The organism is Castellaniella sp., from assembly GCF_036379515.1.
GTDB lineage: Bacteria > Pseudomonadota > Gammaproteobacteria > Burkholderiales > Burkholderiaceae_B > Castellaniella.
The window spans coordinates 1-40503 of sequence record NZ_DASVGN010000024.1; the positions used below are offsets into that span (position 1 = coordinate 1).

Consider the following 40503-nt stretch of genomic DNA (forward strand, 5'->3'; position numbering starts at 1 on the left):
CCCAAAATCGCCAGGCGGCGCGTCGCAGCGCCGACCCCACTTTCCGCAAATTGCCGGTAACGACGCAAGTTTCGCAAGACGTCGAACACCGCCTCGGCGATTTCCCCACGGTCGCGCAACCCCGCATTGCTGTGTGCCCGGAACCAATGGGACAACACCGCATCCGCCGGATACTGCCACTGAAGGACTTCGCCCAGCACCTGGCGCACCTGCTCGATGCGAGCCGCTGCCACCACATACGGGCGTGCCTGAGAAGCCGCCACCTCGGCTCGTGGGGGCGACCGTTTGCTCCCGGATCGTGTCCGGCGTTCATCTTTATTCATGATTTATCCTGCCCTTCAAACAACGCCTCGCCCAGCCAGGCACGGTGCGTCTCGCCATCTACGACGACCTGTCCATCCTGTCCCAAGTGCACCTGCCGCTTGGCGAGCCACCGAAGTACCTGTGCGTAGACATAATGCTCCACTGGCAGGAGCCGCTGCGCGAGCACGTCGGGCGTGTCACTGGCCAGCACAGGGATGATGCCTTGAGCAATGATGGGACCATGATCCAGCTCAGGCGTTACAAAGTGCACCGTGCACCCATGCCACTGCACCCCTTGGATCAAGGCCTGTGCATGGGTATGCAGCCCCGGAAACGCGGGGAGCAGGGACGGGTGAATATTGATGATACGGCCACGAAAACGACGGACGAGGTCTGCCCCCAGAACGCGCATGAAGCCTGCCAGGAGAATGTAATCCGGTTCGAGCTGCTCCAGATGGGACTGCAATGCCGCGTCAAACTCGGCGCGATGGGCAAAATCACGGTGCGACAGCACCGCCACGGGCAGGCCCTGGTCACGCGCCCACGACAGCCCTGCAGCCTCCGGCTTGTTGGCCAGCACGCTGCATATCCGCACAGGAAGATGTTCGTCGGTAACCGCCTGAACCAGGGACTGCATGTTCGAGCCACGGCCTGAAATCAGGATTGCGACACGGATCGGTGAGGCGACGTCGGAAATGACGCTGTCTGGTGTGGCCTGACTGTCGGGCACCAAAGGTTCGGTCTCGGGCATAAAATCCACACGAAAAGCGAAATTGTAAACTCTCGCCTGTGAAAGCACCCACTCCTCATTTGTACCGTAGCCTGCCTCGCCATGACTCGGCAGCACCCAGCGCCGTCACCATCGGAAACTTCGATGGTGTCCACCGTGGTCACCAAGCCATCCTGACGCACCTGTGTGCACAGGCCCAAGCGCATGCATTGGTTCCTACGGTCATGACTTTTCTGCCGCATCCCAGAGCCTTTTTCGCCCAGCGTGGCCAAAGGCCCGAGCTCATCCCGACACAAATCAGCAGCTTGCGCAACAAAGTGGCAGCACTGGCGGCGCAGGGCATGCGCCAGATCGTCATTCAACGCTTCGACCAGCGCCTGGCCGACATGAGCGCGGAGGATTTCGTCCGAAAATTGCTGGTAGCCGGCCTGAACACCCGCTGGCTACTGGTAGGCGAAGACTTCCGCTTTGGTCACAAGCGAACGGGCGACATCGCATTGTTACGTCGCCTGGGCGCCGAGTGTGGCTATACCGTGGAGACGCTCGCTGATGTGAACGACTATCATGGGCAACGCATCTCCAGCTCAGCCTTGCGTACCGCCCTGGCTGTAGGCGATCTCGCGCGCAGCGTCGAGCTGCTGGGCCGCCGCTACGCCATCAGCGGCCACGTGATCCACGGACAAAAACTGGGACGCGACCTGGGATTTCCAACGCTGAACATGCGCGTTCCCAACCCCTGTGCAGCCCGATCCGGCATCTATGTGGTACGTGTACACGGTCTCGCACCGGCCGCGCTGCCGGGCGTTGCCAGCCTGGGCGTACGGCCGACCATCACCGACCACGGCGCGCTGTTGCTCGAGACGCACATTCTGGATCGATCCGTAGCCGCCTACGGTAAACTGGTACGCGTCGAATTCCTCGAATTTTTGCGCGACGAGGAATCCTTCCCTGATTTACAGACCCTGACCGCCGCCATCCGCCAGGATGCGCAAGGCGCTCGTGACTATTTTGCTTCCCATGGACTATAGAGACACACTCAATCTGCCTGACACACCCTTCCCCATGCGGGGGAACCTCGCCAAGCGAGAACCGGGCTGGATCAAAGAATGGGAAGAAAAGGACCTCTACGCGACCATTCGGGCGGCCGCACAAGGCCGGCCAAAATTTATTCTGCATGACGGCCCGCCCTATGCAAACGGTGACATCCACATCGGGCACGCGGTCAACAAGATTCTCAAAGACATCATCGTCAAGAGTCGTGACATGGCGGGATACGATGCCCAGTATGTCCCAGGATGGGACTGCCACGGCATGCCGATCGAAATCCAGATCGAGAAAAAATACGGAAAGCATCTCCCTGTAGCCGAAGTGCAGGCGCGTGCACGCGCCTATGCTGCCGAGCAGATCGAACGCCAGCGCAAAGATTTCAAGCGGCTGGGTGTGCTGGCCGAATGGGACAATCCGTATCTCACCATGAACCACAGCAACGAGGCCGACGAGCTACGGGCCCTTGCACGCATCATGGAAAAGGGCTTCGTGTTTCGCGGGCTCAAGCCCGTGAACTGGTGTTTCGACTGCGGATCGGCTCTGGCCGAAGCTGAAGTCGAATACGCCGACCGTAAAGACACTTCGGTGGACGTCGCCTTCGCGTTCGACGACAAGGCCGCCATCGCGCGGGCCTTCGGTCTGCCCGGCGAGGTCGAGGCCGGAGCCATCGTCATCTGGACTACGACCCCATGGACGCTACCCGCCAACCAGGCGCTCAACCTGCACCCCGAACACGAATACGCACTGGTGCTTCTGGCACGGCCTCGGGCAACGGGCGCCCTGCTGCTGATGGCCAGCGAATTGGTCGAATCCTGCCTGAAGCGCTGGGACCTGCAAGGCGAAGTTATCGCGCGCGCCCCGGGTCAGGCGCTGGACGGACTACGCTTCCGCCACCCGCTCTACGAAGTCGACCCGGGGTATCGCCGTTTGTCGCCGGTGTACCTGGGTGACTATGTGACGCTGGATTCTGGAACAGGGGTGGTGCACTCTGCCCCGGCCTATGGTGTGGAAGACTTCCAGTCCTGCAAGGCGCACGGCATGGCCGACAAGGACATCCTCGGACCCGTCATGGGCAACGGCCACTATGTCGACAGTTTGCCGCTTTTTGGCGGCGAGCTCATCTGGGAGGCCAACCCGAAGATCGTCGAAGCGCTGCGCGAAGCCGGCAGCCTGGTACACGCACAGTCGCACACACACAGCTACATGCACTGCTGGCGGCACAAGACCCCTATCATCTACCGTGCCACCAGCCAGTGGTTTGCCGGCATGGACGTCCAGCCCAAGGCCGGACCTACCTTGCGCGAGATGGCGCTCAAAGGCGTAGATGACACCGCATTTTTCCCCTCGTGGGGTCGCGCGCGCCTGCATGCCATGATTGCCAACCGTCCAGATTGGACGCTTTCACGGCAACGCCAGTGGGGCGTTCCCATGGCCTTCTTCGTCAACAAAGAAACCGGTGCCCTGCATCCTAAGACCCCGGAGCTGCTGGATCGGATCGCCGACCGCGTCGAGCACGAAGGCATCGAGGCGTGGCAGACATTGGACCCACGCGACCTGCTGGGCGATGAGGCCGATCTCTACGAAAAGAACCGTGACACGCTGGACGTCTGGTTTGATTCCGGAACCACCCACGCTACCGTACTGGGTGGCCAAGGCCATAACCTCAAGGGGTCGCATGCGACGCAACTCGCCTGGCCAGCGGACCTCTACCTGGAAGGCTCGGATCAACACCGTGGCTGGTTCCATTCGTCACTGCTCACCGGTTGCATGCTCTACGGTCGCGCGCCCTACAAGGCCCTGCTTACGCACGGTTTCGTGGTCGACGGCCAGGGCAAAAAAATGAGCAAATCCGTAGGTAACGTCGTCTACCCACAGGAAATCGCCAACTCGCTCGGTGCCGAAATTCTGCGTCTATGGACAGCTTCTACTGATTACTCGGGCGAACTGTCCATCTCGAAACAAATTTTGGACCGCGTCGTGGAGTCATACCGGCGCATCCGCAACACGCTGAAATTTTTGCTTGGCAACTTGGCCGACTTCAAGGTCTCCAACCAGTCCGTCGCCATCGAGTCCCTGCTGGAAATTGACCGCTATGCCCTGCAAATGACGGCCACGATGCAGGCGGAAGTTCTGGCGGCTTACGAGCGCTACGAGTTCCACACAGCCATCAATCGGCTGCAGATCTTCTGTTCTGAAGACCTGGGGGCGTTCTACCTCGACATCCTGAAAGATCGCCTCTACACCGCAGGCCAGGACAGCCACGCACGACGCTCTGCGCAGACAGCGCTCTTTCACGTTACGCATGCGCTGCTCAAGCTCCTGGCCCCTATCCTTTCGTTCACAGTCGAAGAGGCCTGGGCGGACATCCAGGGAAACCCGGCGTCGCCCACGATTTTCACCGAACGTTTCCACGAGATTCCCATGCCCGCCGAGGGACCCGCACTGCTGCAGCGCTGGTCGCGCCTGCGCGAGATCCGCGCCGAGACCACGCGCGAGATCGAGGCCGTGCGCACACGCGGAGAAATCGGGTCATCACTGGCTGCCGAAGTCGACTATCGCGCGTCGGGCGAAGACCTGGCCCTGCTGCAAAGCATGGGAGACGATCTGCGCTTCGTCATGCTGGTGTCGCGCGCCGACATACACGCCGGCGAAGGCGCCTTGCATATCGACGTACAGGCCACCACACACGCCAAGTGCGGGCGCTGCTGGCACCACCGCGCTGACGTAGGCCACGACCCCGAGCACCCCGAGCTCTGCGGACGTTGCGTGAGCAACCTCTTCGGACAAGGCGAAGCCCGTGAGTACGCCTGATTCTGCTGGTCCAGCGACCACTGAGGCGCCCCTGAGGTCGCTGCTGCGATGGCTCGTATGGGCGCTCGTCGTCATTGCGGTCGATCAGGCAGTCAAGCTCTGGGTCGTTCAGTCGCTAAGTTACGGGCAGCGCATCCCGGTGCTGCCGTTTTTCGACATTACGCTGCTTTTCAATACCGGCGCAGCCTTCAGTTTTCTTGCCAACGGTGGCGGGGCGCAGCGCTGGCTCTTTACCGGGATCGCCGTCGTTGCCGCTGTCCTGATCATTCGCTGGCTGTACCGAAATGCCAATCAACCCATGCTGTGTGCCGGCCTGGCCAGCATTCTGGGCGGTGCGCTGGGCAATGCACTCGACCGTATGACACATGGGCACGTCGTAGACTTTTTGCTGTTTTACTGGAAAGATTGGTATTTTCCAGCGTTCAATGTGGCGGACGTCGCCATCACCTGCGGCGCTGCGCTGCTCATTCTGGACGAAATCCTGCGCGCACGTCGCCTCGCCTGAGGAGATCTTCATGCCGGACCTGACCGGGAAGCGCATCGTTCTGGGAATGACCGGAGGCATCGCCTGCTACAAGTCGGCAGAGCTCGTGCGCCGCCTGCAAGACGAGGGCGCAGTGGTGGACGTTGTCATGACTCAGGCCGCCACACGTTTCATCGCACCTGCAACCCTGCAGGCTCTCTCGGGGCGCCCCGTCTGGCAGGACGCCTGGGACGAGCGCATGCCCAACACGATGGCGCACATCAATCTGTCTCGGGGCGCAGACGCCATTCTCATCGTGCCTGCGAGCACTGATTTCATCGCCAGGCTGGCCCAAGGGCTGGCCGACGACCTGCTGGCAACGCTCTGCGTGGCACGAGGTGCCGTGCCCCTATTGGTTGCGCCCGCCATGAACCACGAGATGTGGACGCATCCCGCGACCCAACGCAACGCGGCGCAGCTGCGAGCGGACGGCGTCAGCCTGCTGGGGCCTGCAGAAGGCTGGCAAGCGTGTGGCGAGACCGGATCGGGTCGCATGCTGGAACCCGATCAGATCCTGCGCGCTTTGGTTGCGTTCTTTCAGCCCAAGGTGCTGGCAGGTCGACGTGTTCTCCTCACCGCCGGTCCAACCAGCGAAACCATAGACCCCGTGCGGGTCCTGACCAACCGATCTTCGGGCCGCATGGGTTACGCATTGGCCCGAGCTGCAGCCGAGGCCGGAGCACAGGTCACGCTGATATCCGGTCCTACCGCGCTGACGCCCCCCGATTCGGTCCTCACCATCCCAGTTCAAAGTGCCGCCGACATGCACGCAGCCGTCATGGCACATGTGGCATCGCAAGACCTGTTCGTCGCGGTCGCGGCAGTGGCGGATTGGGGCATAGCCAACCCTTCCATCCACAAAATCAAAAAAGTCGAAGGGAAAGCGCCGCCACAGATCGAATTTATCCAGAATCCGGATATTTTGGCCGAGGTTGCAGCCCTGCCCCACGCCCCCTGGTGCGTGGGCTTCGCTGCTGAAACTGAGCACTTGCACGAGCACGCGCAAGCCAAACGCCTGCGTAAGCGCATTCCCGTCATCGTCGGCAACCTGGCCCAACAGGCCATGAATGCCAAAGACACCGAACTCGTCATTTTCGACGAAGCCGGCGCACATGCGTTGCCGCGACAGGACAAGCTGCAGGCTGCACGCGCTCTGATCGCGTGGATTGCGGCGCGCCTTCCACACTGACACGCCCCCTTCTTCCTCACCCCTCCCCTCATGCATAGACTCATCCAAGCTCGTATCGTGAACCCGCTTCTGGGCACCACCACCGTACCCCTGCCCGGCTACGCCACAAATGGCTCGGCCGCGATGGACCTACGCGCCTGCCTGGAGCTGCCCGTGACCCTGAACCCAGGAGATCGCCTGGCGGTCCCCACGGGGCTCGCGCTCAACATGATGGATCCTGGCCTGGTTGCCATCGTGGCATCCCGCTCTGGCCTGTCGCTCAAGCATGGCATCCGGGTGGCTCAAGGTATCGGCGTCATCGACGCCGATTACCACGGTGAAATCAAGGTTCTGCTCGCCAACGACAGCACCGAACCCTACCTCATTCAGCCCGGCGAGCGCATCGCCCAACTGCTGTTCCAGCCTGTGATTCAGGTGGCCCTGCAGTGCGTCGAACAATTCGACACCCCATCTGAACGCGGCGAAGGCGGCTTTGGCAGTACGGGCAGGCACTGACACGACGGCCGTATTGGTAGTTTCACGGGTTGTACTGATTTTTAACCGGTGGTTATACTCCGCACGTTCTCTCGGTTGTTCTTTAGGTTTTACCTTTGGCTTAACCTACTGCTTCCCCGGCTGAATGGGTTAACCCGATGCGATGACCTCGGGAATACCCTCATGGTGGGCACCTCATCGTGCCGATATATTTGTCGTATATCTGTAGTCCCTGGATCCGTTCAAAGGAGAATCCAACTATGAGCAGGTTGACACAACTTACAGCCATCACGGCGGCAACGCTGCTGGCCATGGGGGCCGGCACGGCATCCGCTGCAAACGGCCCCATCAAAATTGGCGTGCAAGCCCCAATCACAGGCGAATACGCGGCCGAGGGCCAAGGCATCGAAAACGGCGTCAAGCTGCTGGTCAAGCAGCAAAACGAGGCCGGTGGGCTGCTGGGCCAGAAAATCCAGGTCACCGTCTGCGATGACGAAGGCAAGGCTGCTCAAGCCGCCATCTGTGCCCGTAAGCTGGTCAACGACGGTGTCATCGCCGTCATCGGCACCTATACCAGCGGTGCTGCACTGGCCGCCGCCCCTATCTATTCCGCTGCCAACGTCATCCAGACATCGGACGGCACAAGCGACGAACTGACGCAGAAGGGCTGGAAGACATTCTTCCGCAACGCGCCCCCCAACAGCGACGAGGCTGAATTCGCAGCCAAGTACCTGGTCAACGTCAAGAAATACAAGCGCATCGCAATCCTGAGCGATCACTCCAGCTACGCTACTGGCTTGGCACAGGCGGCCACCAAGGCCATCGACGCACAGCACGGCAACATCGTCGCCAACGACTTCATCAATGCTGGCACGCAAGACTACACGGCGGTGCTCACCAAGCTGAAGTCCAAAGACCCCGACGTTCTGTTCTTTTCGGGCTACTACACTGACGGCGGCCTGATCCGCGCGCAGATGAAACAGCTCGGAATGAAGGCCGTATTCGTAGGCGGTGACGCCAACCAAAATGCCGCCTTCGCGAAGATCGCCGGCAGCGCCGCTGCTGGCGCCGTCATCATCAACGTTCCCGCACCACAGAACCTGCCTTACCCGGAAGCCAAGAAATTCCTGGCCGACTACACGCAGGCTTATGGCTCAGCGCCTCCAAGCATCTATACCTTCACCAATGCAGACGGCCTGCGCGCAGTCTTCGCAGCCATCGAGGCAACCAAGAGCACCAGCACAGCCAAGCTCATTCCATGGCTGCACGACATGAAGCAGCCGTTTGCCGGCGTGACGGGCCCATTCAAGTGGGATGCCAAGGGCGAGCGCATCGGCAGCCCCATGTCGGCTTTCGAGGTCGAAGCTGACGGCAACTACAAGACCATCTACCCGACCAATTGATCGGGGCGCCCGTTCGCCGCTGGCGACGGGCGCATTCTTTCAGCTCCTGACCGCGCGTCGTCCGCGCGGCAGCACTCTTTGAGACTCCACCCATGGACTTCGTCCTCCAGCAATTCATCAACGGAGTGACGGTTGGCGGCATTTATGCTCTGATCGCCCTCGGCTACACGATGGTCTACGGGGTGCTGAAGATGATCAACTTCGCCCACGGTGACCTATGCATCATGGGCGCGTTCATCGGCCTCACTACCCTGACGTCCGGCGTGTTCGGCGGCCTGCCCACTCCAGTGCTGCTCGCGCTGGCCTTCCTGATTGCCATGATTGTCGTCGGCGTTGCCGGCACTCTGCTCGATCAGCTCGCCTACAAGCCGCTGCGCAAAGCGCACCGCCTGTCGGCTGTAGTGTCGGCTCTGGGTGCATCCATGCTGATCGAAAACGGCCTGATGCTCATCTGGGGACCGAACGTGCAGGTGTTCCCAAGCAACATCCTGCCCACCACCACCTGGCACATTGGCGGAGCCTACCTCAGCTTCGTGCAGCTGGTCATCATCGTGGGTGCGTTCGTCCTGATGGCCGCCCTGTATTACTTCGTGCATCACACGCGCCTGGGAACCGCCATCCGCGCCACGGCCATCGATCAGGATGCGGCCCGTCTCATGGGCATCAATGTCAACCGTGTCATTGCGCTGGTATTCATCATCGGCCCGGTGCTGGGTGCCATTGGCGGCTTGTTCGTTGGCCTGTATTACCGCCAAACATATTTCACCATGGGCTGGTCCTACGGTCTGAGCGCGTTCATTGCGGCCATCATTGGCGGCATCGGGAACATTCCGGGTGCCATGCTGGGCGGCCTGGTCCTGGGGTTGTTCAACGCCTTCGGCGCTGGCTACATCTCCAGCTCCTGGCAGGATGCGATCACCTTCGCCCTGCTGATTGCCATTCTTTTGGTGCGTCCGTCCGGCTTGCTCGGTGAACGCGTCGCGGAAAAGGTTTGAGCCATGGAAACATCAGTGACATCCCACATTCAAACCAAGGGGGGCCTCCCCCCCGCAGCGCCCAAGGCGTCGACCACGACGCGCGTATTGCGCATTCTCGGCCCAGTACTCTGGGTGATCGGCCTTGCCATTCCATCGGTACTGTCACCCGCATGGATTACCATCGGCGGTATCTTTGCCATTTATTCCATCGTGGCACTGTCGCAAGACATCGTGTTGGGCCGCGCCGGAATGTACGATATGGGCCATGCAGTGTTCTTCGGCATAGGGGCTTACACCAGCGCCATTCTGTCGTTGAGCTTCAACTGGCCCATTCTGTGGACCATCCCTGTTGCCATCGTGCTATCGGCAGCACTCGGTGCAATTTTATCGGCGCCCATCGTCAAGCTGCGCGGCGATTACCTGCTGGTGGTGACCATAGGCTTCAACGCCATCTTCGTGCTGGCCATGAAAAACAATGTCTTCGGCATCACGGGCGGCGCCGACGGTCTGTTCGGCGTCAGCGGCCCCACGGTGCTGGGTCAGTCGCTTGGCACGCAAAGTGATCTGTTCTACTTGAACTGGGTGGTACTCGCCCTGGTCTTGTGGCTCATGCGCAACCTGGACCGTTCCGCATTGGGACGCACGTTCCGCTACCTCAAATACGACGAACTCGCGGCCACGACGCTGGGAGTCAATGCCCGCAACTACAAGGTCGCCGCCTTTGCGCTGTCGGCCGGTTTTGCCGGTCTGGCGGGCACGCTGTTTGCCATGCAGCTTTCAGCCGTCAGCCCAGGCTCATTTCAGTTCACGGATTCCGTCGTCCTCTTCGCCATCGTATTGGTGGGCGGGCAAGCGTCTGTGCCGGGCGTGCTGCTGGGTACTGCCATGATGTTTGTAGTACCGCAAATTTTCACGGATCTCGCTCAATACCGCTATCTGGCTTTTGGAATCGCCATGATCCTCGTCATGATACTCAGGCCTCAGGGCATCTGGCCCGCACGCAAGGGGACACTATGAAAACCCCCGACACCTCATCGACGCCGCCGCTCCTGGAACTGGACGAGATTGGAATCAGCTTTGGCGGCTTGCGTGCCGTCGACGACCTCAGTTTCCGCGTGCGGCAGGGTGAAATCGTCGGTCTGATCGGCCCCAACGGCGCAGGCAAGACCACGGTCTTCAATATGATTACGGGAGTCTACCAACCCACCAACGGCCATATTCGCTGGCATGGCAAAGACATTACGGGAATTGCTCCCCACCGCGTCGCACAGGCCGGCATTCGACGTACTTTCCAGACCATCCGACTGTTCTCCGACATGACCGTGCTCGAAAACGTGGTCGCAGGCGAACATCTGCAGATCCGCCAGAAATGGTGGCAAGGTCTGCTGAACACCCCTGCGCAGCGCCGTGAAGAAGGTGAGCTCATCACGCGCGCCACTGCCGTTCTCGAACAATTGGACTTGCTGGACGTGGCGCACGAGATGGCCACATCCCTACCCTACGGAGCACAACGCCGCGTGGAAATGGCCCGCACCCTGGTGGGGCAGCCCGAGCTCATCATTCTGGACGAACCCGCTGCAGGCTTGAACGAGCTCGAATCGTCAGCGCTCAATGACACCATCCGCGCCATCCGCAACAGCGGCATCACGGTCATTTTGGTGGAACACGACATGAGCGTAGTCATGAACGTCACGGACAACATCGTGGTCATCAATTTTGGCAAGAAGATCGCTGAAGGGAAACCTGAAGAGATCCGCAGCAACCCCTTGGTCATCGAAGCCTATCTAGGGCAGGACGACGATGAAGAGGACCCCTTGATGACAGCTGTTCAGGAAGGCCAGGTGACTCCATGACTCATTTGCTGGAAATCGACGATCTGCGTGTCAATTACGGGCACATTCAGGCACTGAAGGGCATTTCGCTGCACGTAGACGAGCGCGAGGTGGTCGCCATCCTGGGTGCCAACGGAGCGGGCAAAACTACGCTGATGCGCACGCTCAGCGGTCTGATTGCGCCCAAGTCGGGCAAGATCACATTCGGCGGACACGAGACGACTCACATGGGCGCTGATCGCATCGTGCGCCTGGGCATCGGTCAATCGCCCGAAGGGCGCCGCGTGTTTGGCACCCTTTCGGTCGCCGAAAACCTGCGCATGGGGGGCTTCACCCGTCCACCTGCTGAAATCGACGAGAGTTGCGAGCACGTCTACAAAATCTTCCCAAGGCTGTACGAACGACGTGCGCAATTGGCGGGCACACTTTCGGGTGGTGAACAACAAATGCTCGCGATCGGGCGCGCGCTGGTGACAAAGCCTCGGCTGCTGTTGCTTGATGAACCCAGTCTGGGGCTGGCACCGATCATCGTACGCAATATCTTCCAGGTGCTCAGGGATGTCCGCGATACAGGGGTCACGATTCTGATCGTGGAGCAAAACGCTCGCATGGCGCTGAAGCTTGCAGATCGCGGCTATGTGCTGGAAGTCGGTAAGTTGTCACACGAAGGGCCCGCCCGGGAATTGCTGTCGTCGCCGGAGATTCAGGCGGCCTATCTGGGGCATTGATAGGGGCTGGAATCGTCTTGCGAGGCGATTCCGTTCAAGCTGACTACACCTCAAATGCACCCGGGATCTGGCTTGCAAGCCAGATCCGTAAACCCAACCTCACCTCAAATGCACCCGGGATCTGGCTTGCAAGCCAGATCCGTAAATCGGGCGACCGAGGGTCCGCAGGGACCCTCGGATCGTCCCGATTTACCCCACCATCATTAACGAGGCGTTGCCGCCGGCAGCGGCGGTGTTGATGCACAGCGACACCTCACGCACGAGCATTTCCAGCGGATAGCCCGTACCCGAAGACAGCTCATCCGTGCGCCGCGCGATGACTGGTACGATGGGGCCTTCCCGGGCTGCCACTAACTGAGTGAGCTTCAGCAGCGCATCCCCATCGCCCTCGAAGAGCACGGCCTGATAAGAGGCTTTTCCGAGGTCAGCGAGCACAACCCAGGCAGGCGCAGCACCCTCATCCTTGAACCGATACAGGCTACGCGACTCGGGAGTATCCACACATAGCATCGCGTTGCCGGTTTTCAGGCAGGCGTCGCGTTGAGCCTGCGCACCCGCCAGGCTGACAGCCTGGCACAGTACGACCCCTCGGGGTTTGAGGCGATAAACGTTGCTCTCGCCGGTTGGGCCAGGCAGATCCAACGTCGCCTTACCGCCCGCAACATCACCTTGCACCGGCAAGTCGACGGGGCCAGAGGCGAGGAGCCGATGCAAATACAAGGGGCCACCGGCTTTGGGCCCAGTTCCGGAGAGGCCTTCACCGCCAAACGGCTGCACGCCAACGGTGGCTCCCACGATATTGCGGTTCACATAGATGTTGCCCGCGCGAATGCGATCCGCCACGTGATGCACCGTTTCGTCCAGGCGTGTGTGCACGCCAAAGGTGAGGCCGTACCCTCGGCCATTGATCTCGTCGATGACTTTGTCCAGGTCACGGCGGCGGTAGCGCAGCACGTGGAGCACCGGCCCGAAGACTTCGCGTTCGAGTTCACCCACATCAGAGATCTCGATCATCGTGGGGGCAACAAAGGTACCATGACCTGTTTGCGCGAGGTCCAGCTCACTACGCTCGACCACGTGTCCTGCCGCCTTCATGGACGAGACGTGCCGTTCGATTACCGTCTGAGCTTCGCTGTCGATGACCGGCCCAATATCGGTGGACAGCAATTCTGGGCGCCCTACCCGCAACTCGTGCAACGCGCCGCGCAACATCGTCAGGGTGCGATCGGCACAATCTTCCTGCACGCACAGCACCCGCAGTGCCGAACACCGTTGTCCGGCCGAGTCGAAGGCAGAGCTCAGCACGTCATACACCACTTGTTCCGTGAGCGCTGAAGAATCCACGATCAGCGCGTTCTGACCTCCCGTCTCCGCAATCAGAGGGACAGGACGCCCCGAAGCATCCAATCTCTTGGCCAAGGTCGCCGCAATCAGCTTGGCAACTTCGGTCGACCCCGTAAACATGACACCGTGAACGACTGGGCTGGCCACCAAGGCGGCCCCAGTGGTTTCACCTTGCCCTGGCAAAAGCTGCACTGCCGCAGCCGGCACCCCCGCACGATGAAGTACCGAAATGCCATAGGCCGCAATCAGGTTGGTCTGCTCGGCTGGCTTCGCCAGCACAACATTGCCCGCAGCAAGCGCAGCGCTGATCTGCCCAGTGAAAATCGCCAGCGGAAAATTCCAGGGGCTGATGCATAGCACGGGGCCCAGAGGTCGATGCGTCGCGTTCGAGAACTCAGCCTCGATGCGCGCGGCATAGTACCTTAGAAAGTCGATGGCCTCGCGGACCTCGGAGATCGCGTTCGGGAACGACTTGCCTGCCTCGCGGATGATCAGGCCAATGGTGGCCTGCATTTCGGATTCCATGATCTGTGCCGCGTGACGTAAGCACTGAGCACGCTCGGCGACCGGCGTTGCCGCCCAGATAGGCGCCGCATATTCTGCACGACGAAGCGCCGACTCGACGTCACGCGCGTCAGCTTCAATCAACCGACCCACCTGATCGCGACGATCAGCGGGATTGAGGACAGGCCGCATCCGCGCGTCATCCCAATCACCGGGGGGTGCCGCCTGCCAGACCTGGCCGCTGCTGGCCAGCAATGCTGCCGCCAGTGACCCCAGGCGGTGTTCGTTGCTCAGATCCAGGCCCGCAGAATTCTGGCGATGGTCCCGCGCCTGGTACAAGTCTTTAGGCAATGGAATGCGTTCGTGGGGGGTACCCAGCGGATGAATATCACGGGCTTTGGCGACCGGGTCTTCGACCAGCGAAGCCACTGGCACGGATTTGTCGCCAATCTGATTCACGAAAGAAGTGTTAGCACCGTTTTCCAGCAAGCGCCGAACCAGATACGCCAACAAGGTTTCGTGCGTACCCACGGGTGCGTAAATCCGGCAAGGGCGATTCAAGTGCCCCTTGGCCACTGGGCCTACCACCTCTTCGTACAAAGGCTCGCCCATCCCGTGCAGGCACTGAAATTCGTATTGCCCAGGATAGTAGTTTTCACCCGCCATCGTGTAAATGGAGGCCAGCGTCTGCGCATTGTGAGTGGCAAATTGCGGGAATACCGCGTCAGGCGCGGACAGCAGCTTGCGGGCACATGCCAGATACGACACGTCGGTGTGCACCTTGCGCGTGTAGACCGGGTAGCCTTCCAGGCCGTCGATCTGCGCCCGTTTGATTTCAGAGTCCCAATAGGCTCCCTTGACCAGTCGCACCATCAGGCGGTGTTTGCTGCGGCGCGCGAGATCAATCAGGAAATCGATGACGAAGGGGCAGCGCTTCTGGTAGGCTTGCACCACGAAACCGATGCCGTTCCACCCGCGCAAGCGCTCGTCGAAGCACATGGCCTCGAGGAGATCGAGCGAAAGCTCGAGGCGATCAGCTTCTTCGGCATCGATATTCAGACCAATATCGTAGCGGCGCGCCAGAACGGCAAGTTCGAGCATGCGCGGCAACAATTCAGACATGGCACGATCGCGCTGAGCTCGGGAATAGCGCGGATGCAGCGCCGACAACTTGATCGAGATGCCGGGCCCTTCGTAGATACCTCTGCCTTGCGCGGCCTTGCCGATTGCCTGGATCGCTTGCTCGTACAGCTTGTAATAATGTGCAGCGTCTTCTGCCGTCGTTGCGGCCTCACCCAGCATGTCGTAGGAATACCGGAACCCCAGATCCTCGAGCTTGCGGCCATTGGCCAAGGCCGATGCAATGGTCTGTCCGGCAACGAACTGTTCGCCCATGAGGCGCATGGCCATGTTGACGCCACGACGAATCAGTGGCTCACCGCCCTTGGCAATCAGCCGGGTCAGGGCGCGCGACAGATTTTGTTCGCTGTGCACCCCCACCAGCTTGCCCGTCACCAGTAGCCCCCAGGTGGCTGCGTTCACGAAAAGCGATTGCGACTCACCAACGTGGGCTTTCCAGTCGCCTCGGCTGATTTTGTCGCGGATCAACGCATCGCGCGTGGCCCGGTCAGGGATGCGCAGCAAGGCCTCGGCCAGACACATCAGTGCGACGCCTTCCTGGCTGGACAGTGAAAATTCTTGAATGACGCCCTCGACCCCGCCTCCGGTACGTTTGTCTCTCAAAGCTTGTACCAGGCGGGAAGCGAGCGCAGTCACTTCGGCCTGCTGGGGCACCTCGGCCTGATCCACCAGCATCGCCACGCACTCAGCCTCAGGGCGCCGATAGGCCGCCGTGATGGCAGAGCGCAGTACGGACTGAGGCTGAACCTCTTGAGCAAAAGCGTAGAAAGGCGTCTGCGGATCGGGTTCGGTGACGGCATCGGGCGCATCAGGGTCCAGTCGGTGATCGATATCCGCTGGCAATTGACCCCGCTCGATGGCCTCGATATAGGTAATGAGTGCCTGTTTGTGCAGCCAATGGGGAGTACAGCCCAGCGATTGCGCAAGCTCTTTGAGGCGATCGCGCAAAGCCTCATCTACCTTTACACCCAGGGTAACCGTACTCATGTCAGGATTCCGCAGCAGAAAGCCAAGGCCGGGAACAGCCCCGGCTCTTAGCGAATGCTAGACGGTTGTACCTGCTATTGCCATTATGGTTAACCCGAAAGTGCTAAAAGGTACAACCTTTTGAAACGATATTGGGTGCAGCCGCCTCAGAAGCGCCGGCTGCCGGTTGAGCGATAAGCCGCGCCAGTTGTGAAACCAAATGCTGCTGTGCCTGCACCAGCGACGACACGCTCGCGCCGGCAGGCCGAGACAGAGATGCTTGGCAGACCTTCACTCCTCTGGTGCCAGGGACACGGTCGGTCCACGTCGCATTCAGCCAGGCTGCACTCCCCCAGACCAGGCCAAATCGAGTCACTTGCACCACGATATCCCGCGTGGGGAGTCCTCCTGCTGCAACAGACGAACCGATGCGCCGAGGAACTCGAAGCCGTTGCGCGACCTCTGTGCCAAGCTGGCTCTGAAGCTGATCGCGTAGAGGAGCGACCCAAAGAGAGTCATTCAGCACCTGCACCGCCGGCGCGCGTGCCGGATCAACCACGACCAACTGAATCCTGTCGGCCTCGGCCGGGATACGAGATACCCGCAACGACAACTCGTAGCCAGCGGGCGCCAATGCTTCAGGTATGACCCTGGCTGCCGTAGATGCTCCTGCCAGACTGTAATAACGCAGCTGTGGCGAAGCACATCCAGACAGAAATACAGCAAGAGCCAAACCCAGACAATGTTTCCAGTTCATGCGTGGACTCCTAGTGCAGATGATCAGGGGCCTGGCCCCGCAACAGCACGTCAGGATGTGCCTGCAAAGTATCCGACAACTGGCGCAGGCTGCGCGCCGCTCGATCAAGCTCTTGCAGCGTTTCTTGCAAGCCTCCCACCAAAGGTGCGTCGGGACTCAGTGCCTGACTCACATGATCCAGCGAGCGCTCGGCCGACTTCAACGTCCGCGTGGCTTGCGGTGCGACCTGGCCGTTCAATCGCAACAGCAAGGCACGCAGCACCTTCAAGTTGGCCTGAAGCTCTTTGCCAATCCCATCCAGGGGCACTGCGTCCAACTTGGTCACGATGTTGGCCAGTTGCCCCTGCAGGCGATCAAAATTACCCGGGATGGTAGGCACCAGATAACCACTGGTAGTGGCGGGCGACTGCGGAACAGGGATGCCCTTCTGGTCGGGGAAAAAATCCAGCGCTACGTACTGCTGCCCCGTCAACAGGCTGGCCGAACGCAGTTGAGCCCGCAGGCCATGTTGAATCAGAGGCTCAAGCAAGGCCCGGCCTTCTTTACCATGCTCGGCCTTCACCAGTGACCGATACGCGTCACTGAACCGCATCGGATACACCAAGGCCCTGACCCGAACATAGAAGCGTTTGCGACGGCTATCGTATTCCACGTCGATGTCCACCACCTTGCCGATTTCAAGCCCATGAAAATCTACGGCAGCACCCACTTTCAGGCCACGCACAGACTGATCGAAGTGAAGTTCGATCGAGGTAGCCTTGCCGTTCGGATCAGCCAGAGCCAGGTCCCGCGTCGCGAACAACGTGTAGGTACTGTCGGCCTTGGCAGGAGTCAAATCAGCAACCCCATCATAAGAAGTAGATTCATCTGCCTGAGCGAACGCCACCCCGCCATTGAGAATCGCCGCCAATCCCCCTGTGCGAAGCTGTACCCCATCGGTCGACACCGAAAGATCAACCCCACTGCTATTCCAGAAGCGCGTGTCGCGCGTCACGAATTTGTCATAGGGCTTGCGCACGAAGATTTGAATTTTGACTGACCGGCCATCAGGAGCCATGGAATCACCCACTACGCGCCCTACCTCGACACGGCGGTAATACACGCGCGACCCCACGGACAGGGATCCCAAATCATCAGACTGCAGCACGAACCGGGTGCCTTCCTGTCCATTGAGGACTTCGGGTGGGTATTCCAATCCTTGAAACGAATAGGTCGGGCTGCCCTCGATACGGGTCGGAGCATCAACGCTCAGATATTCACCGGAAATCAGAGTATTCAGGCCCGATATGCCAGCAAGGCTTACCTGTGGGCGCACAATCCAGAACTTTGAGCCCTTCTGTGTGATGTACTGCGCGCCACTGCGCCGGAGCTGAACTTCAACCTGCACCTGGCGACGATCATCCGATACGCGAATGTGCTTGACCTCACCGACTTCCACGTCGCGATACCGCAACTTGGTCTGGCCGACCGCAAGGCCCGCTGCCGTTGGAAAGTTGATGGTAATTGTCGGCCCCGTGCGCACCCAGACCGAGGCCAATAGCGAAAGAGCCACCGCAAGCGCAAGCAACGGAACCAGCCAGACCCATGACCAATGCCAACGCCGCCTCGACACCAGAACAGGTATCGCAGGCTCCGGGAAAGATTCTATCGGCTGACCCTCTTCAGTCATGCACCCGCTCCCGCAATGATTTCCAGTCCCGTCGCGGATCATACCGCAGCGTCGCTGCCATGGTGAGGACTACGACCATTCCAAAATTCAAGGCTGCAGGTCCGATCTGGATCTGCGAAAGCCCTGGAAAATTCGCCATGGCGGCGAGCCACACCACAACGAATACGTCCAGCATGGACCATTGGCCAATCCGCTCCACGATTTCGTAAAGTCGCGTCTGGCGGCGGCCTTGTTCGACACTGGCTGGATCGGGATGCAGCAGCAAAAAGGCCAGGGCGAACAGCTTCGTCACAGGCACCATCACACTGGCGACGAACACAATCAGTGCGAGATCCCAGGACCCCACGCGCCAAAGCTCCAGCACCCCACCGAGAATCGTGTGATTGCTCCCACCCAGAAGGGTCTGCACCCGCATTACAGGAAGAAGGTTTGCAGGGATATAAAAAAGTGCTGCTGCAAGCACCAACGCCCAGACCTCTGCCCGATAACCTGGCCCGGCACCGCGCAACCTCCCGTGGCAGCGTCGGCACCGACCCGAAACAGACGACGGTTGTACATAACCACACTCGGCGCAGTCTACCCCCTGGCCCAGCACACCTGAGGCAGACACTCTCCCCCGGTCTTCAGCCAGGCGCCAAAGCGCATGCGCATCCCAGCGGCTCAACCCTGCAATCAGAAAAATCAGCGCAAAGAATCCGGGCAGACCGGGCCCGATCTGCACCTGTGCGAGCCCAGCAAGCTTCACGAAGGCCACCAGCATGGCAAGCACCAGGACTGACGCCATGGCCCAGGGAGTGAGCCAGCCCAGCCAGCGCAATGGTCTGCTCAGGTCGGGCAGGGGGCGGTGCGAAACAATCGACTGCAGTGCCCATAGGGTCAGCGCAATTCGCATGAGCGGGAACCAGAACCCGACCAGCCCCGCCATCACCGAGACGCCATAATAGCCGCGATCCCAGCTCAGCCGAAGGGCCTGCCAGAACGTGACGTTCACGTCCAAGCCAAGAATGGACAGGTGCGCGATCGGAAACGCCTGTGCCCAGGCAAACACGATAAGGCCCGCCCAAGCCAGTGCAACCCACTGCTCGGCTGACAGCCGACCTCGGCGATAAAGCTCGCAATGACAGCAATGGCACAATGCACGCCCACCTGGCTCTGGATCAACACGGCCGTGCACCGTGCCGCAGAACGAACAGGCAATCAGCGGCCGGTGCGGCATCAGTCCACGAGCTCAGGCTCCGGATGCGACGGAGCCGGTGCCACGCCAGCGTCACCCGAATCATCCGAGAAATTCAGAACGACATGGCCTTGGGCATCCAGGTCGACCTCGACCTGTCCTCCGTGGACCAGGCGTCCAAACAGGAGCTCGTCGGCAAGGGCACGCCGGATCGTGTCCTGAATAAGGCGCTGCATCGGACGCGCGCCCATGGCCGGATCAAAGCCTTCGCGAGCCAGATACGCGCGCAAGGCCGGCGTAAAGACGGCATCAACGTGCTTTTCGTGCAACTGGTCTTCAAGCTGCATGAGGAATTTATCCACCACTTGCATGATGACTTCGCGAGGAAGCGCCGAAAACCCGATGATGGCATCGAGCCGGTTGCGGAATTCGGGCGTGAACAGCCGCTTGATCTCGGACATCTCGTCGCCCGTGCGCCGCGGCGTCGCAAACCCGATCGTGTTGCGATTGAGGACGTCTGCACCGGCATTGGTCGTCATGACCAGAATGACGTTACGGAAATCGGTCTTGCGGCCATTGTTATCCGTCAGGGTGCCGTGATCCATCACCTGCAGCAAAATGTTGTAGACGTCAGGATGTGCTTTTTCGATTTCATCGAGCAACAGGACACAATGCGGCTGCTTGGCCACTGCTTCGGTCAGCAACCCCCCCTGATCGAAACCCACGTACCCCGGAGGCGCGCCAATCAGGCGAGACACTGTATGCCGCTCCATGTATTCGGACATGTCGAACCGCAGCAGCTCGATGCCCAGCACAAACGCCAACTGGCGAGCAACCTCGGTTTTACCCACACCCGTGGGGCCCGAAAACAGGAAGCAACCAATGGGTTTATCAGGCCGGCCCAGCCCGGAACGTGCCATCTTGATCGACGCCGAGAGAGCCGCGATGGCCCGATCCTGTCCAAACACCACAGCCGTGAGGTCACGCTCCAGCGTAGCCAGGCGATGCCTGTCATCGGTGGAGACGTTCTGCGGCGGGATGCGCGCGATGCGTGCCACGGTCGCTTGAATTTCGGCGCGTCCGATCAATTTTTTCTGGCGTGACTTGGGCAGCAGACGCTGTGCGGCACCCGCCTCATCGATGACATCGATCGCTTTGTCCGGCAGGAAGCGATCACTGATGTGGCGTGCCGCAAGCTCTGCCGCGGCCGTGATTGCAGCCCCCGAAAACCGGACCTGGTGATGGGCTTCGAAGCGTGCCTTGAGTCCGCGCAGAATCTGAATCGTCTGTTCGACAGAAGGCTCGGGCACGTCAATCTTCTGGAACCGACGCGCAAGCGCGTGGTCTTTTTCGAAGATTCCGCGATATTCGGTATAGGTGGTGGCGCCGATGCACTTCAGCTGGCCCGAAGAGAGCGCCGGCTTGAGCAGATTCGAGGCATCCAGAGTACCGCCGGACGCCGAGCCCGCACCAATCAAGGTGTGAATCTCGTCGATGAAGAGAATGGCCTGCCGGTTGTCCTTCAGCGACTTGAGCACCAGCTTGAGGCGTTGCTCGAAATCCCCCCGGTATTTGGTGCCGGCCAGCAATGCCCCCATGTCGAGCGCATATACCTGCATGCCATGCAGCACGTCGGGCACGTCGCCCTGCGTGATGCGCCAGGCGAGCCCCTCGGCGATGGCCGTCTTGCCCACACCGGCCTCTCCCACCAGCAAAGGATTGTTCTTGCGGCGGCGGCACAACACCTGAATGACGCGCTCGACTTCGTCTTCGCGGCCAATCAGAGGATCGATGTTGCCTTTGAGCGCCTCGGCATTCAAATCGGTGGAATAGGTTTCGAGCGGCGACTTCTGCTGCTCGGGCTTGGGATCGGAGGCCGGAGGATCTTGCCGCCCACCATCCGACGACAAAGGCTCTTCGGGGGCCTTGGTAATCCCATGGGACAGGTAGTTCACCACGTCGAGCCGCGACACACCCTGCTGGACCAGAAAGTACACCGCGTGGGAATCTTTTTCGCCGTACATGGCCACCAGCACGTTGGCGCCGGTGACGGCGGCCTTGCTTGAGCCGTTCGATGACACATGCATGATGGCACGCTGAATCACGCGCTGGAAACCCAGCGTGGGCTGCGTGTCGACTTCTCCGCCGCCTGGAAAAACAGGGGTGTTCTCGGCAATGAACTTGCGCAGGTCCTGGCGCAGCAACTCGACATCGGCCGCGCAGGCCCGCAGGACCTCGACGGCCGAGGCGTTATCCAGCAAGGACAAGAGCAGGTGCTCGACGGTGATGAATTCGTGCCGGGCCGCGCGGGCCTCGACAAACGCCATGTGCAGGCTGACTTCAAGCTCTTCGGAAATCACGCTTCCTCCATCGCATATCGGAGCGGATGAACCAATCCGTTGCCCCTATTCTATGACTAAATGACTGCAGGGTTCGCCACAGGGATTACCCGCCAGATGAGACTGGCAAACGCTTTCGGAGTTCCCGCCTACGCAACACACTACGGCGCGGGAACGGGTTCCATGAGGCACTGCAGGGGATGTTGTCCGGCATGTGCCATATGCAACACACGATCGACGCGCGTCGCAGCGACATCGCGCGTGTAGATGCCGCAGATGCCCCGACCCTGATGGTGCACCTGAAGCATGATGCGCTCAGCTTCGGCGTCGGCCTTGTGAAACACTACCTCAAGCACCCGCACAACGAAATCCATGGGCGTATAGTCGTCGTTCAGCAGCACTACCTGATAAAGCGGAGGGGGTGCCAGGCGAGCTGGAAGCGCGTCGCTCTTTAACTCACGCTGGTTTTGAATCACAGTGGACATACTTCAAGACTTAGTGATTTCCATAGTTGACTGAACGATACTGAATTCAGCATGATCGATGTATCCCTGTGGTCGCCCGCACCGGACGGTCAGAGGCGTATGAACCTTACACTATAGTCGAGAGGCAGTTTGCATGTCGGAATCCATCGAAAGCACCGAAGCGTCACAAAAGTTGGCCGGGACGGTTAAATGGTTCAATGATGCCAAAGGGTTTGGTTTTATTACTCCCGACAATGGGGGCGAAGACCTTTTCGCGCATTTCTCATCGATTCAAATGAATGGCTTCAAGACTCTCAAAGAAGGTCAAAAGGTTCTGTTCGACATAGCGCAAGGTCCGAAGGGCAAGCAAGCGCTCAATATTACGGCCGCCTGAGCCAGGAACACACTTGCAACTTTACTGCAATGCAGGGCCCAATCGGTGCCCTGCTTTTGGTCGTGCGCTGTCTTGGCTGGCCCTGGTCATCGCAATGCCAGCAGCGGCACAACCACCACTTCCCACGGTGTCACTTTCAATCGGCCACCACACGATTCAGGTAGAGCTTGCCGACACGCCCGCCCGCATGCGGGATGGCCTGATGGATCGGACTACGCTGGCCCGTGACGACGGCATGCTGTTCGTCCTCGGCCCACCCGATTCCGCATATTGCTTCTGGATGAAAAACACCCTGCTGCCGCTTTCCATCGCATTCATGGATACGCAAGGACGCATCGTGTCGATTCAAGACATGCAGGCTCAGAGCCTGCAACCGCACTGCCCGCCTTCGCCCATCACGACGGCGCTGGAAATGAATCAGGGATGGTTCACCACAAACGGGGTTGGGGTGGGCACACTCGTCAACGGCCTGCCTCCGCCACCCCAGCAACCCTGGTTCACGAAAACCCAATAAAAAACCACCGTACGCATGCACGGTGGTTTTTTAGTGAGCTTCCATACCCCTGGACACCAGACACCGCATGAGCAGTGACCAGAGGCCAGGCGAAAACTAATCAGCCCAGATTCTTCGCGGCGAAATCCCAGTTCACCAGATGCCAGAAATGCTCGAGATAAGACGGACGCGCATTGCGGTAGTCGATGTAATAAGCATGTTCCCAGACGTCACAGGTCAGAAGCGCCTTGTCGTTGGTGTTGACGACGGTACCTGCATTGCTGGTATTGACGATGGCCAGCGAGCCATCGGACTTTTTCACCAGCCACGTCCAGCCTGAGCCAAAGTTCGCGCCCGCTTGCTTGGAGAATTCGGCTTTGAATGCGTCGACGCCACCCCATTTGGCTTCCAGGGCCTTACGCAAGGCGCCGCTGGGTTCGCCGCCACCGTTAGGCGAGAGGCTGTTCCAGTAGAAGGTGTGGTTCCAGACTTGGGCGGCATTGTTGAACACACCGCCGGTGGCCTTGCGAATGATGTCTTCGAGGCTCAGCGCTGCAAGCTCCGTGCCCTCGATGGCGGCATTCAGTTTCGTGACATAGCCCGCATGGTGCTTGCCATAGTGATATTCCAGGGTTTCTTTCGAAATATGCGGAGCAAGCGCATCCAGTGCATATGGAAGCTTCGGCAGAGTAAAAGCCATGACATTTCCTTCAAAATCATTGAACGAATCGAAAGGGCGCGGGCCCAACGGGCTGGCACCTAGAGCGTATCCCCGCTACGAATCACGCGCGCAACAGCAAAGCCTCGCGCCAACTCAATATCGAGCGGCTCATCTGTCTTCAAGTCTAACGCATTTTGGGCCACTGTCCCGTCTCTTCGATGAACGATCGCGTAGCCACGCTGAAGGACCCCACGGGGGTCCAGCGCCTGCAGCATTCCGCGCGCCGCCCGCAAGCGCTGAGAACGCACCTCAAGCGGATACTGAGCCACCACCCGCAAGGCGTCTACTGCACGTGACAGCCGCTGGCGCCACTGCAGCACTTGCCGCGCCGGAGACACCAGTTGGGACGTTGCTCGATCCAGGCGCATCGCAGCCTGCTCAAGGCGCCGCCGCTGCCCACGAGCCAGTTGCTCGGTCAACACGCTAACCCGGCCCCAAGCCTGCAAGCGAGACACACAACATAGTTCGGCAGCCGCAGTTGGGGTAGGCGCCCGCAGGTCCGCCACAAAGTCGGCAATGGTGAAGTCGGTCTCGTGGCCTACCCCGCTGATGACGGGAATCGGGCTGGCGGCAACGGTACGCGCAAGGTTCTCGTCATTGAAGCACCAGAGGTCCTCGATGCTGCCCCCCCCACGAACGAGCAGCAGCACATCGACCTCGGAACGCAGGCTGGCAGTTGTCAAAGCGGTACACAGCTGCGCGGCGGCCTCCTGCCCCTGCACGGGGGCAGGATACACGATGACGCGCACGTGGGGAGCCCGCCGCTTCAACACCGACAGCACGTCACGCAAAGCCGCCGCGGCCAGCGAAGTGACAACGCCAACCACGCGCGGCATCTCGGGGATGGGGCGTCTTTTTTCGGGGGCAATAAGCCCCTCTTGCACCAAGCGGTCGCGCAACCGCAGGAAGGCTTCGTGCAAGTCCCCTCGGCCCGCCCGTCGCAATGTTTCGACTTGAACCTGATAATCCCCTCGGGGCTCATAAAGAGAGACCTGCACGCGAAATTCGCATCGGTCCCCGACACGCGGGACAAAACCGACAGACTGGGTGCGCCCCCTGAACATGACCGCACGCACTGCCGCTGACTCGTCCTTGATGGAAAAATACCAATGCCCGGACGCTGCCCGAGTGAAATTCGACACTTCTCCAGCAACCCATACCCTTGGAATCCCCGCTTCCAGCAAGCGGGCCACACGGTGATTCAGCGCAGAGACGCTCAACACCTCATCTTCGGCAGAGGAAGGTAGGCCAGATGCCACTTTTGAAGGGGGGAAATCAGAAAAACTCATTTAAACCTATCCACAGAAGCCCTAGCCTTGTCAAACACACCTGTTTTCAGGCCTGTCAGCTCAATTCATCAAGATCAACATCAACAAACGATCGCATGTTATTGATTTATATACGTTAATAAATATGCGCCAAACTGTGTAAAAAATAACCAATCGACTGCCAGAAGGCATGAATCATGCCGCTTGCGAACCTTGTACACAGAATTATCCACAGATTCTGTGGATACTGCGCACGGAGCCAGTCGTGGTGCGGATACTCGTCTTAAAATAACGGCTCGCCGCCGTGCGGCACTGTTTTCAAAGGAACTGGATCGTGCTGGACATCATCCAAGCTGCCGGCTGGCCGATCTGGCTGTTGGTCGCCACCTCGGTCGTCACACTGGCCATCATCATAGAACGCTTCCTGGCACTGCGAACCAGCCAGATCATGCCGTCGGGGCTGCCAGAGCAGGTACTCGAACTCATGCGCCGGCAACAAGACGAACCCGATGCCATCCTGCGTCTGGCGCGACGCAGCCCCATGGGGCGAATCCTTGCCGAGGTCGCGGCACAACGTCAACAGGATGAGGCCTGGCGCCTGTCGGCCATCGAAGACACGGGGCGCGACGTGTCCTGGCGACTGAACCGTTACTTGCCCACCTTGGCTACGATTTCGGTCATCGCGCCCCTGCTTGGGCTCTTTGGCACCGTCGTGGGCATGATCGAGATTTTCGGCGCCTACACGCCCAACAGCGGCGACCCCGGGCTTCTGGCTCATGGCATATCGATCGCGCTGTACAACACGGGATTCGGCATTCTCATCGCAGTCCCTGCCCTGGCGTTTCATCGCTATTTCCGTTCCCGGGTCGATTACTTCACACACACCATGGAGCGTGAAGCCGGCGCGCTGAATCGACTCATCAGCCGGCGCAACGCATCATGAACTTCCGGCCTGAAGGTACTCAAGAAGAACCTGAGATCAACCTGATCCCGCTCATCGACGTCTTGCTGGTGATCCTGATCTTCCTGGCAGCCTCTACGTCGTTCACGCAGCAGCGCCAGCTCAACGTGTCGCTGCCTCAGGCACAGGCTGACGCAATCGAGCAAACACCGACCTTGAATCTCGCCATCAGCCGGGATGGGCTCTATGCGCTGAACGGCAGCTACGTCAACGCCGACAGCGATCAGGCGTTGGCGGACGCCCTGCAACAAGCCGCCGCCGCGAAGCCCGACGCGACCCTGAGTATCGACGCCGACCGGCTGGCGACCCACGGTTCGGTGGTGCGCGCGCTGGAGGCTGCACGGTTGGCCCACATCACTCGCGTACATTTCCTCACCCAGGACGGCCCGTGAGGAGGTGGCTCGAAGACCTGCTGCTCGCGGCCTGGTGCCATAAAGGGCTCGTCAGCACGCTCCTGCTTCCTTTTTCCTGGATCTATGGGCTGATATCGCAGCACCACCTTGCGGGTCAGGCGCAGCGCGCCTGGCGCGCGCCGGTTCCCGTCGTGGTCATTGGGAACATCCTCTTGGGTGGCACGGGAAAAACACCGGTCGCCCAGGCGGTCTGCCAGACGCTGCTCGCCCAGGGATGGAAGCCTGGCCTCATCAGCAGGGGCTACGGCACACGGATAGGCCCCAAGCCCCATCTGAGCGACGGTGGAGGCTCAGCATCTCACCTCGGTGACGAACCCGCACTGCTCCACGCAGCTACAGGAGTCCCCGTCGCCGTACACCCGAACAGAAGCCTGGCCGCCCGCCACCTGCTGCACACTCATCCAGAAGTGGACGTCCTCATCGCCGACGACGGACTGCAACACCGGGCCCTGGCCCGAGACGTTGAAATCGCGGTCCAGGATGGGCGCGGAATCGGCAACGGGCGCCTACTTCCTGCGGGGCCTCTGCGTGAACCACCTGGCCGCCTCTCCAACGTGCAATGGATCGTCACGCAACTGGGCTCGAATGAAGTGCAGCGCACGCCCACGCAACAGGCCGGGACGGCACCGATGGTCGCGCTGCGCCTGGTGCCCAAGCAGTGCCGGCAACTCGCAAACGGAGGACACACCCTGACATGGTCACAATGGCGCGCACAGTTTCCCGCCACTGAATGCGGCGCAGTGGCCGGGATTGGCCACCCTGAGCGATTCTTTTCCATGTTGCGCACGCAAGGCGTCAAGCTCGTGCAGACACTGGCCCTTCCGGACCACGGCACGCTGAACGCCACGCACCTGAACGGATTTGCGGCAAGTCCCATCCTGATCACGGCCAAGGACGCCGTCAAATGTGCACATCTGGATGATGCCCGCCTCTGGGTCGTGGAAGTGGCCGCGCAATTCGACGACCCATCGTGGCTGATCACCCTGGGCGCTCAGCTGCGCCGCCTCCAGGACCGTCGTACGCACAAGCCTGGCGACAGGCATTAAACTGTGTCTTTTGTCACTGGCTGCCGCACCCCTATTCCCATGGAAAACCGTCTGTTGCAGATCCTCGTGTGCCCTGTCTGCAAGGGGCCCTTGCGCTTCGATCGCGAGCGCCAGGAGCTGGCGTGCCTCGCAGATCAGCTCGCCTATCCCATCCGCGACGGGGTACCCATCATGCTGCCAGACGAGGCCCGCGTGCTTGACACTGCCGCCCACGGCGCATGAATTTCACCGTCGTCATCCCGGCACGAGCAGAGTCCACTCGGCTCCCTGGCAAGCCCTTGCTCGACATTGGCGGGCTCCCCATGGTGATCCGCACTGCACGTCAGGCGGCACTCTCAGGGGCGTCACGGGTACTCATTGCCACCGACGACCCGGCCATTGCGGATGCAGCGCACGCGCACAAGGTCGAGGCCCTCATGACACGCCGCGGCCACCGCACAGGAACCGATCGCCTGGCAGAGGTCGCGACGACGCTGGGCCTCCCAGACGAAGCCATCGTCGTCAACGTTCAAGGTGACGAACCGCTCATCGAGCCCACTTTAGTCGATGCTGTAGCCAATCTGCTCTCACAGCGCCCTCAGGCCGCCATCGCCACGTGCGCAAGCCCGGTCCGCGACGCCGATACCCTGTTCGACCCCAACGCCGTCAAAGTGGTGTGCGATACACGAGGCCGCGCGCTGTACTTCTCCCGCGCCCCCATTCCCTGGCACCGCGACGCACTGGCTGACGGCCAACAGCGGCTCGCACCCGGGTTGCAAGCCTGGCATCACATTGGGCTCTACGCGTACCGGGCCGGGTTTCTGCGCCAGTACCCGACCCTCCCGGCTGGGTACCTGGAGCAGGTCGAATCCCTCGAGCAGCTGCGTGCCCTGGAACAAGGCTTTGAGATCGTCGTGCACCAGACACAATCTGCACCGGCCCGCGGTGTCGACACCGTGCAAGACCTCGCCCGCGTGCGTGCGCTGTTCGGCCCAGGTACACCCAAGAATTGACACCCGACCATGCGTGGGGGCGCTCCTTGCGGCATAATCGGAAAAATTTCAAGAATTGATGAACTTTCGGAGGAAATCATGCGTTTGATCCTGCTGGGCCCCCCAGGGGCGGGTAAAGGCACCCAGGCAGCTTTCATCACCGAGGCATTCGGAATTCCACAAATTTCGACGGGCGACATGCTGCGGGCAGCGGTCAAGGCGCAAACTCCTCTTGGCCTCGAGGCCAAGAAGGTCATGGACAGCGGCGGACTCGTGTCGGACGACATCATCATCGGGCTGGTACGCGACAGGCTCCAACAACCGGACTGCAAGGGCGGCTACCTCTTCGATGGCTTCCCCCGGACGATTCCCCAAGCGGATGCGCTGAAATCAGCGCACGTTGCCCTGGACTGCGTCATCGAAATCGCTGTCCCCGAAGAACAGATCATCGAACGCATGAGCGGGCGCCGTGTTCACGTTGCCAGCGGGCGCACCTACCACGTCAAGTTCAACCCCCCCAAACGCGAGGGATTGGACGACGAAACCGGTGAAACACTGATTCAGCGCAACGACGACCGCGAAGAAACCGTGCGCCACCGCCTGTCGGTGTACCGAGACCAAACGCGACCTCTCGTGGACTACTACTCTGGATGGGCTGCCACCGGAGACCCTGCGGCACCCCAGTACGCCAAAATCTCTGGCGTGGGTTCCGTGGACGAAATCCGCGAGCGCATCCTCAACATCCTGCGCGCCTGTCAGGCCGCGTGACTCGTCGGACACCTCCATGGACATCGAGCACAAGCAATTCATCATCACCGGTGGGGCGTCCGGACTAGGCGCAGGGACGGCGCGCGCCCTGGTGGCACGGGGGGCCAGTGTCGTTCTCGCCGACGTGCAGGATAAGGCGGGCCAGGCACTGGCCCGCGAACTCGGACAGACCTACGTGCACTGCGACGTGACCTCCGAAGAGGACGCTCAGGCTGCCGTTTCCACCGCCACCTCCAGCGGCCCACTCTGGGGGCTGGTGAACTGCGCAGGCATTGCGCCTGCCGCTCGTATTGTCGGCAAACAAGGTCCCCATGAGCTGGCGTTGTTTCGCAAGGTTATCGACATCAACTTGGTGGGCAGCTTCAACATGGCGCGCCTGACTGCTGAAGCCATGACCGCAAACACACCAGAACCCACCGGAGAGCGCGGCGTACTCATCAACACGGCCTCGGTCGCTGCCTACGATGGTCAAATCGGCCAAGCCGCCTACGCCGCCTCCAAGGCCGGCATCGTCGGCATGACACTCGCCATTGCGCGCGACCTGTCGCGGTCCGGCATTCGCTGCATGACAATCGCCCCCGGCATCTTCGGTACGCCCATGCTCTTTGGCATGCCTCAAGAGGTCCAGGATTCGCTGGCAGCCAGCGTGCCCTTCCCTTCTCGCCTGGGTCGTCCTGAAGACTATGCCAAGCTGGTCATCAGCATCCTTGAAAACGATATGCTCAATGGCGAAACCATCCGCCTGGACGGCGCCATCCGCATGGCGCCCAGGTAACCTGCCTGCATGAGTCTGCTGCGCTCGGCCGCCACCATCAGCGGCCTGACTTTGTTTTCTCGCGTCACTGGCATGGTGCGCGACGTGCTCATCGCAAGCGTCTTTGGTGCGGGTGCGCTCACTGACGCTTTCTGGGTGGCCTTTCGCATCCCGAATCTGCTCAGACGCCTGTTTGCCGAAGGTGCCTTCTCTCAGGCATTTGTCCCCATCCTCGGAGAAGTGCGTGAACGCGGCGACCGCCAGGCCTTGCGCGTTCTGCTGGACCGCGTCGCTCTGACGCTCTTCTTCACGCTATGCGGAGTCACCGCCGTGGGCATTCTGGGGGCTTCCTGGGTGGTGACGGCCATGGCCAGCGGCATGCGGCACGCATCGCGGACCCACGAGTTTTCAGAGGCCGTCTGGATGACGCGGCTGATGTTCCCCTACATCATCTGCATGTCTCTGATTGCATTCGCCTCGGGTGTGCTCAACACATTCAGCCGATTCGCGGTCCCAGCCTTCACGCCCGTTCTGCTCAACCTCTCCATGATCGGCGCGAGCCTGTTGCTGGCAGCCCGGATGCAGCAGCCCATTCACGCACTCGCCGTCGGTGTCCTCATCGGTGGTGTGCTGCAACTGGCCGTTCAGTGGATCGCTCTAGGCAAGTTGGGGCTGCTGCCACGGTACGGCTCGGGGCTGCGCAATGCCTGGCAGGACCCCACCGTGCGTCGAATCCTGCGCCAGATGCTGCCTGCGACCCTGGGAGTGTCGGTGGCGCAGCTCTCACTGCTCATCAATACCAACATCGCCACATGGCTCGCACCCGGCAGCGTGACCTGGCTTTCCTTTGCCGATCGCCTCATGGAATTTCCCACGGCGCTTCTGGGAGTGGCGCTGGGCACCGTCCTGCTTCCGAGCCTGTCGGCCGCGCATGCCAACCACGACCAGGCGGGATACAACGCCTTGCTGGATTGGGGACTGCGGCTCGTGCTCCTTCTGGGGTTGCCGGCTGCACTGGGGATGGCACTGCTCTCGGACGGCCTGGTAGCCACACTCTTCAACTACGGCGCCTTCAATGCACACGACGTGGCGCAAACTCAGGTAGCAGTCATGGCCTACTCAGTCGGCCTGCTGGGCCTTCTGGCCATCAAGATCCTGGCGCCTGGCTTCTACGCCAAGCAGGATATCCGCACCCCTGTCAAAATCGGCGTGGCCGTCCTGATTTTCACGCAACTCCTGAACGTGGTGTTCGTCCCGTGGCTGGCTCACGCAGGCCTCGCGCTTTCGATTGGTCTGGGCGCGAGCGCCAACGCACTCAGCCTGGTGGTTCTACTACGCAAGCGCGGCATCTATGTGCCCCATCCAGGCTGGCCGATGTTTAGTATGCGACTGATCCCCGCATTGGGGGCTCTGGCGATCGTTCTGCTCTGGGCTCAGCGGCACCTTGACTGGATCTCCCTGGGCCATCACCCCGGTGAACGCGTGGGCTGGCTCCTGCTGGTGCTGCTGGCTTCGGGCCTGGTCTACTTCAGCACTTTGTTTTTATTCGGTTTTCGGCCGCGCGACTTTACACGAAGACGCCTGTAAGATAGAATCTTCAGTCTTTCGCGTTCCAGTTCAAACGGCGCACCTACTTAAATTTCGAACAATACCCTATGGCCAATTCTGCACAAGCTCGTAAACGCGCCCGCCAGGCCGTTGCCCACAATAAACACAACGCCAGCATGCGCTCGATGCTGCGCACGGCCATCAAGCGTGTGCGCCAGGCGATTGATGCGGGTGACCAGGCTGCTGCCAACGAAGTCTTCAAGCAAACCAGCGGCGTGATCGATCGCGTTGCCGACAAACAGATCATCCACAAAAACAAGGCAGCTCGCCATAAAAGCCGCCTGTCGGCCGCTATCAAGGCACTGGCCTGATTCCGAAGCGCGCTTGAACTGCTAAAAAAGGGTGCCTGTTGGCACCCTTTTTTACTGCGCAACCCTCTGTTCCGGAAGTCCGCCGGTCATCCACAGGCAGTGGGCTTTCTGTGCACCTCAGGCGCTCTGGTGCCCCAACAACAGAAACTCCATCAGAGCCTTTTGCACGTGCAGACGGTTCTCGGCCTCATCCCAGACGACGCTCTGCGCGCCGTCAATGACTTCGCCCGAGACCTCTTCACCCCGATGGGCAGGCAAACAGTGCATGAAGAGCGCATCAGGCTTGGCCACCGACATGAGCCGGGCATCGACTGACCAATCGGCAAACGCCAGGCGGCGCGCCTCGTTTTCGGCCTCGTAACCCATGCTGGTCCAGACGTCGGTGGTCACCAGATCAGCGCCACGACACGCATCCAGGGGATCGTCAAACTCCTGCACCACAGAGGCAGGGAGCTGCCCCACCCGCAAAGGGTCCAGACGGTACCCGATCGGCCCCGATACCTGCAGCTTGAAGCCCAAGAGCTCTGCAGCCTGCAGCCAGGTGTAGGACATGTTGTTGGCATCCCCAATCCAGGCCACGGCCTTGCCACGGATGGGACCCCGGTGTTCCACAAACGTCAGGATGTCAGCCAAAATCTGGCACGGGTGATATTCATTGGTGAGGCCATTGATCACCGGTACCCGTGAATGCGCCGCAAAGCGTTCAATGCGGGTTTGCTCGAAAGTGCGGATCATGACGAGATCCACCATGCGTGATATGACCCGCGCCGTGTCCTCGATGGGTTCCGAACGCCCCAGTTGAGATCCCTGAGTCGTCAGGTAAATGACCGAGCCGCCCAGCTGATACATGCCTGCTTCGAACGACACACGGGTACGAGTGCTTGCCTTTTCGAACACCATGGCCAAATTGCGATCATGCAAAGTATGGTGCGGCAAATAGCGCTTGAACTTGTCCTTGATGACGCGCGCGCGATCGATGACGTAATGGATCTCGTCCTCAGAAAAGTCACGCAGCTGCAAGAAGTGACGCAAAGGCCCTGTGGGAGTGGCGGCAGACATGGAAAACCCGACGTAAAGGGTTCATCTTACCGTGCGACTGAAACGCACGCAAAACGATGATCGGATACAATGCGCGGCGAGGAGGGTTTCATGCGCCAGACTCTGGGGCGCGTCCCGTCTTTGGAATCCACATGAGCGACCCTGTCCAGCATCTGATCATTCACGGTAGAACCCTGGAAGGCCAGCGGTTTAGACCTAGTGACTGGGCTGAGCGCCTGGCAGGTGTGCTGTCGCAGTTTCGCCCCCAGGGCTCTCTCCGTAACCCATTGGCCTACTCGCCATATGCGACTCCCCGAGTACTGGATGGGGTGCCCTGTGTTCTGATCGACCATCGCCTTCGACAACTTGAACCTTTGGCCTGGAAGTTCGCCTGCGATTTCGCCGCCAGCAACCACTTGCAGACGACCGACGAAACCGACCAACCTCCCAAAGCAGCCGCGGAGTCCTGAATCCGCTGTGGCGATCTTTATGGCTGTCTTCAACAGGCTTTAACCAGCCTATCGCTCCTCCTTTTGGTGAGAGCCGGTGGCCACGTGTCTGAGATCAACAGCACATCTGCCGTGGCAATGTATCCTCATCCGATTGGTCGGGGGTGAGCCCCATCGTCGCCCCCTTGGAAAACGCCCTCACAATGGCGGCGTGCCGACTATGGACGGACAAGCGCTTGTAAATTGCATCCACGTGAGTCTTGACGGTGGAAGCCGCTATTTCAAGCTCGCGACTGATGTGCTTGGCCGAATAGCCTCGCGCCAGTAAAACCAGGACATCGTACTGACGCGCTGTCAGGCCCAGCAGTGCCGACTCACGCTGCACCACGGCAGCCGGAATTGTTGGCCGTATTTCGGCCAAATGTGAGCCGCCCCTGCGGCGATCCCCCCGAAATGCCATCAAAAAGGCCTGCGGAAGCTGCGGCTCCGGGCCACGATCAGGTAAGGAATTCGCCGGAGGCTGAGGAGGTGGCCGACCGGCAGCCAGCTGGTCGTACCAACGGCGCCTGGGGCGGTGCGATCCGGCAGGCGCCCCGGCACCATCAGCCGAATCTGGCCGGTATGCCGCGCCAGGCATTGGAAAACACTTGCCGCCCGCCAATACGAGCTGAATGGAGCCGATCAGCACGCTGGCCTCGGCGTACTTCGAGACATAACCCGACAAACTGGCCGGCAGGGAAGAGAGATCACACCTCAGGACCGGCTCCTCGGTGAGCAGCACTATGAATTTCGGCGCGTGATTGATGACGGCCGCCTCGACAACCTCGAGGATGCGGTCGGTGGCATCCGGCACAGCCAACAATGCCAAGTCGCAGGGAATCTTCGCCGCAGACTTCGCGAAGAGCTGATCGTAATCCAGGCCAGTGCAGTTGATCCCTGGTAATGCGTCTCGCAACAAGTGCCCAACACCCAGCCGAATCAAATGGCTAGGCTCCACCACAATCACCGATGTCATAGGCGTCCTTCCCTGCCACACAGTGTCCCGTTTGGTGAGTTCCGATAGCTGAATTCGAGGCATCATCCGAATTCAAGAGCACAAACTCACCAAACGAGACACCAGGACACTTGTACGGTCAGGACGTTTATAGTAACAAATATTTCGTATTAGGATAACAATTTACACTTTTGAAATCTTTTGCAGTCAGCGCGGACATTCGAACTGGTAGGTACCAATTGTGTGGCCATTGGCAGCAATAATCAGCTGGATGGTGCACCGATCGTGCGCACCGACATTCAATGAAAAGCGTGACAGTGCAGTAGGCTGACCCGCCCGCACTGTGGCGCTGCCCCCCTGGCTGACCGACGACGACCCACCGGCCCCGGCCTGGGCGACCTTGACCTGGTACCGCAACGTCTCATCGACCTTACTGACGACGGTAGGCACGACAACAGCCGGATGCGTATCCGGAACCGTTTCCAGCCATACCTGAAGATTGATATCAGCTGCAACCACGATTGCCCTCCAACGATTACGCGCTGCATCGACAAACACAAGCGTATAGCGTCGATGCAGCGCGTCTCCGGGCCAGAGCCTGGCCCGGAACACTTCAAGGTTTAACGGCTTTGAGAGATATGTGCCACGTTGCCGACCCCCGACTGGACCGCGACTGCGGTCAAATTGGACCCGACTTGGGTCGGAACCGGGCCCGTTTGCGAGATCACTGCATTATTACCGACGCCACCCTGCAGAACGAATGCGCTGGAGTGCGACACGTGGTCTTGCGTGATTCCAGCATCGTTGGCAATTCCAACCTGATACACGCTGGCACCGGTGACATAGCCCGACGCCGTCTGCACCACATTACTCTTGTTGCGGACCCCTGATTGCACCACGTCGATGTGGTCACCTGAGCCGCTCTGCGTGGTCGCACTGTCGTTCAATACACCAGACTGATATACGTTCGTCAGTGTGCTCGTACCGCTGGACACCTGCTTCGCAACGCTCTTGTTCCGAGCGCCGGATTGGATGATGTTCATCTCACCGGGGTTTTGACCTTCTTGCAAGACGCTGCTGTTGTTGGCCGCACCGCTCTGGATGACTGTGGCCGTTACCGCACCTGAGCCGGTCTGCTGTACATCACTCAGATTCACAACACCAGATTGAAAGACATTGGCGACCTTGGTGCCAGTCCCTTCGTTGTAGCCCCGCTGAAAGATCGTACTGTTGTTGCTGGCGCCGGACTGATAGGTACCCGCCTGCAAATTCGCGGCATTGCTGGACTGATCGACCGAGGCGTGATTCGTGGCGCCCGCTTGCCCGATGACGGCGGTTGCATCACCGTTGAGGGCCTGAGTGATGGATGCGTCGTTTGCGACACCACTCTGGTAAGAGGTTCCGGATTGGGCCGCGAAGGCAGACGATCCGGCAAAGGCCAACGCGACGCTGGCTGCAACAACACAAAGCTTGGTTCTCATGAGGTCTCTCCTGACATACGATGGGACCATGGTTACCAAGAATCCGGAGGTCCCCTACCCGGATCTTGGATTCTTCAGCGAATGACCAAACTGGTTCTGCCTATGCCAACCTGATTCACCGTCTGAACCGGCAGGCCGGGCGTGAGCTGGATGACGACAGCCTTGTTCAACAAGCCAACCTGGTTGACGCTGGCCATCAGGTTGTTGCCGAACTGCCCAACGAAAGCATCATTACCCACGCCATACTGGCGGACGGCTGCGACATCATTGACACCGGCCTGAATGATGCCCGCAACATTCCCCGATCCATACTGCGTTGCAATGGCGGCCTCATTGAGGCCAGTCTGAGTGATGGTTGCCATATTCAGGCCGCCCGTTTGAGCGATGGTGGCGGTCTTGCTCGCACCGCGCTGTGAAATGTACGCGTCGTTCTGGACCCCGACCTGGGTCGTCACGGCCATGACACCTTCGGGACTGGCCAGATCGGGGTCGGCACAATATGCGGTGACAGGAAGCGCGAGCAGCGTGCCTGTGGCGAGAAGGGTGGAAAACGTCCTACGAACGCTGACAGCGCGCATTACGGTGGCCTTCATGATTTACTCCCGATCGAATTGGGCGAGACCGCGTCCGACGCAACGCCCCAGTTCCCGCTCACGGCCGAGCCATCGCCGGCCTGATCCGGACTCGCACGCAGCGTCACCGTAACCTGATCCTTCTGCGCTTTCAGGTAGTGCTGGATCAAGGGCGATTGCCAGTCAGCCGGATTCCGAAGCCGCCAGTGGTCGTTCTCGATACCCTGCAGGGTCAGATGCACTACGGCGGCGTCGATGGCTTCACGAACGGCCAGTTGCGCGGGCTCGTTGTGGGTCATGCCGCCCTCGGCCTCGAGCAAGTCATAGAAGTTGACGAAGCGGAAGTAACTGGGGTGAACCTCATACGAATAAATGGTCTTGGTAGTCGACACGTTATCGATGACTTCACCGGTCTGGACGTTGACGGCGCGCAGATTTACCGTGACTTGGTCGACGCTGTATTGAGTGGACATCCCTATGCCCAGGAACTTGGCACCCAGACCGCCCGTACGAACGTTGCTGTCGTAACCGATGATGCCGCCTTCAAGAATGATGGATGCTGGCAGCAGATTGTCCACACCGGGCCCATGCCGGCCCTGCTTGGCGTCCGCATCCACCACGGCACGCAGAACGCGTCGCTCGGTGAGTAGCGACTGCAGGCCTTCACGTTCAACCGGCACATACCAACCTGAATCCTTGAGTGCCTTCATCAGCATGGACGCCGCACCCTGAGTGACCGCGGTCGAAAATGCGCTGTCCGGTGTCGGCTTGTACTGCCCCGTCTCATCTCGGAACCCGTAGACCGCCACGACGATCTTGCTCACGGGAGGGGGCAGTTTCTTGAGATCCAGCCCGGTGGGCGTTGGCGGGGTCAGCTGGGCCGCACCCGAGACGCCTATGGGCGTTTGCGTGACGGCCGCGCAGGCACCCAGAGCAAGAGTGCAGCAAACCATCATGCACAGGCGCAGCGCGCGTATGCGGGGCAGAGCAAGCGAAAAACTGCGTAGATTCATGAGAGCCAGCCTGTCACGTTGGGAGTTGGGGTCCACGTCAAGAAGACGAATTGAGGGCGCTTGACATCAAGGGGTCTGACTCGAGCTCAGCGTGCTCGGCTCCGCCTTGCAGCTTGCTGTCGCACTACAAATGGCCTCCAGTTGGTTGCCGATTCTGTCCAGTGAGCCGCCGAGATCGCTCAAAGAGGAAAGATCCAGACTGGCCAGTGGGTTGGGCGAACTGCGGCTGCTTTCCTGTTGTGCAATACCCATCAGGAAACTGCCATTGAACGCATCGCCGCCGAAGGATGGATTCACAGGCTTGTAGGTCAATTGGGCCGCAAATGCCGGCGACACCGCGAAAGCCACCACCGAAGTCGAAAGCAGCACTACCAGGGCCTGCCAACGAAAAGAGACATGCAAGTACTTCATCTAGAACTCCTCCGGGGCCAGGTCACGATCTGTGTAGAGCCTGCGCTGCTCTTCCAGTTGCGTGATGCCTTGATGAACAGCTTCAACAGCCTGCTTGGCAATTCCACGGACCCGAGAGCGGGCCGGCGAAAGGAAAGTATGAAAGAGCGGCCGATCACGATAGATGACCCAGATTTCGCTGCCATACTTCGCAGTGGGTCGTTCTGCGACGTTCAGCGTAAATTCGGAGTCGGGGTACAACGACCGCCATACCGCCGAAAAGTCCGTGTAAAAATCCCACCCGAGCACCGTCATGGTCCGATTGATGACGATCCCGCGCAGCGGATCTCGCTGCAAGCTCCCGCCATTCAGGGGCACGTCGGGCAGCATCTTGCCCGCTGAGTTCTCGGGCTGCGCCTGAGCCGCGTGCGCCTGAGCCGCGTGCGCCTGAGCCGCGTGCGCCCCTATGGCTAGAACAGCCGAAAGAGCCAGCAGCACCAAAGAGGCCCAAGGGCCGCGCCCCCACACACAGGAAAGTCGAAGAGTCATTTAGCATTGTGTCTCTACGTCAGTTCAGACCAGCATCGCAATGTCATGGAATGCAACACTTATTACGATGCTTCACGAACACCAAGTCTAGAGACCCTGCGCGACCTGTGGAATCGAGTTGAATGACTAGCCATTTGGCGGAGGCGAAAGCCTGATCTACATCAAAAGATCTAGTACTTGATGTGGATGAGTCAGCGGCACGGCCACAAAAAAGGGGCTGCTTCTTCAAGCAGCCCCCTTTATCCCTGATTACCCAGGCAGCTATTCGTCCTTGCCGCCCTGCTTGAGCTGCGGGATGTCGGATGCACCCGTCTTGGCCAGCAAGCCTGCCTGCGTGTACGTGAACAGCTTCTCGCGCGTGTCAACGATATCCAGATTACGCATCGTGAGCTGACCAATGCGATCCAGCGGCGAGAACATGGATTCCCCTTTTTCCATCGTCAGACGATCAGGGTGGTAGGTCAGGTTGGGAGACCGGGTATCAAGCAGCGAAAAATCATTGCCCCGTCGAAGCTCGATGGCGACTTCACCCGTAATGACCCGTGCAACCCAGCGCTGTGCAGTTTCGCGCAACATGATGGCCTGCGGGTCGAACCAGCGCCCTTGGTACAGCAGACGGCCCAGCCGGATACCATTGATGCGGTATTGCTCGATGGTGTCTTCGTTGTGGATACCCGTGACCAGGCGCTCGTAAGCAATGTGCAACAGCGCCATGCCTGGCGCCTCGTACACGCCGCGGCTCTTGGCCTCGATGATGCGGTTCTCGATCTGGTCGCTCATGCCCAGGCCATGGCGGCCCCCGATGCGATTGGCCTCAAGCAGCAACTCAACCGGGTCGGAGAATTCGACGCCATTGAGCGCCACCGGCTGCCCTTCGTGAAAGCGCACGGTGACTTCTTCAGCCTTGACGGATACGTCGGGCTTCCAGAACGCCACACCCATGATGGGGTCGACGATGCGGATACCAGAATTCAGCTGTTCAAGATCCTTGGCCTCGTGGGTGGCACCCAACATGTTGGAATCCGTGGAATAGGCCTTTTCCTTGGACATCTTGTAGTCGAAGCCGTTTTCTTGCAGGTACACCGACATCTCGGCACGACCGCCGAGTTCGTCGATGAAACGCTGGTCCAGCCAAGGCTTGTAGATCTTGAGATCCGGGTTGGTGAGCAGGCCGTAGCGATAAAACCGCTCAATATCATTGCCTTTGAAAGTGCTGCCGTCGCCCCAGATGTGGACGTCATCTTCACGCATGGCCGACACCAGCATGGTGCCCGTCACGGCACGCCCCAAAGGCGTGGTGTTGAAATAAGTGACCCCGGCCGTGGAAACATGGAAGGCATTGCACTGCAAGGCCGCAATGCCTTCAGCCACCAACTGGGCTCGGCAATCGACCAAGCGTGCGCCCTTTGCCCCATAGCGCAGAGCCTTGCGCGGGATTTCGTCGTAGTCGGCCTCGTCCGGCTGCCCCAGATTCGCCGTGTAGGCGTACGGCAGGACCCCATTGTTCTTCATCCACAACAGCGCGGCGCTCGTATCGAGGCCCCCCGAAAAGGCAATGCCGACCTTCTGCCCGACCGGCAGACTCTCAAGTATGGTTGTGCTCATGGGATCCGAAAATGACAGAAATAAAAATCAATCTGACATTATATCGTCTGCCCCCATGCAGGCTGTTCAAAACAGGCCCTAGAGGCGACTGCAGCACAAAATTTCTGTGCTAGAATGCACGTCTTTCGGGGACGTAGCTCAGCTGGGAGAGCGTCGCGTTCGCAATGCGAAGGTCTGGGGTTCGATCCCCCACAGCTCCACCAAATTCAGGTACTTACGAAAGGCCTATCCATCTGGAGTGGGCCTTTTTCGTATCCGCGTGTACCTAAATTTGTACCCATTGCGGCAGCGTAGAAGCAGCGTTGATGCGGCCTTGTGTACCCATCCGTG

40 protein-coding genes, 1 tRNA gene and 1 pseudogene are annotated in these 40503 nt (G+C 60.1%); 23 read left to right on the forward strand and 19 right to left on the reverse strand.

Annotated elements, in window-relative coordinates:
* Positions 1-323: pseudogene (locus VF285_RS07460) on the reverse strand (RsmB/NOP family class I SAM-dependent RNA methyltransferase); the annotation flags it as partial.
* Complete coding sequence (purN, locus tag VF285_RS07465) at positions 320-940, reverse strand: phosphoribosylglycinamide formyltransferase (protein WP_346952027.1); 621 nt, start codon at positions 938-940, stop codon at positions 320-322. The gene purN and the pseudogene VF285_RS07460, both read right to left, overlap by 4 nt.
* Before the next feature lie 152 nt (positions 941-1092).
* On the opposite strand from purN, the gene VF285_RS07470 reads away from it, so the two are divergent.
* The 10 genes from VF285_RS07470 (at position 1093) to VF285_RS07515 (ending at position 12017) form a co-directional block, all read left to right on the forward strand.
* Positions 1093-2061, forward strand: a complete 969-nt coding sequence (locus VF285_RS07470) for a bifunctional riboflavin kinase/FAD synthetase (protein WP_346951991.1) — start codon at positions 1093-1095, stop codon at positions 2059-2061.
* Positions 2051-4891, forward strand: coding sequence for an isoleucine--tRNA ligase (gene ileS / locus VF285_RS07475; RefSeq protein ID WP_346952028.1), 2841 nt, complete (start codon positions 2051-2053; stop codon positions 4889-4891). Before VF285_RS07470 ends, ileS begins: the two co-directional genes overlap by 11 nt.
* The gene (lspA, locus tag VF285_RS07480) at positions 4878-5396 is read left to right on the forward strand and encodes a signal peptidase II (protein WP_414648092.1); all 519 of its coding nucleotides are present in this window, start codon (positions 4878-4880) and stop codon (positions 5394-5396) included. The genes ileS and lspA overlap by 14 nt, the downstream gene beginning before the upstream one ends.
* A gap of 10 nt (positions 5397-5406) precedes the next feature.
* The gene (gene coaBC, locus VF285_RS07485) at positions 5407-6603 is read left to right on the forward strand and encodes a bifunctional phosphopantothenoylcysteine decarboxylase/phosphopantothenate--cysteine ligase CoaBC (protein ID WP_346951992.1); all 1197 of its coding nucleotides are present in this window, start codon (positions 5407-5409) and stop codon (positions 6601-6603) included.
* Positions 6604-6633: 30 nt separating this feature from the next.
* Positions 6634-7098, forward strand: coding sequence for a dUTP diphosphatase (gene dut, locus VF285_RS07490; protein ID WP_346951993.1), 465 nt, complete (start codon positions 6634-6636; stop codon positions 7096-7098).
* A 239-nt stretch (positions 7099-7337) separates the two neighbouring features.
* Positions 7338-8480 (forward strand): branched-chain amino acid ABC transporter substrate-binding protein, encoded by a 1143-nt coding sequence (locus VF285_RS07495; RefSeq protein WP_346951994.1) that lies wholly within the window; start codon positions 7338-7340, stop codon positions 8478-8480.
* Positions 8481-8572: 92 nt separating this feature from the next.
* On the forward strand, positions 8573-9475 hold the full coding sequence (locus VF285_RS07500; RefSeq protein ID WP_346951995.1) for a branched-chain amino acid ABC transporter permease: 903 nt from the start codon (positions 8573-8575) through the stop codon (positions 9473-9475).
* Positions 9476-9490: 15 nt separating this feature from the next.
* The gene (locus VF285_RS07505; protein WP_346951996.1) at positions 9491-10474 is read left to right on the forward strand and encodes a branched-chain amino acid ABC transporter permease; all 984 of its coding nucleotides are present in this window, start codon (positions 9491-9493) and stop codon (positions 10472-10474) included.
* Positions 10471-11310, forward strand: a complete 840-nt coding sequence (locus tag VF285_RS07510) for an ABC transporter ATP-binding protein (protein WP_346951997.1) — start codon at positions 10471-10473, stop codon at positions 11308-11310. The genes VF285_RS07505 and VF285_RS07510 overlap by 4 nt, the downstream gene beginning before the upstream one ends.
* Entirely contained in the window at positions 11307-12017 is a 711-nt protein-coding gene (locus VF285_RS07515; RefSeq protein ID WP_346951998.1) for an ABC transporter ATP-binding protein, read from the forward strand. The genes VF285_RS07510 and VF285_RS07515 overlap by 4 nt, the downstream gene beginning before the upstream one ends.
* A 189-nt stretch (positions 12018-12206) precedes the next feature.
* Here the strand turns inward: VF285_RS07515 and putA are convergent, their stop codons facing one another.
* From putA to clpS, 6 genes are all read right to left on the reverse strand, one after another.
* Positions 12207-15992 (reverse strand): trifunctional transcriptional regulator/proline dehydrogenase/L-glutamate gamma-semialdehyde dehydrogenase, encoded by a 3786-nt coding sequence (putA, locus tag VF285_RS07520; protein WP_346951999.1) that lies wholly within the window; start codon positions 15990-15992, stop codon positions 12207-12209.
* A gap of 103 nt (positions 15993-16095) precedes the next feature.
* Complete coding sequence (locus VF285_RS07525) at positions 16096-16728, reverse strand: PqiC family protein (protein ID WP_346952000.1); 633 nt, start codon at positions 16726-16728, stop codon at positions 16096-16098.
* 10 nt (positions 16729-16738) lie between these two features.
* Positions 16739-18397: an intermembrane transport protein PqiB gene (locus tag VF285_RS07530; RefSeq protein ID WP_346952001.1), complete on the reverse strand. Its 1659-nt coding sequence runs from the start codon at positions 18395-18397 to the stop codon at positions 16739-16741.
* Positions 18390-19613: a paraquat-inducible protein A gene (locus VF285_RS07535; RefSeq protein ID WP_346952002.1), complete on the reverse strand. Its 1224-nt coding sequence runs from the start codon at positions 19611-19613 to the stop codon at positions 18390-18392. The genes VF285_RS07530 and VF285_RS07535 overlap by 8 nt, the downstream gene beginning before the upstream one ends.
* A complete protein-coding gene (gene clpA, locus VF285_RS07540) occupies positions 19613-21931 on the reverse strand; it encodes an ATP-dependent Clp protease ATP-binding subunit ClpA (protein WP_346952003.1) in 2319 nt (772 codons plus the stop codon). Before clpA ends, VF285_RS07535 begins: the two co-directional genes overlap by 1 nt.
* Positions 21932-22071: 140 nt before the next feature.
* Positions 22072-22395, reverse strand: coding sequence for an ATP-dependent Clp protease adapter ClpS (clpS, locus tag VF285_RS07545; protein ID WP_346952004.1), 324 nt, complete (start codon positions 22393-22395; stop codon positions 22072-22074).
* Between the two features lie 133 nt (positions 22396-22528).
* Between clpS and VF285_RS07550 the strand changes: the two genes are divergently transcribed.
* Together VF285_RS07550 and VF285_RS07555 are read left to right on the forward strand one after the other, a co-directional pair.
* Positions 22529-22768 (forward strand): cold-shock protein, encoded by a 240-nt coding sequence (locus tag VF285_RS07550; protein ID WP_346952005.1) that lies wholly within the window; start codon positions 22529-22531, stop codon positions 22766-22768.
* Positions 22769-22781: 13 nt separating this feature from the next.
* Positions 22782-23282, forward strand: coding sequence for a DUF192 domain-containing protein (locus tag VF285_RS07555; RefSeq protein ID WP_346952006.1), 501 nt, complete (start codon positions 22782-22784; stop codon positions 23280-23282).
* Positions 23283-23382: 100 nt separating this feature from the next.
* Here the strand turns inward: VF285_RS07555 and VF285_RS07560 are convergent, their stop codons facing one another.
* Together VF285_RS07560 and xseA are read right to left on the reverse strand one after the other, a co-directional pair.
* Positions 23383-23961 carry a superoxide dismutase gene (locus VF285_RS07560; protein ID WP_346952007.1) on the reverse strand — a complete coding sequence of 193 codons (579 nt, stop codon included), beginning with the start codon at positions 23959-23961 and terminating at the stop codon, positions 23383-23385.
* A 59-nt stretch (positions 23962-24020) separates the two neighbouring features.
* Entirely contained in the window at positions 24021-25271 is a 1251-nt protein-coding gene (xseA, locus tag VF285_RS07565) for an exodeoxyribonuclease VII large subunit (RefSeq protein WP_346952008.1), read from the reverse strand.
* 313 nt (positions 25272-25584) lie between these two features.
* On the opposite strand from xseA, the gene VF285_RS07570 reads away from it, so the two are divergent.
* The 9 genes from VF285_RS07570 (at position 25585) to rpsT (ending at position 32082) form a co-directional block, all read left to right on the forward strand.
* Complete coding sequence (locus VF285_RS07570) at positions 25585-26193, forward strand: MotA/TolQ/ExbB proton channel family protein (RefSeq protein ID WP_346952009.1); 609 nt, start codon at positions 25585-25587, stop codon at positions 26191-26193.
* On the forward strand, positions 26190-26603 hold the full coding sequence (locus VF285_RS07575) for a biopolymer transporter ExbD (protein ID WP_346952010.1): 414 nt from the start codon (positions 26190-26192) through the stop codon (positions 26601-26603). The genes VF285_RS07570 and VF285_RS07575 overlap by 4 nt, the downstream gene beginning before the upstream one ends.
* Complete coding sequence (gene lpxK, locus VF285_RS07580; RefSeq protein ID WP_346952011.1) at positions 26600-27670, forward strand: tetraacyldisaccharide 4'-kinase; 1071 nt, start codon at positions 26600-26602, stop codon at positions 27668-27670. The genes VF285_RS07575 and lpxK overlap by 4 nt, the downstream gene beginning before the upstream one ends.
* A 39-nt stretch (positions 27671-27709) precedes the next feature.
* Complete coding sequence (locus VF285_RS07585; protein ID WP_346952030.1) at positions 27710-27892, forward strand: Trm112 family protein; 183 nt, start codon at positions 27710-27712, stop codon at positions 27890-27892.
* A complete protein-coding gene (gene kdsB, locus VF285_RS07590; RefSeq protein WP_346952012.1) occupies positions 27889-28662 on the forward strand; it encodes a 3-deoxy-manno-octulosonate cytidylyltransferase in 774 nt (257 codons plus the stop codon). Before VF285_RS07585 ends, kdsB begins: the two co-directional genes overlap by 4 nt.
* Before the next feature lie 78 nt (positions 28663-28740).
* Positions 28741-29409, forward strand: coding sequence for an adenylate kinase (gene adk / locus VF285_RS07595; RefSeq protein WP_346952013.1), 669 nt, complete (start codon positions 28741-28743; stop codon positions 29407-29409).
* Positions 29410-29425: 16 nt separating this feature from the next.
* A complete protein-coding gene (locus VF285_RS07600) occupies positions 29426-30184 on the forward strand; it encodes a 3-hydroxyacyl-CoA dehydrogenase (protein WP_346952014.1) in 759 nt (252 codons plus the stop codon).
* Between the two features lie 9 nt (positions 30185-30193).
* A complete protein-coding gene (gene murJ / locus VF285_RS07605) occupies positions 30194-31750 on the forward strand; it encodes a murein biosynthesis integral membrane protein MurJ (RefSeq protein WP_346952015.1) in 1557 nt (518 codons plus the stop codon).
* A 68-nt stretch (positions 31751-31818) separates the two neighbouring features.
* Entirely contained in the window at positions 31819-32082 is a 264-nt protein-coding gene (gene rpsT / locus VF285_RS07610) for a 30S ribosomal protein S20 (RefSeq protein WP_346952016.1), read from the forward strand.
* Positions 32083-32199: 117 nt separating this feature from the next.
* On the opposite strand, the gene argF is transcribed toward rpsT, so the two are convergent.
* On the reverse strand, positions 32200-33141 hold the full coding sequence (gene argF / locus VF285_RS07615) for an ornithine carbamoyltransferase (RefSeq protein WP_346952017.1): 942 nt from the start codon (positions 33139-33141) through the stop codon (positions 32200-32202).
* 131 nt (positions 33142-33272) lie between these two features.
* Here argF and VF285_RS07620 point away from each other — a divergent pair, with 131 nt between their 5' ends.
* Positions 33273-33590 carry a DUF3579 domain-containing protein gene (locus tag VF285_RS07620; RefSeq protein WP_346952018.1) on the forward strand — a complete coding sequence of 106 codons (318 nt, stop codon included), beginning with the start codon at positions 33273-33275 and terminating at the stop codon, positions 33588-33590.
* A gap of 94 nt (positions 33591-33684) precedes the next feature.
* On the opposite strand, the gene VF285_RS07625 is transcribed toward VF285_RS07620, so the two are convergent.
* From VF285_RS07625 to argG, 8 genes are all read right to left on the reverse strand, one after another.
* On the reverse strand, positions 33685-34584 hold the full coding sequence (locus tag VF285_RS07625) for a response regulator transcription factor (protein WP_346952019.1): 900 nt from the start codon (positions 34582-34584) through the stop codon (positions 33685-33687).
* Between the two features lie 186 nt (positions 34585-34770).
* A complete protein-coding gene (csgH, locus tag VF285_RS07630) occupies positions 34771-35082 on the reverse strand; it encodes a curli-like amyloid fiber formation chaperone CsgH (RefSeq protein ID WP_346952020.1) in 312 nt (103 codons plus the stop codon).
* Between the two features lie 101 nt (positions 35083-35183).
* Complete coding sequence (locus tag VF285_RS07635; protein ID WP_346952021.1) at positions 35184-36044, reverse strand: hypothetical protein; 861 nt, start codon at positions 36042-36044, stop codon at positions 35184-35186.
* Between the two features lie 74 nt (positions 36045-36118).
* Positions 36119-36637 carry a hypothetical protein gene (locus VF285_RS07640; RefSeq protein WP_346952022.1) on the reverse strand — a complete coding sequence of 173 codons (519 nt, stop codon included), beginning with the start codon at positions 36635-36637 and terminating at the stop codon, positions 36119-36121.
* Positions 36634-37629, reverse strand: coding sequence for a CsgG/HfaB family protein (locus tag VF285_RS07645; protein WP_346952023.1), 996 nt, complete (start codon positions 37627-37629; stop codon positions 36634-36636). Before VF285_RS07645 ends, VF285_RS07640 begins: the two co-directional genes overlap by 4 nt.
* A 66-nt stretch (positions 37630-37695) precedes the next feature.
* A complete protein-coding gene (locus VF285_RS07650) occupies positions 37696-38040 on the reverse strand; it encodes a curli assembly protein CsgF (RefSeq protein WP_346952024.1) in 345 nt (114 codons plus the stop codon).
* Complete coding sequence (locus tag VF285_RS07655; protein ID WP_346952025.1) at positions 38041-38568, reverse strand: curli production assembly/transport protein CsgE; 528 nt, start codon at positions 38566-38568, stop codon at positions 38041-38043. It abuts the gene before it with no gap.
* Positions 38569-38829: 261 nt separating this feature from the next.
* Positions 38830-40173: an argininosuccinate synthase gene (argG, locus tag VF285_RS07660; protein WP_346952026.1), complete on the reverse strand. Its 1344-nt coding sequence runs from the start codon at positions 40171-40173 to the stop codon at positions 38830-38832.
* A gap of 129 nt (positions 40174-40302) precedes the next feature.
* On the opposite strand from argG, the gene VF285_RS07665 reads away from it, so the two are divergent.
* Positions 40303-40376 (forward strand) — tRNA-Ala (locus VF285_RS07665).
* The last annotated feature ends 127 nt before the right edge of the window (positions 40377-40503 follow it).

What these genes read in the sequence shown, in the direction of transcription:
- purN (WP_346952027.1), bottom strand. Translation starts at nt 940, where the DNA reads ATGCAGTCCCTGGTTCAGGCGGTTACCGACGAACATCTTCCTGTGCGG.
- ileS (WP_346952028.1), top strand. Translation starts at nt 2,051, where the DNA reads ATGGACTATAGAGACACACTCAATCTGCCTGACACACCCTTCCCCATG.
- coaBC (WP_346951992.1), top strand. Translation starts at nt 5,407, where the DNA reads ATGCCGGACCTGACCGGGAAGCGCATCGTTCTGGGAATGACCGGAGGC.
- dut (WP_346951993.1), top strand. Translation starts at nt 6,634, where the DNA reads ATGCATAGACTCATCCAAGCTCGTATCGTGAACCCGCTTCTGGGCACC.
- VF285_RS07495 (WP_346951994.1), top strand. Translation starts at nt 7,338, where the DNA reads ATGAGCAGGTTGACACAACTTACAGCCATCACGGCGGCAACGCTGCTG.
- VF285_RS07500 (WP_346951995.1), top strand. Translation starts at nt 8,573, where the DNA reads ATGGACTTCGTCCTCCAGCAATTCATCAACGGAGTGACGGTTGGCGGC.
- VF285_RS07510 (WP_346951997.1), top strand. Translation starts at nt 10,471, where the DNA reads ATGAAAACCCCCGACACCTCATCGACGCCGCCGCTCCTGGAACTGGAC.
- VF285_RS07515 (WP_346951998.1), top strand. Translation starts at nt 11,307, where the DNA reads ATGACTCATTTGCTGGAAATCGACGATCTGCGTGTCAATTACGGGCAC.
- putA (WP_346951999.1), bottom strand. Translation starts at nt 15,992, where the DNA reads ATGAGTACGGTTACCCTGGGTGTAAAGGTAGATGAGGCTTTGCGCGAT.
- VF285_RS07525 (WP_346952000.1), bottom strand. Translation starts at nt 16,728, where the DNA reads ATGAACTGGAAACATTGTCTGGGTTTGGCTCTTGCTGTATTTCTGTCT.
- VF285_RS07530 (WP_346952001.1), bottom strand. Translation starts at nt 18,397, where the DNA reads ATGACTGAAGAGGGTCAGCCGATAGAATCTTTCCCGGAGCCTGCGATA.
- VF285_RS07535 (WP_346952002.1), bottom strand. Translation starts at nt 19,613, where the DNA reads ATGCCGCACCGGCCGCTGATTGCCTGTTCGTTCTGCGGCACGGTGCAC.
- clpS (WP_346952004.1), bottom strand. Translation starts at nt 22,395, where the DNA reads ATGTCCACTGTGATTCAAAACCAGCGTGAGTTAAAGAGCGACGCGCTT.
- VF285_RS07550 (WP_346952005.1), top strand. Translation starts at nt 22,529, where the DNA reads ATGTCGGAATCCATCGAAAGCACCGAAGCGTCACAAAAGTTGGCCGGG.
- VF285_RS07560 (WP_346952007.1), bottom strand. Translation starts at nt 23,961, where the DNA reads ATGGCTTTTACTCTGCCGAAGCTTCCATATGCACTGGATGCGCTTGCT.
- xseA (WP_346952008.1), bottom strand. Translation starts at nt 25,271, where the DNA reads ATGAGTTTTTCTGATTTCCCCCCTTCAAAAGTGGCATCTGGCCTACCT.
- VF285_RS07575 (WP_346952010.1), top strand. Translation starts at nt 26,190, where the DNA reads ATGAACTTCCGGCCTGAAGGTACTCAAGAAGAACCTGAGATCAACCTG.
- VF285_RS07585 (WP_346952030.1), top strand. Translation starts at nt 27,710, where the DNA reads ATGGAAAACCGTCTGTTGCAGATCCTCGTGTGCCCTGTCTGCAAGGGG.
- kdsB (WP_346952012.1), top strand. Translation starts at nt 27,889, where the DNA reads ATGAATTTCACCGTCGTCATCCCGGCACGAGCAGAGTCCACTCGGCTC.
- adk (WP_346952013.1), top strand. Translation starts at nt 28,741, where the DNA reads ATGCGTTTGATCCTGCTGGGCCCCCCAGGGGCGGGTAAAGGCACCCAG.
- VF285_RS07600 (WP_346952014.1), top strand. Translation starts at nt 29,426, where the DNA reads ATGGACATCGAGCACAAGCAATTCATCATCACCGGTGGGGCGTCCGGA.
- murJ (WP_346952015.1), top strand. Translation starts at nt 30,194, where the DNA reads ATGAGTCTGCTGCGCTCGGCCGCCACCATCAGCGGCCTGACTTTGTTT.
- rpsT (WP_346952016.1), top strand. Translation starts at nt 31,819, where the DNA reads ATGGCCAATTCTGCACAAGCTCGTAAACGCGCCCGCCAGGCCGTTGCC.
- argF (WP_346952017.1), bottom strand. Translation starts at nt 33,141, where the DNA reads ATGTCTGCCGCCACTCCCACAGGGCCTTTGCGTCACTTCTTGCAGCTG.
- VF285_RS07620 (WP_346952018.1), top strand. Translation starts at nt 33,273, where the DNA reads ATGAGCGACCCTGTCCAGCATCTGATCATTCACGGTAGAACCCTGGAA.
- VF285_RS07625 (WP_346952019.1), bottom strand. Translation starts at nt 34,584, where the DNA reads ATGACATCGGTGATTGTGGTGGAGCCTAGCCATTTGATTCGGCTGGGT.
- VF285_RS07635 (WP_346952021.1), bottom strand. Translation starts at nt 36,044, where the DNA reads ATGAGAACCAAGCTTTGTGTTGTTGCAGCCAGCGTCGCGTTGGCCTTT.
- VF285_RS07640 (WP_346952022.1), bottom strand. Translation starts at nt 36,637, where the DNA reads ATGAAGGCCACCGTAATGCGCGCTGTCAGCGTTCGTAGGACGTTTTCC.
- VF285_RS07645 (WP_346952023.1), bottom strand. Translation starts at nt 37,629, where the DNA reads ATGAATCTACGCAGTTTTTCGCTTGCTCTGCCCCGCATACGCGCGCTG.
- VF285_RS07650 (WP_346952024.1), bottom strand. Translation starts at nt 38,040, where the DNA reads ATGAAGTACTTGCATGTCTCTTTTCGTTGGCAGGCCCTGGTAGTGCTG.
- VF285_RS07655 (WP_346952025.1), bottom strand. Translation starts at nt 38,568, where the DNA reads ATGACTCTTCGACTTTCCTGTGTGTGGGGGCGCGGCCCTTGGGCCTCT.
- argG (WP_346952026.1), bottom strand. Translation starts at nt 40,173, where the DNA reads ATGAGCACAACCATACTTGAGAGTCTGCCGGTCGGGCAGAAGGTCGGC.